This is a genomic window from Streptococcus sp. 27098_8_99, from assembly GCF_041431935.1.
Lineage (GTDB): Bacteria > Bacillota > Bacilli > Lactobacillales > Streptococcaceae > Streptococcus > Streptococcus parasanguinis_D.
This window is the reverse complement of the sequence record NZ_JAPVYQ010000013.1, coordinates 1-56,146: the sequence shown is the minus strand read 5'-3', so window position 1 is coordinate 56,146 and position 56,146 is coordinate 1. Positions and strand designations below refer to the sequence as shown.

The following is a 56,146-nucleotide window of genomic DNA, read 5'->3' as shown; positions in this document are numbered from 1 at the left end:
ATTAAGGCTACATCTTCTACCGTCGCTCCTCCAGTTGAGAAACCAGTTGAAGTCTTCACAAAGTCAGCTCCAGCTGACTTTGCAATCTGACAAGCGACGATCTTTTCATCGTCTGTTAAGAGACACGTCTCAATGATGACTTTGACCAGCTTATCACCGCTTGCTTCGACAACAGCTTGGATATCTTCTTCAACTAGTGCTAAATTCTTAGACTTCAAAGCACCGATATTAATGACCATGTCAATTTCATCGGCACCATTTTGAATAGCATTTTTTGTTTCACACGCTTTGACAAAAGGGGTATTTGCTCCCAAAGGAAAACCAATGACGGTACAAACTTTAACGTCTGAATCGCGCAAGCCCTCAGCCGCAAAATTCACCCATGTCGGGTTCACACAGACACTCGCAAAATCATAAGCCTTAGCTTCTTCGATCAGCTTTTCGATCTGTTCTTGTTGCGCATCTGGTTTTAAAAGAGTGTGATCGATATATTTATTTAACTTCATACAATCTCCTGAGCTGCTTAAGATATTATTTCAATAATTTCTTTAACGCTTTCAGCCCTTTCTAGTATTTTAACATTTTTTTTGAATTCTGTAACTCTTTCTTGTGAATTTTTTTCATTCATGAAAATACGGGCAATGCGTTCCCCTTTTTTGACGTGCTCTCCCACTTTTTTGTCAAACACAATTCCTGTTTCGTAATCGAGGGGATCTGATTTGACAGCACGGCCAGCACCCAAGCGCATGGCGAACAAGCCAAACTCCATGGCAGGTAAAGCAGCAATGACGCCATCTTGGTCCGCTGTTACTTCAAGGACCTGATCTACTTTGACGGGACGGTGCAAATCTTCTAAGTCTCCACCTTGAGCTGCGACCATTTCTTCAAACTTCGCTAAGGCTTGACCATTGGTCAAGTGTTCATGGATGGCCTCGATCGATTGATCTACATTGGCCAATTTCAACATGATTTGCGCTAATTCACAAATAAACTCTGTAACATCAGCGCGCCCCTGTCCTTTCAGAATATCCAGGGCTTCCAAAATCTCTAAACGATTACCAATACTGGTTCCCAAAGGTTGGCTCATATCTGTAATGACAGCGATGGTTTTCCGACCCACTGCATTTCCAAGATCCACCATGGTACGGGCTAAGCGACGAGCATCCTCAATATTCTTCATGAAGGCACCCTCGCCTACCGTCACGTCTAAAAGAATAGCATCCGCACCAGCAGCGATTTTCTTACTCATGACGGAACTAGCAATCAAAGGAATGGTATCCACTGTCGCCGTAACATCACGCAGTGCATACAAGAGTTTATCTGCTTTTACGAGTTGATCGGATTGACCAATGACCGATAAGCCGATTTCCTGCACCTGCTGGATAAATTCCTCTTGGGTCCGTTCAATCTGGAAACCTTTAATGGATTCCAACTTATCGATGGTCCCACCTGTGTGTCCTAACCCACGACCGCTCATTTTGGCAACCGGCACTCCGAAACTCGCAACCAAAGGCACCAAGACCAAGGTCACCTTATCTCCGACACCACCAGTCGAGTGTTTGTCCACCTTAATACCTGGAATTGCTGACAGATCAAACTGTTGCCCTGTTTGGACCATCTTCATGGTCATATGAGAGATTTCTTCCGTCGTCATCCCTTTAAAATAAACGGCCATAGCAAAAGCAGACATTTGGTAATCTGGTACTATTCCAGCCACATACCCCTCAATCAGCCATTCAATTTCTTCCTTGTTTAAGGCAAGACCATCTCTTTTTTTCTGAATGATATCTACTGCTCTCATGATTCTTTCTCACTTCTTAAAATATAATAGCCTTTGTCTTTTTTTACTGTCTCACAATTGCCAAACGTCTCTTCCATCTTGGCCTTAGCACTTGGAGCCCCTTGTTTTTTCTGAATGACAATGGTCAAGTCTCCACCTGGTTTCAAATGTTCAAAACTACCGGTGATCACTTGGTGAACCACTTTTTTACCGGCTCGGATCGGCGGATTACTGATCACATGGTCAAAGACCCCTTCGACTGCTTCATAGACATCCGAAGAAAAGATCTGAGCTTCCACGCCGTTTCGGCTAGCATTTTTCTTAGCCAAGTCTAGTGCCCGCTCATTGACATCGACCATTGTCACTGCAACTCCCTGGGCTTTAGCTAGAGAAAGGCCGACCGGTCCATAGCCACAGCCAACATCGAGGACACTTTCCCCTTCTTGAAAATCCAGGGTTGATAAGAGCACCTGGCTTCCATAATCTATCATTTTTTTACTAAAGACGCCCGCATCTGTATAGAAATTCATCTTTTGTCCCAATAAAACAACAGCCAGATCATGAATATCATGGGCTGCATCTGGGTTTACATCGAAATACATTTTACTCATAAGGTTATTTTAACATAATTCATTCCTTTTTTAAATCGTTTACACGACCTCTAAAAATTGGTATACTAAAGACTACAATAGGAGTGACATATGGACAAAGAATTTCTACATTTTGAAAAAATTAATCGGGAAACTTGGCAGAATTTGCACCGCAAAACCACCCCACCTCTCTCTCAAACAGAGCTCAATTCTATTAAAAGTTTTAACGACCGCATCAACCTCCAAGATGTACGAGACGTCTACCTGCCTTTGACAAACCTGATTGGAATCTACAAGCGTTCCAAAGAAGATTTGGCCTTCTCAAAAGGTATTTTTCTTCAAAAAACGAGTGAACGCCAACCCTTTATCATTGGGGTTTCAGGGAGCGTTGCGGTTGGAAAATCTACCACTAGCCGTCTCCTTCAAATCCTGCTGTCACGAACCTTTGAAGGCTCAACAGTAGAATTGGTAACAACGGATGGCTTCCTCTATCCAAATGCTATCTTAAAAGAACAAGAGATCCTCAATCGAAAAGGATTTCCAGAAAGCTATGATATGGAATTGCTCCTTGATTTTCTTAATCAAATCAAAAACAACAAGAGCGTAGAAATCCCTGTCTATTCCCACGAAATATACGATATTGTCCCAGATGAGAAGCAAACGATTTTACCAGCTGATTTTGTCATTGTCGAAGGAATCAATGTCTTTCAAAATCCGCAAAATGACAGTCTCTATATGACCGATTTCTTTGATTTTTCAATCTATGTGGATGCCGCGGTCGACGATATCGAATCTTGGTATATCGATCGCTTCCAAAAACTTCTTGAATTAGCTCAAAATGATCCCAATAACTACTACTATCGATTTACAGAGCAACCCCTAGAAGAAGTTTTAAGCATGGCCCATCAGGTCTGGGAATCCATTAATTTAGTTAACTTACAACATTACATTCAACCAACCAGAAACCGAGCTGATCTGATTCTCCATAAAGCAACCAACCATGAAATCGACGAAATTTATCTCAAACGCTAGAGAAAATGGCCTGTTAACGGTACTTTTTTAAGGAAAAGCTATTTTAGGCTTGTCAAATCTTAACTTTTCATATATAATGAGATAGTTAGATTATCAATGGAGGTGAATAACTTGGCAAACATTAAATCAGCTATCAAACGCGCTGAATTGAACGTTAAACAAAACGAAAAAAACTCAGCTCAAAAATCAGCTATGCGTACTGCAATCAAAGCTTTTGAAGCAAACCCATCTGAAGAACTTTACCGCGCTGCTAGCTCAGCTATCGATAAAGCAGAAACTAAAGGTTTGATCCACAAGAACAAAGCTAGCCGTGATAAAGCACGTCTTGCAGCGAAACTTGGTTAATCAAGAACAGCATAAAAATCAAGCTCTCCGGAGCTTTTTTTGTGCCTAATTTTTTGAGAGGTGCTTATGAAAATTGTTATTATCGGCTATTCTGGATCTGGAAAATCTACCTTGGCTGAAAACTTAGCTCGCTACTACTCCATTCCCAAGCTCCATATGGACACCCTTCAATTTCAACCGGGCTGGATAGACAGTGACCGGGATTGGATGGAGAAAGAGATGAGACAGTTTCTCAGCGATCATAGAGACTGGGTCATTGATGGCAATTACTCTTGGTGCTACTATGAGGAAAGAATGGAGCAAGCCGACCAGATTATCTTTCTCAACTTCTCTCGTTGGAACTGCCTCTTTAGAGCCTGGAAACGATACCGCCGTTATAAAGGCCGAGTCCGTGAGAGTATGGCGGCAGGTTGCCCCGAACGCTTTGACTGGGAATTCATCCGTTGGATCCTTTGGGACGGTCGCCAAGCTAGACAGGTCACACGCTATCAGACTATCGGCCAAAATTATCCAGACAAATTTCTCTCTCTCAAGAATCAAAAAGAGCTGGATGAGTTTCTAAAAAACATACAATAAAAAGGTTGGGATATCTATCCCAACCTTAAAATGTAGACAAACTATTTTAAAGTAAAATAAATTAAGCGATTCTGATAAGAAATAAAATTGAGTTCAATTTTTTAGATGAATCAAGAAAATACCAAGACTTTCCGCTGTGAGTAAAGTGCCTGAAACAATAACGATTCAGGCACTCGGAATTATTGAGACCTTAGGCTCAATAATTAGTCATGGAACTTCGTAGAAGTTCGCTGACGTCCGTACTCACCTAAGGAAAGTTTTTTATATGACTTTGTCTTCAATCTGAGGTTGGGATGTCAATCCCAACCTTTTTTATTTATCAACGTAATCGCCACCGGTGAAGCCATAGTATTCTTCCAGACTCAAACCTGAGTCAGCGATATCTTGTGCTTCTTTTCCGATATAGCGGAGATGCCAGCTCTCTGGCATGTAGCCTGTCACTTTTTCTTTTCCTTCTTGGTAGCGAACCACAAAGCCATATTTAGCAGCATTCTTGAGCAACCACTTACTTGGTCCAGGTTCCGTCACCAGATTACCACTGGTATCGATCAAATCAAAGGTCAAACCTGTCTGATGTTCACTATAACCCGGTCTTGCAGAATAACGATCGGCGGCTTCCTGACCATCTTGATTGACATAGTTTTGATAGAGGCCAACTTGGGTGTCGTAGCTACGAAAACCACTATATTGGTCACTGATCGGATAACCTTCTGCCTGCATGGCTGCGATCAATTCATGAAGGGCTGAAACAGCTTCAGGATCTTCACCTGGGTTAAAGTCAGGCGACAAGGGATAATGTTTGTTGGCGATCATGACCTCACCATATTTCCCTTTGACACTATAGTAAGAACCATTATAGCTCACACCAGAGTCCACTTTCACATCTGACTTACCAGCTTTTGACGACTCTTCTTTGCCAGTTTCTTTTGACGTATCCTTTGCAGAAGACGTTTCTTTGGAAGACTTGGTTTGCGTTTGTTTGCTTTCTTCTTTTGCAGAAGATTTAGAACTAGTGGATTGAGATTGGGAGCAAGCTGTCAGGGTTAACAAGGCAACTGTCACCAAAGTTAATTTGGAAAATCTTGCTTTCATGAGGAATCTCCTATGATTCTTTTGTTACGACAATATCCGTAATCACATAACTTGCACCTACTTTTTTCAAGGTGTAGGTCTTGTACTTGCGGTTTTGTGAATCTGGATGGCTATCTGTATAATGCACGGTAAAGTCTTCATAAGTCTTGATCGTCACCACACCATTTTCTTCCGTGACACTTTGAATGTCCAATGCTCCTGGAGTATAGTAGTCAATTTTAGCCTTTCGAACACCATCACCAGTTGTGAACTCAACCATGTCCTTGTAAGCTTGACTTTGTGTGTCATAGTATTTAGAGTAGGTGTTATTTCGGTTTGAAACGGAGCTAAAGACAGCGTCGCGGTACTCTTTCAAGAATTCTTCCGCCAAGGTCCGATTTTGTTCTTCTTTGGCAGCTTGCGCTTTCTTAGCATCTTGTGCACTCTTGATGCGTTTTAGGGTATCTTTGGCTAGTTTAAGTTCGATCGGATCGTTCTCACCCTCTTCAATCGTCACCTTAGCCTTCTCAGTTGTATAGGTTTCCCCATTCATGTTGAAGACAGCATGTACTTCAATTTCTTGATAAGGGATGCTATCTACTTCAAAGGTCGTGCTGGTTCCGACTTCTTTGCCGTTAACCACAACCTTCACATCCGTTGGGTTTTCAACTTCATCTGGGAACTCAACTTCTAAATTGCGTTTTTCAGAATTCAACTGCAATTCTAAGTTATTCTTGGTTGCTTTTTTAGGATTGAGATGGATCTTAGAAGTAACATTTCCGACCTCTGTTTTAGCAGTCAATTCCATTTCTTTTGTATTGTAATGGAAAGAACCAAGGTCTGTCACTGCATCTTTCTTCAAGGTCACCGTTTTATTGGCAGCCACTTTGAGTTTGGCTTGGTCCAAATTGGTCTTGACCTTGACTTGTACTGGATAGCTGGCTACACGGTATTCTTGGAAGATCCCAAATTTCTTGTCCGCTTTTTCCAAACCAAAAATTTTGTTTCCAGATTTATCCGTATAGCTGCCCTCTCCACCATTATCAATGATCTTGTTCAACTCTGTGCCGATATCGACCCCTTGATCTTCCATGCTGGTAATAAAGCTTTCGGCTTCATCCTTCGTCCATTTATCGTTATCGGTTGAAAGCAGGTCTGCTGCCTCGCGATAATCCTTGGTGTCCACTGCCTTAATGAATTTATCTGCAGTCACTTCGACACGTGTTGTAGACTGGAAGTAAAAGAAGGCTGCCACCAAAGCGATCACAAGGACTGAAATAGCAGAAATAATTCCAATTTTCTTCTTGGAAATTTTCTTTCCACCCTTCGTTTTAGGGGCCTTTTGTTTTTTCTGAGCTGGACCTGCTTCTGTGACATTTGGACCAGCAAAGATCTGCGTTTGCTCAGCAGCAAGTGGAGCCGTATACTCTTGAGTTGGCTGTTGAGGTACATATTCCTGTGTTACTTCTGTTGCATCTAGGGTCGCAAATTCTGCTTCAGGTACAGGTCCTACAAAATACTCAAAGTTTTGACTTTTAGCCGCGGTAAATTCTTCTGCACTTGGCTTGCGCCCATAGGTTTCTTCAAAATGTTGCAACCAAGCCTGACGAGCTGCTAGAAGAGGATCGACATTCTTCACTTCTTCAACTGGTTCAAGCACCGGTTCCTCTACAGGAGCTACTTCTTCTGGAGCATTGCCTGCGATAGACTGAATTTGTTTTAAATCAAATCCACAGGCTTTCCCAGCCATAAACTCTTCTGGTGACGGTTTGCGACCAATCACTTTTTCAAATAATTCAACCCATTTCTTTTGCATGGATCTCTTCTCCCTCATTATAAAATAGGGAAAGTGGGTTCCCCCACCTTCCGTTTTGTGATATTGTTAGAATCCAAAGTTAGAGAAATTTGGAGCACTAGGAATAAATCCTACGGCTACTTGTTCTAAAATACGAGCATTCACATAAATGACAAAGATGGCAATGAGAAGCAAGACAACAGATGATGCTACTAGAAGCAAGAATTTATCTGCTTTAAAGCTTGTCTTGTTCAATCCTTGATGAACGACATAGCATGTTCCAACAAAGAACAAGAAGAAAATAAGGAAGTTTACAAAGCCATAAAATTCATAAACTTTTACAAGACCTACTAAGAAAGCAAGGAGGGCAAGTGGCAATGTGTAAACAGACAAACGTCCAAACTCTTCAAATGAACGACCGTAACTGTATTCCTTATCTTGAAGAACCACACGACGAACAAAGAATCCAGCTACTTGGAAGGCGTAAAGGCTAAAGAATAGGGAAATCAATGTCAACATAAAGGCACGGAAATCCATTCCATAGCCACCTGTAAATCCACTAGCTGTGAAGAATGTCCCCAAGGTCAAGACAAAGGCAGTCAAGACATACTGTAAAATTCCGTTAAGTGCTTTTGGATTTTCTACAGCCGTTGGACGTTTCAAAGCTGAAAGGAACCAATTCCAGTAACCACCAACGGCTACACCAAATTGACTTGGTTGGGCAGGATAAGGTTGTCCTGGTTGACCTTGGTAAGGAGCTTGTTGATAAGCTGCTTGAGTAGGTTGTTGGTAGGCTTGCTGTGGAGCTTGAGGGGCAGGCTCTTGAACTGGAGCTGCGACTGGTTCTTCAGTAGGGGCAGTTGGCGCTGCGACAAAGTCTGGAGCTTGAGGAGCTGCTGGCGCTGCAACAAACTCTGGAGCTTGTGGAGCAGCAACTGGTTCTTCCACAGGTGCAGTTGGTGCTGCGACAAATTCTGGGGCTTGTGGGGTTTCTGGAACCACTACTTCTTCTTGAAATTCTCCTGCAGCCAGTGCTTGAGCAATTTCTTCTGCACTAGCAGAACGACCATTTACGGCTTCGAAATAATCCAGCCAATCTTGTTTTGACATAATGAATCTCCTTAACTATTGTTTATACTAGGGTATTATACAAAATTTCTGAACCATTTTCAATGAAAGACTGGAAAATCCCTGTAATATCTTTTGAAAAACATACAAATTCTACTCATTTTTAGAAATTAGTAAAGAAAACGACCTCTTTTCAGAGGTCATTTTTTAGGATTCAAATGCATCCATGCCACCTTGGACGTTGGTCACATCATAGCCTTGCTCTTCCAAAAATTGGCAAGCACGTGCTGATCGTCGACCAGACTTGCAGATGACATAATAGGGATGATCCTTCTCTAATTCCTGGTAGCGATCTGCTAACTCAGATAAGGGAAGAAGACGAACCCCATCTAAGTGAAGGGCATCATATTCCTCCTGCTCGCGTACATCAAGAACGTGTATGTTTCCTTTTTGATAAGCTTGGTAAAAGCTTGAAAATGGAATTTCTTTCATGATTTCTCCTGTAAGATATGTTATGGAAGGGTTAGGATTTCATAGTTAAAGTCAATAGACTCTAAAAATCGGAACAAGTCTTGGGTTTTAATAAAGATGGTTTTTTCGTTAGTATTGGGATGGAAGGTCATGATTTCCTCTGACACAATATCCTGATCAAAATAGACCCGAATATCTTTTTCTTCATTGTTCAATAAACCAAATGGAGAAACCGTTCCTGGCGGTAATTGCATTTTTTCAGCTAAAGAATCTGCTGAAGCCATGCGGATCCGGTTGGCTTCCACTTGCTCTTTGAAATCATCCATATCCAATGGCTTCTGGTCATCCATGATGAGCAAATAGTATTGAGTTTTCTTTTTGTTGGTCAAAAACATGGTCTTAGTGCGGACACCTTCTAAGCCTTCAATATAAGAATCCGCCTGCTCCGTCGTAAATGCAGGTGGGTGTTCCACCACATCAAATGAAATTCCCAACTCATCTAATTTTTCTTTAACTTGTTGATAAGGATCCATCTTCGCTCTCCTTTATTTTTGAATGATCTCTTGTACTAAGGTTTGCAATTCTGGGACAACTTCTGCCTCAAACCAAGGATTTTTAGCCATCCAGATTTGATTGCGAGGGGAAGGGTGAACAAGTGGAAAATAGGTTGGCAAATAGTCTTTAAAATGGTGAACGCGTTCGGTTACTTTGCCACTAACCTTCTCATGAAGGTAGTATGCTTGGGCATATTGTCCAATTAAGAGGGTCAACTCAATATCCGGACACTCCTTGAGAAGTTGAGGGTGCCACTTTTCCGCAAACCCTTTGCGAGGTGGAAGGTCACCAGATTTCCCATGCCCTGGGAAATAAAAATCCATAGGAATGACCGCAAACAAACCAGAATGGTAAAAGGTGTCTTCGTCAACTCCTAACCATTCGCGCAGGCGGTCACCACTCTTATCCTTCCAGTAAATGCCCGCTTCTTGTGTTTTCAGTCCAGGTGCCTGTCCGATGATATTGATACGAGCTGTCTTTGGGGCCGCAAAGAGTGGCTCGATTCCTTTATCCGTATATTCTTTATTTTGAGGATCCGCCATAATGGCTTGTTTAATGGTTTCAATCCTTGACATAAGTCCTCCTTCTATGGAAAAACTCAGCCAGAAAAACTGGCCGAGTAGTGGATTATTTGATTAATTCATAGATAGCTTCTGCGTAAATAGCTGCTGCACGATAAAGATCTTCGACATCTGCGAACTCATTAGCTTGGTGCATGGTATTGACATAGTCTGGGAACATAGCACCAAAGGCAACCCCACGTTTCAAGAGACGACCAAAGGTACCACCACCGATCACTTGTTCGTGTCCTTTGAGGCCAGTTTGTTTTTCGTAAACACGCAAGAGAGTGGATACCAATTCGTCATCCATCGGAACATAGTGAGGTGTGTGACCATGAGCGGACAAGCTTACTGTAGCCACTCCTTCGATCTTTTCAAGGGTGGACTTGATGGTTTCAGGATCTGTACCTTGAGGGTAACGGATATTGAGGGCAATAGTGTTGTCTGCTTGGCTGTCATCAAAATGGAAGACACCTGCATTCATGCTCAATGGTCCCATCTTAGCATCTGTATGGGCAATGCCTAATTTTTCACCAGCAAAATCTTCGTGAAGAAGTGAAGCTGTCACATGAAGGTAAGCCTTAGCAGCACCACCAAAATCAAATTGGTTCAACAAGAGAGCCAAGTAGGTTGCACCATTGATCCCATCTTCAGGAGTTGATCCGTGAGCTGATTTCCCAACAATCGTAACGGTATAGGTTTCTTCATCAACAGTTGAGATTTCATACTGAAGCTGGTGTTCCTTGGCAAAGGCATCTAAGAGGCCAGCAAGATCTGGAAGTTGACCAGAAACGACTGCAGTCGCTGACTCTGGTACCATGTTTTCACGAAGGCCACCTGTAAAGCTATGAAGATGGGCAGTTCCTGTGTTGTCATTTCCAAAATGAAGGTACTCAGTGATGTTTCCTTTTTCCCCATTGATGATTGGGAATTCCGCATCTGGTGAGAAGCCAAAATCTGGCTCAGGAAGTCCGACATGTTTGAAATAGTAATCCATGTCGCCCCAGCCTGATTCTTCATCCGTACCGACAACAAAGCGCACGCGCTTAGAAACAGGGAGTCCTAGGTCTTTAATGATCTTCAAACCATAGTAGCAGGCCATTGTAGGTCCTTTATCATCAGACGAACCACGCGCATAGAGCTTGCCATCGATAATTTCTGGTTTGTATGGATCCGTCTTCCAGCCACTACCTGCAGGCACGACGTCCATATGGGCAAAGATCCCAAGTTCTTCTTCTCCTTCACCAAAGGTAAAGTGACCGGCATAATTGTCGACATTCTTGGTTTCATAGCCATCACGTTTGGCAATTTCCAAGAATTTTTCAAGAGCTTTTACAGGACCAGGTCCAAAAGGATGCTCTGCATCTGCCTTGCTGTCATCGCGTTCAGAATTGATTTCCAAGAGGCTGTATAGGTCAGCCATCATCTCATCGCGACGTTTTTCCACTTCTGCTTTAAAGTCAACTGTTGTCATGAATTCCTCCTCAATCTTCTATTTGCTAATTGGCTTAGCGTTTGTCAATGATTTCGTCCACTGGTAAGCGGTAGCTTGGCTCTACTTTTTCAGCCACATAGCCAACCGTAATCAAGACTTCCGGACGGAAACGCTCTTCGATGTCCAATACTTCATTGATTTTTGATTTATCAAATCCCAAGATAATATTGGTTCCAATGCCTTGGTCCGTCAAAGCAAGTACCAAGTTCATAGCCACAAGACCGGCATTCAAAGCCAAGTAATCACTTGTTTGTTGGGCATCATAGCGCGCAAATTCAGCAGGAAGATTTTGCATAAAGTATTGCAACTGCTCGTCTGTGAAGTTTTTCACCCCACCGACACGCGCAATCTTCCGAGCCCGACGTTGCAAATCGGTATCCGTGAAGAGGGCGATGGTCACAGGTGCTTCCATGACTTGATCGTAATTTGCACCATAGGCTAATTTTGCCAATTCCGCATTTTTTTGACGAACGACCACAAATTTCCAAGGCTGGCTATTGTGGGCGCTAGGGGCCAAGGTTGCGATCTCAATGGCAGTCCGTACATCCTTTGGATCGACCGGTTGGTCAGTGAAATGCTTGATCGCATGGCGTTTTTTATTGAGCTCTAGAAATTTCATAAGCTTCTTCCTTTTCTATTTCTGTTACCTCTATTTTAACACAAAATGAAAGAGCTTGCAGGGTTTTACAGCCTTAGATTGTGAAAAAAGAAGCGGACATTTTAAAGATCCGCCTCTTTTGGGATAGGTTGAATACACAAGAGTTCCACCTATGATTCATTGGAAAGATTGAAATAGGTAGCTACTTCTTTGGCATAACCATATTTCTCAATTAAGCTAGTTAGGAGCTCGATGTTATGGCCCCGATAGTTATCCTCGCGTCTCAATTCTTCGTACATCTCAATAAAGGGAAGGCCCTTGTCCTTGGCATCTTGGAGCTCTCCTTCATAGTCATAGGCTACCTTACGAAATTGCAGGTTGGTCACCCCATCTTCTTCGACATCGATCAGAGCATACTGGGCTCTGTGGTTTTGAATTGGTTCCCAGTCGAAATAAGGCATGCCAATAGTTCCCGGATTGAGGATCTGCTGTCCCTGACTGCCATAACGAAGCAACTGCTTGTGGACATGACCGTAGATCGCCAGATCTGTCTGATCATCCAGCAGTTGGTCAAAGTTCTCCGTCGCATTAGCTGGACGCAAGTCTCCACCGTAATTCTTTTCTGGCAAGTTGTGGCTCAGTGAGAAGCGAATACCATTGACCTCCTTCTTCTCTACCAATGGAAGGGAGCGAAGCCAATCGATCCGCTTGGGATCTAGTCCTTCCATGAGGTACTGAGTGAGGCGAAGAAGTTGGATCTCCTGCGGATCCTCAAGTCCGTACTCGCCATCCAAGGCCTCTAGGACACAATCATCCCAATTTCCTCGAACAGCCACTGTAATGGGAATCGCATCCAGCAATTCAAAAAGGTCATCTCTTCCAGGACCCGGAAGTAAAATGTCCCCTAAAAGCCAGAATTCCGTCGCGCCTAGAGCACGCGCATCCGCAATCACTGCCTTAAGGGCTCTTGTATCTCCGTGAATATCAGATAAAATAGCGATTCTATTGTTCATTATAAACTCCTTATGATTGGTATGGTTCAGAATCCTCCGCCACTTCCACCAAGGGACTTGCTTCTTCTTGCTTTCCTTGATGGAGCTTGGCTTGCACTGCCTCCGCGACTGGTCGTGGGATACCGACCGTGACGATCTCATCTACAGTAGCTTCTTTGATCTTGGTCAGTGATTTGAAGTGTTTCATCAGCAACTGCTTGCGTTTTGGTCCCAAGCCTTCGATGCCGTCCAGCTGGGAGGAGAAGGAATTCTTAGACCTTAGCTGGCGGTGAAATGTGATGGCGAAACGGTGGACTTCATCTTGGATCCGTTGGAGGAGGAAAAATTCCTGTGAGGTGCGCGAAAGTTCAATGATTTGGAGAGGATCGCCAAAGAGCAATTCATGGGTCTGGTGCTTGTCATTCTTTTGTAGGCCTGCAATGGGAATATCCAGCCCCAACTCTTCTTGGATCACCTGTTTAGCGATATTAACCTGGCCCTGACCCCCATCGATAACGATCAGATCAGGTGGCGTCAGGCCATCCCGCATGACACGGCTGTAGCGTCTGCGAATGACCTCCCGCATGCTGGCATAGTCATCTGGTCCGACGACGGTCTTGATCTTGTACTTGCGGTAGTCCTTTTTGCTTGGCTTCCCATTGACAAAGACCACCATGGCTGAAACTGGACTGGTCCCCATGATGTTGGAGTTGTCAAAGGACTCAATGCGCACAGGAGTTGGAATTTGCAGGAGTTTTCCAAGATTTTCAATGGCACCTTGGGTCTTTTCCATCGATTTTTCAAGGAGATTGAACTTCTGCTCCAGACTGACACGTGCATTCTTAATGGCCAGATTGACCAACTGCTTCTTCTCCCCACGCTGGGGCTTAAGGACCTTGGTATCTACTAGGGCCTTGACCGCTTCCTCATCGATGTCTTGAGGGATCAAGATTTCATTGGGGATCAGGTGAGATTTCTCCTGGTAAAACTGCCCCACATAGGTCAAGAAATCCTCGTCCGGATCATTATAGTAAGGGAAGAGATTGACGTCGCGCTCGATCAGCTTGCCCTGACGGACAAAGAAGACCTGCACACACATCCAGCCCTTGTCCACGTAGTAGCCAAAGACATCCCGGTTCTGCAAATCCTTGGCCATGACCCGCTGTTTGGTCCGCAGGGTCCCAATAGCCTGGATCAGATCCCGATACTCGGCTGCCCGCTCAAATTCCATGTTTTGCGCAGCGGTAGTCATCTTGAGCTTGAGCTCATCGATAATCTTGTCATCCTGCCCCTTGAGGAAATCAGAAACCTCCTGGGCCATGCCCTTAAAATAAGCCTCGTCCTTGTGGCAGACTGTGTGGGCCATACATTGCCCTAAATGGTAGTAAAAGCAGACCTTGGAAGGTGGATTGGTACACTTGCGGAATGGGAAAATCCGATCCAAAAGCCGCTTGATCTCATTGGCCGCTCCTACGTCTGGATAAGGACCGAAATAGAGCCCACCATCCTTTTTGACCTGGCGCGTGATGATGAGGCGCGGATAGCGCTCATTGGTAATCTTGATGAAGGGATAAGACTTGTCGTCCTTGAGCATGATATTGTATTTGGGCTTGTTCTCCTTGATGAGGTTGATCTCAAGAAGCAAGGCCTCAATATTGGACTCGGTGACGATAAATTCAAAATCCACAATCTCAGATACCAGCGCTTCTGTCTTGGTATCGTGGCTCCCTCTGAAATAGGAACGCACCCGATTGCGAAGATTCTTGGCCTTCCCCACATAGATGATGGTACCGTTCTTGTCTTTGTGAATGTAACAGCCCGGACTCGTCGGCAAGAGCTCGAGCTTGGATTTAATCAAGTTATTCATACTCTCTATTATAGCAAAAAAGGGAGGGGTTAGCCTCTCTCTAGTATGTTTGTATTATTGTTATCCACCTTCACCAAGTAAAAAATAATTATTAAATAGTATATCAGACCCTCATCCTCAATCCTTCATCTTCACTTGCCCTTTTTCATAGCAAAAAAGAGGGGTCTAAAAGGATCCCCCTTTACTAGCAATCGATAAACTTTATCCTTTGAGATTAGCCATCTGGAAGATCGGAATCACATAAGGAACAATAGACATCAGGATAGTAAATAACACGAAGAACCAGAACCAGAAGGACGCGAGGGAACGCTGGAAAACTCCCGGTTGAGGTTTATTGGCTTGAATATAAGCCTTGATAGCAGGCCATTTAGTCGCAAGAACCACTATCATGACAATGGAACCAATAGCTAAAACACCAATTTGGAGCCAATTCGCTAGTCCCTCGTCCACATGATAGGCCACATAATGCAAGCCTTGGGAAATCACAAAGTTATTGAAAATGTGATAGAAAATAGCCCACCAGATATTGTATTCAAAGGCAATGTAGCCGAAACCTAGACCAATGATACTCGCGAAAAAGAGCTGGTCAAAATTGGCATGAAAGAGTCCAAACAAGATAGCCGTCATGACAATGGCGAAGATCTTGCCATACCGTTCCAAGCCTCGCAAGCCGGCTCCACGGAAGAAGAATTCCTCTGTGATAGGACCAAAAAATCCAGCATACAAGAGCATAGTCCATGATCGCTCAATCGTATCACCTAGATCGGGTGTTGGAGAATGAAGGCCAATGGTCTCAAACATGCGCTCAATCATTTGTGTCATCACAGATGAAAAAACTTGAGAAAAGCCAAGAAAGGCGAGAAGAATAAAGAAGACTGAAAGAGTCATCTTACGTCCCTTGTGCTTGAGATCATATTTATAAAGGGCCTTCTTGCGATAGGCATTAAAGAGAAAGAGTCCAATGGAAATAGAGATGAGGTAGGGAATACCAGCCCAAACATTCAGGGCATTGAGTTTCTCTGTTACTTGACTTGGATCTTTTCTGAGAGAGCCTGCTATGGTCAATCCAAGGAGGACTTCCCACAGGACGGTTACCAAGGTCATTACCAAGAGATAAATGGCAAGTGTCCCGGAATACCTTCCTATATCTTTTTTAGGGTCTAATAATCGGTTGTATTGGTTCATTTCTTCCTCCTAGAAAATAGATAAAAACTCGCACACATTCCTTCGTATAAGACAAAGAAAATCAAAAAGGCATGCATAAAGTAGTCTTCTGGTAATGCAAGAATAATCGAATCCACGCGCGGATCAAAGAGCCAAGTATTGTCCCCAGCAAATAAGACCTGATGAAAGAGCGTAAAGAATTGATCAAAGCCAATCATAACAGCCACCACTGCAATCACCACTGGTAAAACCATCATCCAAAAGAAGAGACTACGGTATAAGGCCAGGTAGCCTTTTTTGACAACTGTCCGCATAAACTGGATAAAACCAGGGAGAGTGACCACGAAAACAACTGTCACTAAATGAAACAGGTACTTGACAGCCTCAAAATGGTGCAAACCATTTTTTGAAGAGGGGAATTGAGGCATCTTCAACACCCATTGAAAAGGATTGGTCAAATAGTTCATCAAGACATTAAAATTCTTCATGATGACTGAAGCCGAAAAACCAGTTCGACTTTGAATCCCCAACCAATGAATCTCCACGGGATAGAGGGCCCAAGCGAGAGCAATGGTGAGAAGAATCGTAGCTGACAAGATAAAGAAAAATTGGTTGATTGATTTCAAACTTCTAAGCATCAAAATCCCACTCCGCTAAACTGGAAACAACATGTGTCGGTGCAATTGGTAAGGTCGGCACTTCTTCTGGTTTGGTAAAACCTGTCGTCACCAAAAGGGTTGGAATCCCATTGTCAATACCAGCACGAATATCTGTTAGATAATTATCCCCTACCATAACGACTTCTTCTCTTTCAAACCCCAGATGTTCAATAGCCTTATCCATGATGATGGCCTTTGGTTTCCCAATGATCACTGGCTCGACCCGTGTCGCTGCTTCGACAAGGGCAATCAGGGATCCTGCTCCTGGCATCAAGCCACGCTCTGTTGGAATGTTCAGGTCCGGATTGGTCCCAATAAAGTGCGCTCCTTTTTGAATCGCCAAGGTCGCAAGAGCAAACTTCTCATAATCCACTTGCCAATCCAGTCCAATCACCACATAATCAGGTGCTTCTTCATCCATGATATAGCCAGCTTCTTCAATAGCATCTTTGAGCCCCGCTTCTCCGATCACATAGACCTTTTTGCCCAAATTTTGGTCATTCATGTAGTCAATGGTCGCAAGGGTAGCTGTATAGATAGTCGAAACTGGGGTTTCAATATTGAAATGAGTGGCCAGCATATCCCGAACAGTCTCTGGTGTGCGGGTTGTATTGTTGGTCACAAAGAGATAGGGAATCTCACGCGCCTGCAGTTCATGAACAAAAGCTTCTCCTGCAGGAATTCGTGATTTTCCTTTGTAAATAGTGCCATCCAAATCAATCAAATAGCCCTTATAGTGCATTTATTCTTCCCTTTCTGTGTCAGCTTCTTCATGAAACTTCTCTGCATCGACTCGTCCACCAGAACCATATAAGAGCAATGCTCCAGCATAGAGGACAAATTGTAACACCAAACCTGTAAAATTAATCCCTTGACTTCCCGATTGGGTGAACAAGAAGGATGCTACCATGAGGATCACAATGGTCAATAACAAGCCTATCACGGTTGCCTGATCCACACTGATTTGATAAACCGTGCGTTTAGTGCTCCGATTTTTCCCGTCAGACTTAGTTTCTGGTTGCAAATTCTCCACAAAATCCGTCACCAAGGTCGCAGCGAGGCTGACTGTCGTGCTAAAGAGCACGCCTTGAGACAAGCGGTGATAGAAATTGGACCAGAAGGATCCTGATTGGCTAGTAATCCCAATCGAGAAGATCATGACCGGTAAAAGAAAGGCCAAGGTGAAATGGATCCAGACCCGATACCAGCGTATATCTTCTCTTAAAAAGCGATTAAAACTCTCTAAATTCAAGCGATAGCGGAAAAATTTATAAATTTCCTCTACCAGGATGATGCCCAAAGCACAAAGAGTCAAGAGCCAATCTCCCAACATGTACAAAGGGTTCTTTTGACGCTTGGCATAGGCCACAACCCGTTTTTGATAGCTTTCAAGTTCCTGTTTTTTATTTTTTAATCTTCTACTTTCCATAATTCCAACCCTTTTCTTCTACTTCTTCCCACTCAATTTCAGCTTGGGCATTGATCTGACCATCTGAGGAAATTTGGTGCTGAGTCTTCAAGCCCTCTTGTTCATATTGAGAGGTAATGACACCTCCTGCCAGCACTTCTTTGACATATTTTAGATGAACTTTTTTAGGGACATGATGGGTCAAGAAATCTGCTCCCATCACCTCAAAGACCCAGTCCAAGTACTTGCTATTATTGACATGTCCGTTCATATCCAAGTCGTAAAAACGAACTCGGTATTCTTGTTCCACGCCCCCTTCTAACTCCTTAAAACGGGGACCACGGAGCATGGTTTTTGAAAACTCTGAGTCAAAGGCATCCGCAATCTCAGACATAACAGGATGGACCTTGCGCGTATCACGATCCATCAAGACAAAGGTTGCGACCATCTCAATAATGGTATTGCCTTCCTCATCTTTGATATTAAAGGCCCGGTAGCAGAATAGGCGATTGTGACTCATGGCATAGGTTTCGATAGTGATCTTCTCATCAAAAACTGGGAGACGATCGATCTTCATATTGTAATCCGTGATAATCCAGACTAGATTGTAATTCTCTAGAATGTACATATCACTCATGCCCAGCTCAATCGATTGCATGCCTGATACCTGCAAAGACAGCAAGATCAATTGCGGAATTTTTATAAATCCATTGACATCGCTCATATCAAAAGGAATTTTCATGCTGTATTCAAATGTTTTTGCCATCTTCTACTCCAAAATAAACTTCTCTGCTACAGTGTCTCCTAAAAAGAGACCTTTCTTGGTCATTCGTACAATGTCCTTGTCAGGTACCAAGAGTCCCTGCTGGGTCAATTCCTCAACCACTGATCCATATTGTTGGTCAAAATTCACACCAAACTTTTCTTCGAAACGCTTCTTGGAAACGCCTGTTTTCTTACGGAGTCCTAGAAACATCTCTTCTTCCATCATTTCTGTCTGACTCAGATGTTCTTCTTGGACACGCGCATTTCCCTCTTCGACCGCCTGCATATAGTGACGGATAGGCCCATGATTCTTATAGCGAACACCATTGACATAGCCGGATGCACCAGCTCCCAAGCCATAATACTCCGCATTATCCCAATACATGAGGTTGTGGCGACTTTCAAAACCAGGCTTGGAGAAATTGGAAATTTCGTAATGCTCAAAGCCCGCACGCTCCAACTCCTGAATGATGTACTCGAACATCTCCACTTCTAACTCCTCCTTTGGTAGAGGAAGCTTGCCCCGTCTCATGCGATTCATAAAGACGGTGTGATTCTCCAGAATCAAGCTATAGAGGCTCATATGGGGAATATCGAGGGCAAGAGCCTTAGCGACATTTTCCTGGACCTGCTCCATGGTTTGCGTCGGAAGCGCATAGATGAGGTCGATCGAAATATTGTCAAAACCAGCCAACTTCAGACGATCGATATTGTCATAGATATCCTGCTCCTGATGGCTCCGACCAATCTTTTTGAGCAAGCGATTATCAAAGGTCTGTACGCCCAAAGAAACCCGATTGACCGGCGAATCCTTTAAGACAGCAATCTTATCCGGATCCAAATCACCAGGATTGGCCTCGATGGTCAACTCCTCCATCTGAGAGAGATCAAGCGACTTGGTCAGCTCCTTGAGCAGATACTCTAGCTGATCCGCAGTTAAGGCTGTCGGTGTCCCACCCCCAATATAGAGAGTTCGTAAATTTGTGATTTCCTCCCGACGAAATTCTTGGATCAAATGATCTAGATAAGCATCGACCGGTTGGTTCTTAATAAAGACCTTCGAAAAATCACAATAAAAACAAATCTGGGTACAAAATGGGATGTGAACATAAGCGGACGTTGGTTTTGTATGCATACCTCTAATTATACCATAAAATCCCCCTAAGTCCGAGAAGAAAAGGGTGGATGAAGCAAGGATTTCCTTGACAAGAAGGAATGAAAAGAATAGAATAAAGCTGATCACATTCGGAGGTAAGGAGATATGAACAACTAAGTTTCGTTAAATAAGATACTTTATTTAGTGGACTGCTTGTTCTATCTCTTTTTGTGTGCCCTCTCGCCTATTCTCCAACGTTTTGTTGGCTTAATAAGGTCTTTTTCTGTTTGGGTCCACTTGAATACAGCTCTACTAAATAGGTAGAGCTGTTTTTTTGTCCCAGTAGAAAGGAATCTTATGCTAAAACTATCCCACCTCACCATCCGCCACACAAAAGATTTACGCGATCTGGTTCGCGATTTATCCCTAACCATTCATGAAGGGGAAAAAGTTGCCATTATTGGCGAAGAAGGAAATGGAAAGTCTTCTTTGCTTCATGTCCTCATGTCCCCAAAATCCATACCAGATTATCTGACAATAGAAGGCAAAATCACCACTTCCTTTCACTCCTATGCCTATATTCCCCAAGCGTTACCGGAAGCCTTGAAGGGAAAAACCTTGGAAGAATATTTTTTTGGAGAAGACGAACTAGACTATGCCACCCTCTACAGACTGGCTGATCAATTGCAGTTTGATAGCGACCGCTTTTCAAGCGACCAAATTATTGGAAGTCTATCTGGAGGAGAAGCCCTCAAAGTCCAACTGCTTCACGAACTTTGTCGTCCTCATGAATTACTATTTTTAGATGAACCTTCAAACGATCTGGATTTAGAAACCCTGGACTGGCTCCAGCAGATGATCCAAACTAGCCCCCAAACCATTTTATTTATTTCCCATCATGAGGATTTTTTGACTCAGACGGCGGATACGATCATCCATCTAAGACAGATCAAACACCGCAAGGAGGCTGAAACCATTGTAGAGCACCTAGGCTATCAGGACTACAGTAGCCAAAGGGAGCAACAATTCAAGCAGCAGTCCCAGCAAGCTGCCAACGATCAACGAACCTACCGAAAAACAATGGAGAAGCATCGCCGCGTCCGTCAGCAAGTTGAAACATCCTTACGAAACACTAAGGATAGCACTGCTGGACGTCTCCTGGCAAAGAAAATGAAGTCCCTCCTCTCACAAGAAAAGCGCTACGAGCGAGAATTCCAATCCATGACTCCCCAACCCTATGATGAGGAAGTCATCAATCTGCATTTTCCTCCCCTCACTCCCTTGTCTCCTCAAAAACGAGTCCTTCTATTAGATCAGGAAGAACTCGCCATTGGTGACCGGGTCCTGGTCAAGAACCTCTCCCTTACTCTTCTAGGACAGGATAAAATAGGGATTATCGGTTCCAACGGTGTGGGGAAATCCACTTTCCTAAAAATAATATGGAAAAGTCTACAGAAGAATGAAAGTATCCGCACTGCCTATATGCCTCAAGATTACACTGAAGGCCTCCCTCTGACTCAGACACCAGTTCAATTCTTACAGCATTCAGGTGATCGCGAAGAAATCAATACCATTCAATTGCATTTAGCCTCTCTAAATTTTACCTATTCTGAAATGCACCATCCGATCTCTGAACTTTCTGGTGGCCAGCAAGGAAAACTCATTCTCCTTCAATTAGTGCTCACATGTCCCCAGTTTCTGCTCTTGGACGAGCCTACTCGCAATTTTTCCCCCACTTCCCAACCAGAAATTCGACGCCTATTCGCAGACTACCCAGGCGGACTAGTCACGGTCTCCCACGACCGGACTTTCCTCAAAGAAGTCTGCCAAAAAATCTATCGTCTGACCGAAAACGGTTTGGTAGAAATAGATTCGCTCTAACGTAAAAAAGATTGGCCAAAAAACCAATCTTGGAGAACGTAGAAAAATGTTCTATTATACAAATCCTATAAAAATATATTAGTCAGTGTTATCCAATCCTCTATTGAAACTTTCCGCCGTGAGAAAAGTGCTAGAAACACTCTTGTTTCTAGCACTCGGAATTATTGAGAGTAAAACAGTTTGGGAAACTGTTTTAGCCTGAGCCCGGAAATTAAAGAGCGAAGGGGCTCAAAATGAATTGAACACGGGCTGCGGATTGTGTCAAAAAGATAAGTTCTCCTAGAATCGAAAGATTCTGCGTCAAACTTCCTATTTTGACTTTATCCGCAGACGCCCTTTGTATCTTAATTTAGTCATGGAACTTCTATGAAGTTCGCTGACGTCCGTACTCACCTAAGGAAAGTTTCTAAGAGGACTATATCTTCAACTTGAAAGATTGGCAAAAACCAATCTTTTTCTATTCCTTCGTTGCCTCTTGTCCCAATTCTTGGGTACGTTTATAGGCTGCTTCCACTCCTGCAATGATGTCGCCCCGCAAGCCGACTTGTTCTAAGCGGTTGACTCCTGCGATGGTAGAGCCACCTGGGCTACAAACTGCATCTCTCAAGCGGGCTGGGTGCTCGCCTGTCTCTAGGACCATTTGACTAGCTCCTTGGAAGGTCTGTGCAGCCATCTGCAAGGCTTGCTCTCGTGTAAGTCCTAATCCTACTCCTGCATCTGCCATGGCTTCAATCATCTGATAGACAAAGGCTGGCCCACAGCCTGCGACAGCCGTTGCAGGATCCATCAATTTTTCTTCAATTTCATAGAGAGCCCCAGCACCTGATAAGAGCTGGTTGACTTTGGCTACTTGCTGGTCTGTCACTGCTTGGGAGCGGGCCAGACTGATGACCCCTTGACCAATGGCTACAGGCGTATTGGGCATGATGCGAATTAGCCCTAGCTGGTCGTTCTGGATCACGTCAGCCATCTTTTCTAATTCCAGGCCTGCAGCCATGGAAACCAGTAAGAGATTAGAGCGTTGGTCCAAGATGCCTTGATACTCTCCTAGGAGAGGACAAATCTGATAGGGTTTGACCCCTAAAAAGATTACTTCAGCCTCTTGAAAGACTTGTTCAAGATCAGACGCCGTTCCCCCATACTGACTGATAAACTCTTGCACCTTTTGAGGAGAGCGATTGACCAAGAGCAGGTCTTGCGCGTCCACTTCTTTTGCGACTGCTTTGGCTAAACTAGCTCCCATGTTTCCAAGACCGATAAATGCTACTTTCATTTCTTACCTCACTTGACCATTTCCACTGACGATATATTTATAACTGGTCATTTCCCGGAGTCCCATTGGTCCACGCGCATGGAGTTTTTGGGTCGAGATCCCCATTTCACAACCTAGTCCAAATTGACCCCCATCTGTAAAGCGTGTCGAAGCATTGACATAAACGGCTGCTGAATCTACTTGCTTGGTGAAATAAGCGGCTGTCTCAGGATTTTCAGTCACAATGGCATCTGAATGATGGGTGCTATGAGCTTCAATGTGGTCCACCGCCTCCGCGACTCCATCAACGACCTTGACTGCTAAAATATAATCTAAAAATTCGGTATCAAAATCCTGTTCCTGTGCTGCTGTTCCAGAAATGATAGCCTGTGCTTGCTCATCTAGGCGCAATTCAACGGATTTTTCTCGTGCATCCACTAAACGCTCTTTGACCAAAGGCAAGAAGTCAGACGCGATCGCTTGATCCACCAACAAGACCTCCATGGCATTGCAGACGGATGGACGACTGGTCTTTGCATTTTCAATAATGGCGAGTGCTTTCTGGAAATCAGCCTCCTTGTCCACATAGACATGGACGATCCCAGTTCCTGTCTCGATCACAGGGACAATGGCATTTTCAACCACCGTTTGGATCAATCCAGCACCACCACGTGGAATGAGCAAATCTAGATAGCCCTTAGCCTTCATCATAGCAAGGCTAGAAGCTCGACTCGTATCTTGGATCAGTTGGAGAAGATCTGGATTGAATCCAGCTTCTTCCAATCCAGCCTTGAGGGCTGTCACGATCGCTTGAGCAGAATGAAAGGCATCCTTCCCAGTACGAAGGACCACTGCATTTCCACTCTTGATGGCAAGCGCTGCAGCATCTGATGTTACATTCGGACGGCTTTCATAAATGATGCCAATAACACCCATAGCGACTCGGACTTTCTGGATTTCAAGGCCATTTTCCAAGACTTCAGTATCCAGCACCTCCCCAATCGGATCTGGCAAGTCTATTAAAGCACGAATTCCTTGTGCCATCCCTGCAATCCGCTCTTGATCCAGAAAAAGGCGATCCAGCATGACTTCAGAGATCTTGCCGCGTGCCACTTCTATATCGATTTGATTGGCTACTAAAATGGCTTCCGTCGCTTTCAGAAGCTGGCTAGCCATGGCTTCCAAGGCCTGATTTTTAAGAGCGGTACTGGCTGTATTGATGCTTTTCTTAGCTGATTTCGCTAAGGCTAATTGTTCTTGTGTTGTTCCCATACGTTTTCCTCTAGAATTCTGTAAAGAGTAGGTCAATCTCAGGAGTTACCGAGATCCAGTCATCCCGGTGGATGAGGATTCCCTTGGCTTTTTTAGATTGGAGTAGATCGCGCACAGCTGATTGGCCGAGACAGACCTTGCCTTTTCCTAGTAATTGACCAGTCTCTTGATGATAGACGCTGACGATGTCGTGATAAGAAAAATCGCCTTCTGCCTTGGTCACACCAGAAATCAATAGACTCTTTCCATGATCCAACAGGGCTTGCGCTGCTCCAGCATCTACCCAAACAGCTCCTTTACTTTCTGCATAAAAGGCTAGCCATTGCTTCTGGGTTTTTAAGCCCTTATCCTCTGCAAGGAAGTAACTGCCATCTGCTTGCTCTTCTGCTGCTTCGAGCAAGGCATCCGGCTTGAGAGACGAGCAAATATAGACAGGAACTCCTGACTCGGTCGCAAGGGTGGCTGCCTTGAGCTTGGTCAGCATACCGCCAGTTCCATTGCTACTGCCAGCACCACCCGCCATCTCGATCATCTCACGGGAAATGTGTTCGATTCGATCCAAGCGCTTAGCTGTTGGATCCTGAGAAGGATTGGCTGTATAGAGACCATCGACATCTGTTAAAAGCACCAAAAGATCAGCTTGAACCATGGCTGCAACCTGCGCACTCAAGGTATCATTGTCACCTACTTTTAACTCGGCAATCGAGACCGTATCGTTTTCATTGATAATCGGAATGGCCCCACGATTAAGCAAGACAGATAGGGCCTGGCGCGCATTCTTATAGCGGCGCTGATCCGCAAAGTCATCCTGGGTCAACAAAATCTGCGCAGAAACAATGTTGCGTAAGAGCAGGTTAGCTGTATATTCTTCCATCAGTAAGCCTTGCCCAACTGCTGCAGAAGCTTGCTTGTCTGCCACCTTGGTCGGCCGTTTTTTAAAACCAAGGGCACCAAATCCAGCAGCAACTGCCCCTGATGAGACCAAGATCAACTCATGACCTGATTCATGTAAGAGAGCCAACTGCTGCGTAATGACCTTGACCTTCTGTCTGGAGAGACTCCCGTCTGGATTGGTCAACGACGAGGTCCCTACTTTAAAGACGATTCGTTTTGCTTTCATCGCTGTGTTTCTTTCTAATACTATTTATTTCGTATCTAATGAAAGTGACTGAATCTCCATTCAGCCATCTTCATTATCCTTTTCGAAGGTCTTCCAGCGTTTTCTCAAAGATCGCTGGCACTTCTGCTGTAAATTCCAAGGTCTCGCCTGTACGAGGGTGAGTAAAACCGAGTGTCCGAGCATGAAGAAATTGTCCTTGTCCTTTAAGTGTCTTCTTAGGACCATAAGCAGGATCTCCAGCCACGGGATGGCCAATATAGGCCATGTGCACCCGAATTTGGTGGGTCCGACCAGTTTCCAGTTGCAACTCTACCAAGGTGTAATTTCCAAAGCGTTCCAAAACCTGAAAACGGGTCACTGCAGGTTTTCCTTTAGCTGTCACCGCCTGTTTTTTCCGGTCCTTTTCACTGCGACCAATTGGTGCTTCAATCATCCCACGATCGTTCGGAAGGTTGCCATGAACAATAGCCCAATACTTCCGTAGTGATTTTTTGTCTTTTAGTTCCTCTGCTAAAGCGACGTGAGCTTGGTCATTTTTTGCGACCATCAAGAGGCCTGACGTGTCTTTATCGATCCGATGAACGATCCCTGGACGCAATTCTCCATTGATCCCTGAAAGATCCTTGATATGGTATAACAGCGCATTGACCAAGGTCCCACTGGTATGACCCGCACTTGGGTGAACAACCATGCCTTGTGGCTTATTGACCACCACAACATCCTGGTCCTCATAAACGATGTCTAAGGGCAGATCTTCTGCTTCATAGCTGACCTCTTCCACTTCTGGAACTTCATACTGGATGATGTCCCCTTCTTTGACCGTGTACTTGGCTTTTTTCACAGTCCCATTGACCAGAACTTTTCCTTCTTTGATCTGCTCATTGGCCACAGCTCGTGACAAGGGAGTCAAATCCGCTAAAGCCTTATCCAGTCGCGCACCGGCTACTTCGATTTTAATTTCCATGCGTTTCCTCTTTCAACATCAGGATCAGGAGCAAGAATACTCCAACTGTCAAATAACTATCTGCTACATTAAAAATGGCAAAATTCATAAAATCCAGGTGGAACATATCGACCACAAAGCCCTGACGCAGGCGATCGATAAAATTCCCCAATCCACCTGCAATGACTAAAGTCAAACCTGTCACCATCCAAAGCGACCCCTTGAGATGCTTATAGAGATAGTAAAAGGCCCCCACCATCACTACGAGAGTGATGAGGGTGAAGAACCATTGCTGATTTTCAAGAAGCGAAAAAGCTGCACCTGTGTTTTGAAGATAAGTCAGACTGACCACATGGGGAATAAAAGACTTGACGACACCCAGTGGAATATTCTTCACCACATACCATTTGACCAGCTGATCCAGTAGGACCAATAGCACGATCGCTACTGGGACCATTGTTTTTCTCTTCATTTCTTACCTCTTTTGATCAAAATATTCTACCATGACCTCGACAAACTTCTCTGCTACAGGAGAGAGATCCATCTCTTCTCGTTTGACATAGACCATTTTATTGTCTAAATTATCTTCTAAAGGAATCACGGTAATGCCATTCACTGACTGGCTATCCAAAAAGCCTGATCCCGTCGCATAAGCATCTGTCCGTTCCAAGATTCCATTCAAGGTAGCCCGGTCGGTCACATTGAACATTTGTGAGCTCGAGCTGGTATCGACAAAGTTCTCTGAATAATAGAGGTACTCATCTTTTTCTTGGGTAAAACGAACAGTTGGCAACTGAGCTAGATCTTCCATAACCAGTTTTTTCTTCTTAGCTAAAGGATGTCCTTTGCGAAGGTAAATATGAGTCTGAAAAGGAATCAAATCCACCACTTCAAGCCCTAATTTATCAACCCGTTGCATAATCCCCTTGGTATTTTGACGGTTGAGATAAATAATTCCCAACTCACTATGCCCTTGAGCCACTTCGTCCAAAATTTGAACCGTCGTTGATTCAAAGATGCGGAAGTTTTTATTTTCCGGATAGCGGATTGAGAATTCCGTCATCAAAGGTGGCAAGAAGTCATAGTGCTGACTAGAAATGGAGAATTCTTTCTTCTCTTCTTCGGGACTAGCATATTGATTTTGAAAAACATCAAACCCTTTGACCACTTCCTGCGCTTTTTCATAAAATTCCATTCCCCGACGGGTTAAAAAAGTCCCAGAACTGGTCCGACGAAAAATCTTAAAACCCAGTTCTTTTTCCAGATCTCTGACGGAGATAGACAAGCTAGGCTGACTCACATACATTTTTTCAGCAGCCTCACGAAAAGTACCACTGTTGGCAATCGCCACTACATATCGTAATTGTTGTATATTCATTCTATTTTCCTTATTACAGTATCGATCTATTATACCATAAATTAAGGCCTGAAAGAAGAGATCCGTTTAAGAGACCCTCTTCTAGTAAAAATAAAAAAAGCTGGAACTAAAACAGTTCCAGTTGATACTTATTCAATCACTTGAGTTTCAGCTACTTTCTTGTACCAATGTGCAGATTTCTTAGGATAACGTTCTTGTGTATCGAAATCAACATAGAAAAGTCCGTAACGTTTTTCATAACCATTAGACCATGAGAAGACGTCCATGAGAGACCAGATGAAGTATCCTTTGACGTTTGCACCATCGGCAATCGCATCAGACAAGACTTCCAAATGTTGTTTCACATAATCGATCCGGCCATCATCGTAAACAGTGTTGTCCACAAATTCATCTTTGTATCCCAGTCCGTTTTCAGTGATGTAGATCTTCTTGTAGTTTGGATAATCTTTCTTAACACGCATGATTTGATCATACAAACCTTGAGGGTAGATGATCCAATCCCAGTCTGTACGAGGAACATAGTCAGGCGCTACTCTACGACCAACCCCTTTGATTTGGTATTTAGAGCTTCCTTTTTCACCTTTACCGTTGTGGATGATTTCAGTTTCACCATCAAAGGCTTCCATCCAGTCACTCATGTAGTAGTTAATTCCAAGGAAGTCGTTCAAATCTTTAGCTGCTTCAAGTGCCGCAAAGTCTTCGTCACGAAGATCCAAGCTACCACCATTGACAGATAAGATGTGGTTTACACCTTCTATGGTTGCATCTGAATAGTGTCCAAGGTAAGTAGCATCCAAGATAAATTTGTTGTGGATGATATCTTCCAATTCAGCCGCACGTACGTCTGCAGGATTTTTAGGATCCAATGGATACTTAGTTGGAAGGGCGTGAACAACCCCGATTTCACCTTTATAACCTTTATCTTTGTACAATTTCACAGCACGCGCATGAGAAACCATCATATTGTGGTGTGATTGGAAGACTTTGGCAAGATCATACTGAATTCCTGGTGGGAATTTTCCGACTAAGTATTGACCATCTCCGATTGGGCCGATTTCATTGAAGGTTGTCCAGTAGTTGACTTCTGGGAATTCTTCGAAACAGAAGGCAACGTAATCTACAAAGTGTTCGATATTTTCACGATTCAAGAAGTCTCCATTTGAGTGAAGAGCTTCAGGAGTATCAAAGTGATGAAGAGTTACGAATGGTTCTACATGACGTTTATGACATTCTGCAAATAACTTATGATAGAATTCTACCCCTTTTGGATTGACTTCACCATAACCAGTTGGGAAAATACGCGACCAGGCAATGGAAATCCGAATACCATTGACACCGTATTCTTCAGCTAATTGAAGGTCTACTGGATATTTGTGGTAGAAATCACTAGCAGGTTCTGCTGTATACCAATAGTTATCAGCTAAGTATTTGTCCCATGCAACAGGGCCTTTCCCATCTGTATGAGTAGCCCCTTCTGCTTGATAGGCAGCTGTAGCGCCACCAAAAATAAAATCTTTAGGAAGTGTTTTTGTCATTTTTTCACCTATTTCTTGATTGGATATAATGAAAAGTGAGTGGAGAGGAGTTAGTGAGCCATCCATCTCCATCTCACTTATTCGTTCTTATTCTTCAAACTGCGCTTGAACAAAGGCTAGGGCACCTTGTCCATCACGTGTCAATTTAATGTATTGAGCACCTTCTGTCTTAGCCAATTTGATGCCTAGTTTATCTGTTTCTGCCTTCATGTCTTCATAGTTAGAAGCTACTTGTGGGGCTAAGATAACAAGGTCAAATTCTGGCAACATTTCACGGTGAGCACCATAGCCACCTGCTGCTGCTTTGACAGGAACATTGTATTCTGCTGCTGCCTTGTTCAAGGCATTGGCAAGGAGTCCACTGGTACCACCACCGGCACAGAGAACCAAGACGTTTGTTTCTTTTGTGATATGGTTTTGAACTGGTTCGTCTTCAACACCAGCTTTTTCAAGAATTGCATCTGCTTTAGCTGTATTGAAGTTTGCAGCAACTTTTTCTTTCAAGCTGTCGTTAGCTTTACCAGAACGTTCTTCTTCAAGAATTTGTTCATCATAAACCTTAACAAATGGATAGTAAATGATTACGTCTACAACTACTAGAAGAGCAGCAAGGATGAAGGAAAGAACTTGGAAGTTTGTACCAAGGACAATTCCGAGAGGACCAGGTGTTACCCATGGAAGGTTAGCGGAGAAGGAGTTCATTCCCAAGGTATCAACAAAGAATTTGAAGATCCAGACGTTTGCGATTGGCGCAAAGATAAATGGAATGAAGAAGGTTGGGTTCAATACAATTGGAGCACCGAAGAGAATTGGTTCGTTTACACCGAAGAATGTAGGAACAACAGATGCACGTCCGATTGCACGGTTTCGTTCAGATTTACATAACCACATGAAGAGGAATGGAACAATCAAGGTTGCACCAGTACCACCCATGGTAACGATAAACATTTGAGTCCCAGAAGTGATGACTTTATCTGCGTGTTGGCCTGCTTGAAGCAAGTGTAAGTTGTTATCGATATTTGCATATGTGATCGCCGCAATCGCTGGTTCTACGATAGAAGGGCCGTGGATACCAACAAACCAGAAGAAGGCATAAGCACCAAAAATAAGGGTAATTCCAAGATAACCATCTGCCGCAGAGAACAATGGAGCTAGAAGTGTTCCGATAGATTCCGCAACGGTTACACCGATAGCACCTTTCACAATCAATTCAAATGCATACAAGAGAACAATTGAAACTGTAAACGGAATCAAGTCTTTGAAGACTTGTGAAATATTCGGTGGAACCTCGTCTGGCATGCGGATCGTCACATTATTTTTCACACAGACCTTATAAACATTAACTGTAACAAAGGCTGCAATAAAGGCTGTCAACAGACCTTTTGTCCCCATGAAGGCTGTGAGAATGCCGCCATCTTTACCTGGTTCTGCTGCCATGAGTAGGAAACCAACCATAGAAGCGAGCATAGTAGAAAGGTAGTTAATTTGATTGGTTGCTGGCAGATCCCGGTTCATAGAATCGGTCAATGCTTTAGCAGTTGTTCCTCCAACAAAGAAGGCTAAGATCCCCATTGAGTAGTTGTATGGGGTCATCAAGAAGCTTTCCATATCTTTTGACCAGTGGAAGCCCCAAGCATTTGGCACGTAGGCAATCAAGATGAAGATAGATGAGAATAAGATTACAGGCATCCCTGCAATGAAACCATCACGAATCGCTCGCAAATATTTATTACGAGATATCTTTTCAAAGAAAGGTTTCCCTTTTTCAATTAGTTCAATCAGTTTATTCATTATTTTGCTCCTCTTTTATACAGTTCAATCAGATGGTGAATCACGTCTTTTAATAAGATCGTTGTCATGAGATGGTCTTGACCATGCATCATGGTGATGCAATAAGGGATTTCTTCTCCTGCAGCTTCTTGCGCTAGCATGGTCGTTTGAGATTTATGAGCCTCAGCGATACAGGACCCTGCTTCTTCTACCAAGGATTCTGCTTTCGCAAAATCACCATTCTCAGCAGCTTTTAATGCTTCCATTAATTTTGATCGAGCGTCACCTGCATAAGCGACAATTTCAAACCCAAGTAGTTGGACTTCTTCTTTATTCATGTTGGTTCCTCCTTATGATACCTTTTGAAAATTTTTATAATAGACGTTGAATATGAAGGGCTAAATAGACTTTTTCATTAGGAGATATCTTAGCTCCGGTCTGTTCAGCGATGGTTTGGTAGATCTGATGACTAATCTCATAAGCCTTTGGATAACTTAGCTGGATCAGTTGTTCCATCTCGCTCAAGCCTTCAGGATCCTCTCTTCCCTTATCTAGAGAGTCTAGGAAATAATTGAGATGGATCATAAAGCGATCGTAGAAATGACTGTTTTCTTCTTTCCGTTTCAAGCCATTTTGAGCTAGTTTTTCTTCTACAGCTTTCAAAATAACTTGTCGGTCCTGGACATCTGGATCTTGCTCATGAATCATTTCCCCTTGTGCATTAATGAAATGATAAGCAATGCGATTTACTTCATCGTCAGGAAATTGATCCAAGAGCCGCTTTCGAAAGATCTCAATCGCTTCTTTTGCGATTTTATAGGGAATCGGATGCATAGCAGACGCATCAGGAAGGTCACTGTGTTTATATCTTCCCTGATGAACTGCCTGGTAAGAACAAAAGATGTGATCTGTTAATGTCACATAGATATATTCTTGAACAGGATAGGCATATTTCTTAGACAAGGTATCAATCACTTCATAAGTGGTTGTAATGAAATCAAGAGGAACATCCTTTAGAAGGGCCATAAAGTTTTCTCTTGACTCATCCGTATTTAAACGAAATACTTTTTCTACCTTATCATCAGCTACTAGATCATTTTTCTTTTTCCCAAAAGCAATCCCACTCCCAATAACAATCAACTCTTGTTGTAGTTCATTTTGAACCAAAGCAACATTATTGTTCATTGGATGGATAATACGATACATGAGGCTCTCCTTTGTAAAATTTGTTAAAAGCAAATAAAAATGACCACGAAGCAACTGAAAAAACTAGCATACACTAATTGTTCATCTACTTGTGGTCACGCCTAATCTAACTTAGTAACGCTCACTGCTATTCAACTTATAAACTTATTCTATCATAAGCTTTTTATTTTGTAAACCCTTACAGCGAAAATTTTTAAACATTTTTTTATAAAAAAGAAACAAGGCCTTAAAATAATGAAGAGGCTGGGACAAAAGTCCTAGCCTCTCAATCAGCTTTGGATTGTCGAGCAAGACGCAGTGGTTGAGTGGGCTCTACTACGCTGATTTCATCAGCTTTTACAGCCCTACTCAACTGTGCGGAGGTGGGACGACGAAATCGAATTCTAACGAATGACCGATTTCTGTCCCACTCTCTAACTGTTGCTTTAGGAGGCAATCATCATTTGAATCTTATACGCGTTCTGTCCAAGGTGTCGCTACTTTAGCCAAAACGTCATTTAATTCTTCAATATTTTGTCGACCTTCTGTACGAAGCCATTCACGAGCAGCTGCTTCTCCGTCTTTGATATAAGCTTCAACTGATCCAGCCCATGTTGCACGTCCACAAAGAACACCATTGAAGTTTGCACCTGATTCGTGGGCAAAGACAAGAGTTTCTTGGAAGAGCTTAGCTGATACACCGGCACTGAGGTAGATGTATGGAAGGTTGGTCGCTTCTTCTTGTTCTTTGAAGAAGGCAGCTGCTTCTTCACGACTATAGACAACTTCTCCTTCTCCAAATCCTTCCACGAAGTTCACATTAACTGGAACTTCGACTTTCAAGACATCGATATTGAAACGAGGATCTGAGAAGACTTTCATAGCCTCAATCACCTTACGAGGTTTCACTTTTGCATATTCAGCAGAGGTTGCATCCGCAATTCCTTCATCATAAGCCAAGATTTCAAGGAAGAATGGAATGTCCTCTGCAGCGCATTCTGAACCGATGCGTTCGATATAAGCTTGTTTTTCTTGGTTGAGTTCGTCTGCACTGTCTACATCATAGTAGAGCAAGAATTTCACAGCATCTGCGCCTTGTTCTTTGATGCGTTTTGCTGACCAAAGGTTCAAGCAGTCAGGTAGACGCTTGGTGCTTGATGTATCGTAACCTGTTTTTTCATAGGCAAGTAAGAGACCAGCATCTTTGTCCAAGGCTTTCGTAGCTGGCAAACCATATTCTGGGTCCAATAACATAGATGAAGCATATTTTGTCAATTCATCTGCTACAAGGACTTTCAATTCTTCCATTTGTGCTACTGTTGGTTCTGTGTCTTGATATTTGGCCATCAAGCGTTTCAAAGCTCCACGTTGGTCGAAGGCCAAAGCTGAAATGACACCGTCTTTTGTGCTGAGACGTTCCAAATAGTTGCGTTTTTGTTCTGTTAATACCATTTTATACCTCTTTTACGATTAATTGTTGATACAAGGCATCATAGTGCCCCATGTTGACATGCCCTGTTTGTGCTTCTTGCGCATTTAACATTCCAAGAACATTTGCTTTCTTGAGCAAGTCTGCGTCACTCTCATGATGATAGAGACCAGATGCAATCCCTGCAACAGTCGAATCACCAGATCCGACTGGATTGACGACATCGATCTTAGGAATATCTACCTTATAGAAGACATCCCCATGCTTAGCGATAGCGCCATTTGCACCAAGGGAGACAATCACCCATTCGATGCCATCAAAGAGAGAATCCTGAAGAACTTCTTTTAAATCTTCCACATTCTTACTCACTTCTTTTCCTAACAACTGTGATAATTCTTCATTGTTTGGTTTAATGACCGTAGGCTTGACAGTTGCTTGAATGGCAGCTTCTAAAGAAGCTCCCGAGCAATCGAGTACGACTGGTTTTCCTGCTTCGCTTGCAATCTTGACAAGGCTAGCATAGTAGTCCACTGGTAAACCAGCAGGAAGACTTCCAGAGATGGCAACAACCTCTACTTGTTCAACCAAGTGACGATAATGGTCGAGAAAGTCTTGCCCTTCTTTCTCAGAAATGGTTGGACCTTTTTCTAAGATTTCTGTTTGCTTGCCTTCGTGAAGGATGGCGATACAATTACGTGTATCTCCAGCAATTTCAAAGAAACGTTCCTCTATCCCTTCTCCTAAATGATCGAGAATGAATTGCCCCGTTCGACCACCAAGTAGGCCAGTCGCTGCCACTGGATCCTTTATCTCAGAAAGTACACGAGTAACGTTAAGACCTTTCCCACCAGCTGTCTTACTCACCTCAGCCACACGATTGACAGTATCCAACTGGAGTACATCCAAAGGATAAGAAATATCAATCGAAGGGTTCATCGTGACCGTTAATATCATACGTCACCTCTTAGTCGTGGTATTCACCACGGTCCCATTTTTCAAGGAATTCTGTAAAGAAATCAGCATCCGCTTGATGAGCATTATGGGTTTCCACATGTTGGATCTTAGCGATCAATTTTTTATTTTCTTCAGTTGGTTTGTATTCAGCGTGGATGAATGCTTCAATGATATCGCACATGAGCAATTCACCAGTAATTTTACCACCAAATCCGATGACATTTGCGTTCAATTCTTCTTTAGCATAGAGAGCAGTTGTCATATCGCGTACCAAGGCAGAACGGATACCAGGTACTTTGTTAACCGCATTGTTAATCCCAACACCAGTACCACAGATACAAACACCAAGATCTGCTTGGCCACTTGCTACGGCTTCACCGACTTTCTTACCAAAGATTGGATAGTGGGTACGTGTATGGTCATAAGTCCCAAAGTCGAGCACTTCATATCCTTTTGATTTCAAAAAATCAGAAACAGCCATTTTTTCATTTGTCACAATGTGATCACAACCAATTGCAATTCTCATTTGAATTCTCCTCTCATTAGCACATCTTATTCAACATATCTACACGGATTTGGTGACGGCCACCGTCGTATTTACCATTGACGAAGCCTTTGGCAATGTTTTTCGCCAATTCATCCCCAACAATTTCAGCCCCCATGGTAATCATTCGAGAATTGTTGTGTCCACGTGTCATATAAGCAGAACGTTCATCTGAAACTTCTGCTGCCACCATTCCTTTGATTTTAGTCGCAACCATAAATGGACCAGCACCGTATGCATCAATCACGATTCCAAGATTTTGATCGTTTTTGTTCACTTCACTCGCAACTGCAAGTGTCACATCAACAAAATCTTGACCTTCAGCAGTTACATCCACAACATCGAAGTTTTCTTTTACAAGAAACTCTTTCACGAGATCTTTTAATCTTAATCCTGCAGCATCTGCACCAATTACAATAGACATGTCCTGTCCTCCTTTTGTTCGTTTCAGTAAATATCCCTGTTGTTAATTTTTCACAAAGGAACATTTTCTTACTTTTGATATTATATTACACCTATTTTGAACGAAAGTCAACATTAAATTGTTTATTTTCGAACATTTTTTAAAATAAAAACACCATATCCACAACAGATATGGTGTCAGTTTTCAAACTACATATGACGATTATTTTGCATTTGCAGCATATTCTTCGTTACGTTTGATCATTTGTTTTCTGTACCAAGCGAAGATTCCGATATAGAATGCCAAGAAGACAACTACACCAAGGATAGCTTTGATATCACCAGTTGTTGCGTTACCGATTGTCCAACCGAGCAATTTTTCAACTGGTCCTTCAAGAGTTGAGTGAGTGATCAATTGAGTAGAAGCTACCCCTTTAGGGAAGGCATCAACACTCTTAGCCAATTGAGTTGCAAATGGTGCAATCAATGTTCCTGAAAGAAGGAAGAGTGGCAAGAGAAGGCTTCCGAAGATGATCATACGGATCAATTTACCGCGTGTTACAACCAACAAGGCTGGAGTCACACCCATAGCGATGATACCTGCAAGTGGCAAGATACCATTTCCGACTTTAGAAAGAAGCACTGCTTCGATCAACATGATTGGTGCAAGTACGTTGGCACAAGCCCAGATTTCAGCACGACCAGCGATAAATGGCCAGTCCAAACCGATGTTGAATTTACGTCCTTGAAGACGTTTAGTAGCAACGTTTGTAATACCTTGTGACAATGGTTCTACCGCTGCGATGAACCAAGAACCGATCAATGAGAACAATTCCAAGCAGACACCGGCAGTCAAACCAAGGCTCAACCAACCTTTAATAACCAATTCCCATTTGTCAGCATCTGCGACGCCAGCAACTGGATGTGGAGTACCCATGATACCGATGACGATACCAAGAAGGAAACCGATAAAGAATTTAGATCCCCAGAAACCGATCTTCTTGTTCAATTTAGCAGCGTCGAAGTCGTATTTATCAAGACCTGGGAAGAATTTGTCAAAGATTTTATCCAAGACCATGATGATTGGGTTCATCATGTAGTTCATGTGAGTTGAAGTCATAGGTGATGAACTTGGTGCATTCAAAAGATCATCAAATGTTGGTTTCATCAAGTCTGAGTTGATGATTTTCATAATCCCTACAAGGACAACTGCAAGAGTTGCCAAGAAGAGTGATAAACCTTGGCTGACACCGTTGTTGTCCGCATACCATTTGATCAAAAGACCAGTGATAGACAAGTGCCAGATATCGAAGATATCGACGTCAAGTGTATCTGTTTTCTTGATCGCAAGCATGATAACGTTGACAATCAACATAATCAACAAGAAGTAAAGTGTCCAGGCAGACCCCCAAGTGATGGTCGCAAGAGGTGCCCAACCAACGTCAGTGATATTCAATTGAATACCTGTGTTCTCAACGAATTTTGCAAGAGACGCTGAGAAAGCTCCATTCAACATACCGATGATGGCACCGATACCAGTAAGGGCGATGGCAAGTTTAATACCACCTTCAAGGGCTTTAGAGAATTTCACTCCAAACAAGAGAGCCAATAAAGTCAAGACGATCAACATGATGATCGGAGCACCCATATCTAGGATGGGTTTGAAAAATTTATTGGCAAAATCAATAATGCCATTCATAATAAATCCTCCCGATTTATAATTTTTTTGTAATTTACGGCATAAAGTGTTCCCAATTTTTTATTGGATAACGCTTACAAACTGTTTTAAAAAAATATTAACTTAATCCATGTTCTTTAATGGCAGCTTCAATGTTATCAAAGACTGGCGCACTCATTGCTGGAATACGGAATAAAATTGGACCAGCTTCAATTACTGGAATACCAGGATCAAATCCTAAATCAGTTGCAGCAATTGGAGTAAAGATATCATAACCTGAAATCAAGTCTTCATTCACGTCTTTGACCATGACAGCGTCACAACGCACATCATAACCGCGGTTTGACAACTCTTCTTCTACCGCACTCTTAATTTGGTGGCTAGAGTTAACACCTGCACCACAGGCAGCTAAAATTTTAATCATTTGGATGTCCTCCATTATAAATATTTACGAATGTTTTAGGAAATAGTTTCCGTTATGTATTGATAAAGCTTATCTTCACTATCTAATTTTGATAGAGCTTCGAGATTTCCATTGGATGTAAAGAAATCCATCAGCTGGGCCAAAATATTGGTTTGGCTTGCGCTTGAATTGTTGATAATGAAGAATAAAAGTGAAACTTGAACTTCCTTATCTGGAGCTATCATATTATGGAAGGTTACTGGTTGATCCAAACGAACCACGACCACATTCTCAGTGAGATTATGGACAATGTCTGTGTGCGGAATCGCCACATTTGGTAAGTCCTTACCAAGAAATTCCATGTCTAATCCAGTCGGGAAAGACTTTTCACGCTCAATCAAAGCGGAACGATAGGTTGGTGTCACAATCTGTCGCTCTTCAAGTAAGCTTGCTACCTGCTCAAAGAGATCTGTTTGATCCTTGGCATGTAGGCAAAACACAAGATCTTTGTTAAAGAGTTGATTTAATCCCATTGTTGCCACCTCCTTATCTAACTATTTATTTTATGGTTAGAGTATATCACTATATTGATTGAATGTCAATCATTTTTTGTCGTATTTTGTTTATTTTTGTTTATATTCCTCTTTAAAGCGCTTCCTAACCGTCATTTTCTAATATTATTAAAAAAGTAAAAAGAGAGTGGGACAGAAATCGGTAATTCGTTAGAATTCGATTTCGTCGTCCCACCTCCGCACAGTTGAGTAGGGCTGTAAAACCTAATGAAATCAGCGTAGTAGAGCCCACTCAACCACTGCGTCTTGCTCGACAATCCAAAAATAATCGAGAGGCTAGGACTTTTGTCCCAGCCTCTTGATCTTAAATAATTTTCGTATAAAAGCCATATTTGTCTTTGATCTTCTTTGGGATGCTATCATCGGTAATAATGGCATTTAGATCTTCCACACGATAGAAACTGTAGAAGGAATAACTATCAAACTTGCTGTTATCAGCTACCACATATTTCTCTATCGCATTGTTCAGAATAATGGCATTGCCATTTCCTTCTTCTTCATTAGCTGTGGAGACACTATGGCCATCGATTCCATTCACCCCGATGAAGGCTTTAGAAACCTTGATTTCTTTCAAGAGTTTATTGGCAAATTGACCGACAAAGGTTTGTGTCTTTACCCGGTAGCGACCACCAACTAAGATCAGATCATAATTTGGAAAATCCTTGAGCTTCTCAAAAATAGGGAGGGAGTTGGTGACGATGCTAATTTCTTTCCCTTCCAAATAATCTCCGATAAAGTCTGTTGTTGTACCAGAGCCAATAAAAACGGTATCCCCATTTTCGATCAAGTCTGCACATTTTTTGGCAATGCTTCGTTTCTCATCAATATTGATCAGATTTTTTTCACTGTGAGAAGCTTCTAATAAGCTATCTTTGACTTTTTTGTGGGCCCCACCATGTACACGAACTAAAAGACCTTGTTTTTCAAGATCGATCAGATCGCGACGAATGGTCATGTCTGTCACCCCAAAAAGTTCCTTGAGCTCTTTGACCGATACCACACTTTTTCGATCCAGTTCCTGAAGAATTTCAACATGTCTGCTATCTTTCATGGTACTACTTCCATTCCTACTATATTTGTCTCTATTATACTACATTTTTCAAAAAACACAAATTCAAACATTATATTAACAAGAGTAAACATGATATTTTTAAATAAATAAAAGAAAAAAAGCCTTCCGTTAATCCGGAAAGCTTTGATTTATGCTATTTCTAGCTTCCTCACCTTAATATTTCAAGGCTCGGGATAAAAAGGTTCACTGAACCTTTTTATTTTGCGATTGGGTAAACAGAAACTTGTTTTTTATCGCGACCTTTACGTTCGAAGCGTACTACGCCTTCAACTTTTGCGAACAAAGTATCGTCTCCACCACGTCCAACGTTCACACCTGGGTAGATGTGTGTACCGCGTTGACGGTAAAGGATAGATCCACCTGTTACAGTTTGTCCATCAGCTGCTTTAGCTCCAAGACGTTTTGCTTGTGAATCACGTCCGTTTGATGTAGAACCTCCACCTTTTTTGTGGGCGAAAAGTTGCAAGTTAGCAAGATTCAATTTCAACATAATTGTTTTCCTCCATGTTAGTTTTCTGTGATAACTCTTGTTTGGACGAACTCCGAAGAGTTCTCCGATAAGTTTGCCATCCCTAAGAAAAATGATTCAAAGAATAGTTGGGTCATTTCTCTTTGATGTGGTGGAATATCTGTCGGGATTGTCACCCGAAGGAAGCCACCTTCTTCTTCGTTTAATTCTAGATCCGGTTCGTAGCCTGCAAACTTCTCAACAGAGTTGACGAAGTTAATGGCTAGCGTAGAAACCGATGCACACACGACATCAAAGCCGTATTCACCGCTTCCAGCGTGCCCAGTGATTTCTGCACTCCTCAGCTCGCCATCTTCGGCTCGTTCAAAGACTGCTTGTATCATGTGTTCTCCTAAAAATTAAGCGTTGATTGCGTTGATGACAACTTTAGTGTAAGGTTGACGGTGACCTTGTTTACGGTGGCTACCTTTTTTAGGTTTGTACTTGTAAGTAACAACTTTCTTTTGTTTTCCTTGTTTTTCAACAGTTCCAACAACAGTAGCTCCTGAAACAAGTGGAGTTCCGACAACAGTGTTTTCACCACCAACAAGAACAACTTCGTTAAATGTAACTTCTTGACCAGCTTCAACGTTCAATTTTTCAACGTAGACTGCTTGACCAACTTCAACTTTAACTTGTTTTCCGCCAGTTTTAATGATTGCGTATGTGCTCATTATGCACCTCCTATGTATTTTTGGGTTTCCCCGTATTTTTGTGAAGACTCGCCTAGCATCGTGGGACGAACCACTTATTCTCATGAAAATGAGCAACGATGATCGAGCGGTTGCACAGGCATGTGCATAGTCAACTCTCTTAGTATATCACTTCTATCAGACAAAGACAAGTATTTTTGCGCTTTGAAAACGAATTTTCTTTTGAAAAATAAATTTTTATCTTTTATTTTAAGAACTCTTTCAAAGCTGACTCTTCATCTACTTATTCTTAAATTGAAAGTCACTGATGGTCAATTTAGCCTTAGACGAATCGTTCAAGCTCTTCATTTTTTCTTCTGTTTCCTTGGTGATTTTGATAGGAATGGCTGCAGCCATATTCGTTTTTAAAACACCCGATTCACTGATTTGATAGTCAACCGTCACATTTTCAAGAAGGGGTTCCCCATCATATTCTAAGTTCAAAACGAAGGAACCATCGCGATCAATTGTTGTAGTGGTGCGATTCACCAGATAGAGCAAGGCGAAACGGTTCTCCTCATCTCCAAAGGTATAGCCTGGTAAAAATGCAAACAATCTTCCTGGAGTTCCAATCGTTGGATGGTCTTTGATAAATTTTTCAGCAAGCTCTAGGATTTCATTGTCCTGATTTTTGTACTGATCAGCTCTGACAAATGTGAGCGGTTCTTTTTTGCTGCTGGTTGACTGGCTGGTCTTTTCTTCTTTTTTCGGGCCAGTAAATGATACTTTGACACAGCCTGTCAACAGAAACAAACTTGTCATTAAAACGATAACTTTTTTCATCTTGTCTCCTTTAAGTTGGTAAGAAAAAGAGGCTGGATACTCCCAGTCTCTCCTATAGCAAATCCTCAATCAGGTCATCGACCTCATCTTTTTCTGCTTTTGGTGTGATTTCCGTTACGACGATGCCTGACACAGCACGCTCGACCAAAGCTTCCACATCCAACCGTTGCTCATACTGCTCCGCATTTTTGAGTTTCGGATTAGTCTTTGGACGATCTGGTGCAAAGATGGTACAACAGTCTTCAAACGGTTGGATGGAGATTTCAAAGGTATCAATGGCTTGGGCAATATCGATGATTTCCAACTTGTCCATGGTTACCACTGGACGGATAACTGGCGTATTGGTTACCGCATTGATGGCCTGCATACTCTCTAAGGTTTGGCTAGCCACTTGTCCCAAACTTTCACCATTGATAATCACCAAACCACCGCGAACCTCGCGAATGCGGTCTGTAATGCGCATCATAAAGCGACGGGTCAAGGTCATGAGGTAAGCTTCTGGCGCTTTTGCCTTAATTTCTTCTTGGATCTCTGTGAAGGGCACCTCGATAAATTGGATATTGCCCCCAAACTTAGTCAACTTCCGTGTTAAATCATGGGCTTTTTTAAGAGCACCTGGGCTGGTATATGGTGGGCTAGCAAAGTGTACTGCCTCGATATCCACTCCACGCTTCAAGGCTAGGTAACCAGCTACTGGAGAGTCGATCCCACCAGAAAGCATGAGCATGCCCTTGCCAGACGTACCAACAGGAAGACCACCTGCTCCCTTAATGGTTTCAAAAGAGATATAGGCTGCTTCTTCTCGAATTTCAACTTGCAAGTTAATATCTGGTTTTTTCATCTGAACTTGGATAGTTGGGATCGCTTCAAAGACCGCACCTCCCAAGGTTTGATTAAGCTCGCGACTATCGAGTTCAAAGGTATGGTCACTGCGCTTACTTGAGATTTTAAAGGTCAAGCCTTCCTTGTAAATCTCCTTCATAATCTCTTGCACTGCCGCTTTTAAGGCCGGAACAGATTTTTCAATCTTGTAAACGGGTGAAAAATTTTGGATTCCAAAAACCTGCTTGAGGGATTCTGCTACTGGCTCATAATCCGTCCCATGCAGATAAGCATGCGCTCGATCACGGTCGGCTGTCACTTTGACAGCTGGATAGATAGATAAAACATCTTGGATATTATTGCGAAGTTTATTGATGAAACGCATACGGTTCTTTCCTTTAGTAGAAAGCTCTCCATAGCGAATCATAATTTCTGAATAGGTTAAGGTCATGTTGATTTCCTTCTAAAATTAACGTACTTTTCGTGTTTGCTCGTAAATCAGTTTGAACTTGGTCAAGAATTGCTCGACTTGGCTCATGTCATTTTCAAGATCGAGACTCAAGCGAACAGCTGTCTGGGCAATACTCTTGTCCACTCCCATAGCAATCAAGGTTCCAGCTGGCTTACCAGCTTTGGACGAGCAGGCACTGGTTGTCGAGATGTAAATATCAAACTCTTCAAAGGCATGGACCACTACTTCTCCACGAACTCCTTTGATCCCGAAAGTCAAGATGTGAGGCGCAAAGTGATCCTCACCAGAAAAGATAGTGACATCTGGATAGTTGGCCAATTCTTTGCGGATGACTTCTTTCATCTGCTGGGTCTTGCTGGCAAAAGCTTCTTGGTTTTCCATGGCTAAGCGTAGGGCTTTTGCTGTTGCTGCGATACCTGCAACATTCTCAGTTGTCGAGCGCATTTCTTTTTCTTGGCCACCTCCGGTTAAGAGAGGAGTGAACTTTTTGCCTTCTTTGATGTAGACAAAGCCTACTCCGCGAAGCCCATGGAATTTGTGACTAGAGAAGGTCGCAAAGTCCACGCGCTCTGGTAGATAAACTTCTGTTGCTACCTTTGCCAAGGCTTGTACCGCATCGACATGGAAACTAACCGTTGGGCGATCTTCCAAAAGAGACGCGATTTCATGGATGGGCTGGATGGAGCCAATCTCATTGTTGACCGCCATGACAGAAACCAAGGTCGTATCCGGACGGAGTAGGTTAGCCAAGGCATCCACCTTGACAAAGCCACTCGCATCCACTGGAGCGTAATCCACTTCGTATCCCTGCGTCTTTAACCAAGCAGCCGATTCCTTGATGGCAGGATGCTCGATGTCAGAGACAATGATATGCTTGCCATAAGGAGCTTTCTCAAAGGCGACACCCTTGAGGATCCAGTTGTCCCCTTCTGTCCCACCAGACGTGAAATAAATTTCCTCAGCTTTCTTGCCAATTAGCTCCGCAATTTGTTTCCGAGAAGCTTCCAAAATACGAGTAGCTTGACTACCTAGATTGTGCAAACTAGAAGGGTTTCCCCAGATCCGAGTCGCTACTTCTGTATAAGTCGCAAGGGCTTCTGGATAGGGTTTAGTCGTTGCTGAATTGTCAAAATAGATCATGTCCTACGCATCCATCACTTTCTTTTTACGTAACTTCTATTTTATCATTTCTGACCGCTTGGGACAAGGATTTGATAAAGAGAGACGCGGCAAAATTACTCTATAAAATTCAGTTCTTTTTAGACATTTTTCAGAAAATGACTTATAATAAGAAAGTGTTAAAAAACAATTTTTGATAGAAAGAGAATGAACATGTCACAATATTCAAGAAGTAACAAAAACCAAAAACCTGAGGAAAAAGTTGATACAAGACCATCTCGCGGTGAGAAAGTCAAACAAGGTTTGTCCGTATTTCAAACGGTTGTAGCTACGATTGCCAGTCTCTTAGGGATTATCGTCACTTCCTTTACCATTATGAGCCTGCTCAATAAAGACAATCAAAAAACAGAAGATAAACCCTCTAGTAGCACCAGCGTCGTCGTGGTTCATGATAAGGGATCTGACTCAAGCGCTACCAATACAGATGCCAATACCAATACGCAAACCGATTCAAGCAATACAGAAACAAGTTCACAAAAAGAAACCGATAGCTCATCTGCTACAGAAACCAGTTCATCTGCTGCACAAGACCAAGGCTCCACAGCAACAGACAGTGGCGCAGATACAGCCACATCTGGATCCAACTAAAAAAACAGTAAGGACAACCTTACTGATTTTTTTATCTTTCGATTCCAGCTTTTTCTGATTTTTATAGAAAGCATCTATCTCACTGTCATACTCCCATTTGAGCTTTGAACGCTCTTCCTGGATTTGATCCAATTACTCAAGTATTCTACCCTCTATGTCAATGTCAGATCCTATATACATCTCATCTAGATTCAATGTATTGTCCTCATTAATTGGGATATCTACTCCCCAACCCGATTCTTCAATATTATTTATACGTCCATAAACATTCATATAATATTCGGGAGTTGTAAGCCCACCATCACTCCATTGTGTCTGATCCCAATCAATCTGAACGGATTCGACTTTTGAATTTTGTGCTTTGACTAAATCAATAACCTTCTGTTCGTGTTCTTTTAGGTAGTCCAGTTGTTCTTTTTTTATGTCTCCTTCTGGTTTTTGTACGACTTTCTTTGGAGATGAGGTCGTTATCTTCTGTTCGGGTCTTTTGGTCAGTGGCATGATTTTTCCTCCAAGAAAAACCAGTCCTAGTATCGGTAACAAAATAATCAAAAATAGTTCCATTTGTCTCTTCATTCAATTCCCACCAATCTACACACTTTTAATTGATCTATCAACTTATTTATTCGAAAATTCTTCCACCTATCCTTAAATATTGGCCCAAAGACATCGTCTTTAAATTAATTTTTCCATCTTCCACCACCACATCAACTCGCCAACTCGATTCAGGATTTTGATTAAACCCACCAAAAATGAGAATCATTTCGTCACCACCTTGTGGCGTCCCATTTCCTGCTACTCCCCACTGAGTTTCATCCCAATATATTTGAACGGATTCGATTTTCGGACTTTGGGCTTTCATAAAATCAACAATTTCTTTTTCATGTTCTTTGAGGTAAGCGAGCTGCTTTTGTTTAATGGCTTCTTTGTCTTCTTTGATTGATGAAGCAGCAATCGTTTTTCCTTGTTTTGTATCATCTTTATGCTTCACGCTACATCCTCCTATACTTAGGAGAGCTACAATTGAAGCAACCATCATGATTTTTCGCCTTTTCATAAGTCCTCCTACCATTCTGTACAAATTATTCTCTAAAATTTCCACCTATCATTTCTAGATCTATTATGGACTCATAGCTCAAATTCTTTCCTCTTAATGGATAGAATGATCTGTTGATTTTATTAAGGAAAATTCGAACCAGAGATTGAATCAATTGAAATTGGATTCTCAACATTTGGTTTTGGGACAATAAAGAATGAATAGCCATTTAGTTCCTTATCATTATCTCCATAGACCTTTAAACGGATGTCAAACCCAGATTCCGTAAAAGCACCACTATCTTCTACTTTCACACTATCCCAGTCATACTTGACTCGAACAACTTCTGGATCATTCGACTTTATGTAGTTCGTAATTTCGGACTCGTGTTTTTTTAAAAAGTTTACTTGCTTTTGTTTGAGCACTTCTGTATCTCCTTTGGTGGAGGAAGAAACATTCACTTTATCTTGTTTCATCTGTTCTTTTGGTTTTACAGTGCAGCCTCCAATGCTTGTGAAAATAAGCATTAAAGCTAATAACTTAAGTGTACGTTTCATTTTAATTTTCTTGTTTCCTCATAACACTTTTACTTCTATTTACTTAAGAAAAAATTTTCCAGCCACCATTTTCCTCGATATAAATATCATTTAGCATCCCCATTTTTTTGATAGTTGGTATGCTATTTTGATCTTCTAGGTAAAAATCAACGGAGAATTTTGTGTTTTTTAATTGATTAATTTGACCAGAAATAGATAAATTGTATCCACCACCCTGAGGTGTTCCATTCCCAGACTCTTCAATTTGCATACTGTTCCAATCAATCTGAACGGATTCGACTTTCGGACTTTGAGCCTTTACAAAATCGACGATTTCTTGCTCGTGTTCCTTGAGAAAAGCGATTTGTTCTTTTTTTATTTCTTCTTCTGATTTTTGTACGACTTTCTTTGAAAAAGTGGTTGTTATCTTCTGTTCGGGTCTTTTGGTCAGGGTCATGATTTTTCCTCCAAGAAAAACCAGTCCTAGGATCGGTAACAAAATAATCAAAAATAGTTCCATTTGTCTCTTCATTTAATTCTCTCCAATCGTTCCTTTCATGACTGAATGGGCCAGTCACTTTCCTTACTATTATAGCATCTTTCATTTGAATCTCAATCTAACTCACTAGTTAGAGACTTTATGCAGCAATCATAAAAGAACTTGTGGGGTTCTGCTAGAATATAGGTAATCCTTTTTTACAAATAACAACCTAAGTGATGCTAAAAATTCAAATGTTGCATTTTTGTAGAGTATCTAAATATAAAATGAAACTTTCCGCTGTGAGAAAAGTGATAGAAACATCATTGTTTCTAGCACTCGGGAGTTTTGGAACCTTAGGTCCAAAACTAAGTCATGGAACTTCCTGGATTGCTGAAATCATCCACAGGATAATTTCACCTAACGTCCGTACTCACTTAAGGAAAGTTTCTAAGAGGAGTTTATCTTCAATCAAAAAGGAACCCGAAGGTTCCTTTTTGTTATTTTCGATACATCTTGACCTGGAGGTAAAGATCGTTATAGACTCCAAGCAATTTCTTGCCTAATTGTTGATAGACTTCCAAATGGTCCAGTGTTTCATCGCTTGGATAGAAGGATTGGTCATCTTGGATTTCTTTTGGCAACATGGCTTTGGCTTTTTTATTTGGCGTTGAGTAGCCGACATAAAGAGCATTTTTTAAAGCATTTTTAGGACGAAGCATGAAGTTAATAAAGGCATATGCTGCTTCTTTATTTTTCACGGTTTTTGGAATGACAATGTTATCAAACCAAAGGTTGCTGGCTTCAGTTGGAACGACATAGCGAAGATCCTTATTGGCATCAAGCATTTGGCTGGCCTCTCCTGAGAAAGTAACTCCAATAGCCGCATTGTTTTGGATCATATACCCTTTCATCTCATCGGCCACCAAAGCTTTGATGTTTGGCGTCAAGGTGTAGAGTTTATCCACGGCCTCTTGCAATTTCTTTGGATCCTTTTCATTGAGACTATAGCCCAAGGTATTGAGACCAATTCCCATGACCTCACGCGCACCATCGTACATCATGATGTCATTTCTGTACTCTTCACGCCAGAGATCTGACCAATGTTCCGGAGCATTTTTGACCATCTTGGTATTGTAGACGATCCCCAAGGTCCCCCAGAAATAAGGTACTGAATATTGGTTGCCCGGATCAAACGATTGGTTCAAGAGTTTTGGATCGATATTTTCCATCCCTTTGATCTTGGATTGGTCCAACTTTTCAACCAGATGCTCATCCATCATCTTGGCAATCATGTATTCACTAGGAATCGCAATATCGTAGGTAGTTCCCCCTTGTTTGATCTTAGTGTACATAGCTTCGTTGGAATCAAAGGTATCATATTGCACCTGAATTCCTGTTTCTTTTGTGAATTCCTTGAGCAATTCTGGATCGATATAATCTCCCCAGTTGTAGATGACCAGCTTGTCACTATTCTTGGTATTCATGCTCGCTTCGATCTGGTGGCTAATTCCCCAGAGGATCAGAATGACAAGGACAATCCCAGTTAGGAATGAATAAAGTTTTTTCATGCTGCTTCCTCCTTTTCACGGGTGATAAAGTAATAACCGATGACCAAGAGCACACTAAAGAGAAAGACAAGGGCGGACAAGGCATTGATACTGAGGGAAATCCCTTGACGCGCACGGGAGTAGATCTCTACAGACAAGGTTGTAAAGCCATTTCCGGTTACAAAGAAGGTCACGGCAAAGTCATCAAGAGAATAGGTAAAGGCCATAAAGTAACCGGCGATAATGGCTGGTGTCAGATACGGCAACATGATCTCTTTAAGCATTTGCACTTGGGTAGCTCCCAAGTCATAGGCCGCATTGACCATATCCCTGTTCATTTCCTTGAGTCGTGGCAAGACCATCAAGACCACAATGGGAATCGAGAAGGCCACGTGGCTAGCCAGAACAGATAGGAAACCTAGCTGGTACTTGACCGTCGTAAAGAGAATCAAGAAGCTAGCTCCGATCATGACGTCTGGCGCTACCATGAGAATATTGTTAATGGAGAGCAAAGGCCCTTCTAACTTTTTCTTCGATTGGTAGATATAAATGGCTCCAAAGGTTCCAATCACCGTCGCAATCAAGGCTGACAAGAAGGCCAAGAGGAAGGTCTCTGATAAGATCAGCATCAAGCGACTATCTGCGAACAACTCGTTGAAATGCTCAAGCGTGAAGCCTGTGAAGGCATTCATATCTCCCTCTTTATTGAAGGCATAAAAAATCAAATAGAAGATGGGAAGATAGAGGATCAGAAAGACGAAGCCTAGATAGAAATGAGATACTTTTTTCATCGTTCTCTCCTTTCTCTAGTTGCCCACATGGTAAACAGCATGGCAAGGATCAGAACAACTCCGATGGTGGAACCCATTCCCCAGTTTTGTGTTGTTAGGAAGTGCTGTTCGATTGCAGTCCCTAAGGTAATGACGCGGTTTCCACCGATCATCCGTGTCAACATGAAGAGACTCAGACTAGGAATAAAGACAGACTGCACACCTGAGCGGACTCCATTCATGGACAAGGGGAAGACCACATGACGGAAGGTATCCCAACGATTGGCTCCCAAATCATAGCTGGCATTAATCAAGTTTGGATCTAAGTCATCTAAGACATTAAAGATCGGCAAAATCATGAAAGGCAACTCGATGTAGCTGGCTACAAAGATAAAGGAGAAATCGGTAAAGAGGATCTGCTGGGGAGCGACTCCGAGAAAGCTTAAAAAGCTATTGATGGAGCCGTTTTGCCCAAAAATTCCGATAAAGGCATAGGCCTTGAGCAAGAGATTGACCCAGGTTGGCAAGACGATCAACATCAACCACAACTGCCGGTGTTTGAGCAGCGTCAAAAAGTAAGCAGTCGGGTAGGAGATCAAGAGTGTCACCAGGGTGACGATTCCGGCATAAAGGACCGAATTAAAGCTCATCTTTAAATAGGTCAGATTTTGCGAAGTAAAGAACTCTTTGTAGTTTTCAAGTGAAAACTGCCCTTCAACGTTAAAAAAGGATTGAAAGATAATCATGACTACAGGAGCCAAGACAAATAGAAAAATCCACAAGAAATAGGGGAGGATAAATAGATTAGAGGTTGTTTTCTTCATCTCTTTCCTCCTCAATGGCATTAATCAAACCAGCTTCTTGCTCTTCCACTTCAACGTACTCTTCGATCCGCGCATCGAATTCTTCTTCGGTTTCATTGAGACGCATAACGTGGATATCTTCTGGTTCAAAGTCTAGCCCGATGACTTCTCCCACGATGGCCTTACGAGTGGAGTGAATCATCCACTCATTACCCAAATCATCATAGGCGATGATCTCGTAATGCACACCACGGAAGAGCTGGGTGTCCACCTTCACTTGGAGCTTGCCTTCTTCAGGAAGGGTGATTTGCAAGTCTTCAGGACGAATGACGACTTCAACTGGTTCGTTTGGACGCATTCCCCCATCGACGGCTTCAAAGCGTTTGCCATTGAACTCAACCAAGTAGTCCTCGATCATGCGCCCATCTAGAATGTTGGACTCACCGATAAAGGTGGCTACAAAGTGGTTGATCGGTTCATCATAGATATCTACTGGTGTACCAGATTGGACGATCTCTCCTTCATTCATGACAAAGATCCAGTCACTCATGGCAAGGGCTTCTTCTTGGTCATGGGTAACAAAGACAAAGGTAATCCCCAAGCGTTGTTGCAATTCCCGCAACTCATACTGCATGTCTGTCCGCAGTTTCAAGTCAAGTGCAGACAAGGGCTCATCTAAAAGGACCACTCGTGGTTCATTGATAATAGCCCGGGCAATAGCTACCCGCTGGCGTTGACCACCGGATAATTTTTGAATCGAACGTTTTTCAAATCCCGCTAACTGGACCATTTTCAAGACTTCTGAAACCCGACGTTCGATCTCAGCCTTGTCCACCTTTTTCAAACGAAGGGGAAAAGCCACATTTTCAAAGACCGTCATATGTGGAAACAGGGCATAGGACTGAAAGACGGTGTGGACGTCCCGTTTGTTGGTAGGGACATCATTGATCCGTTCCCCATCAAGATAGACATCTCCAGTCGTCGCATCCAAAAGACCAGCAATGATATTAAGGATAGTTGATTTTCCTGATCCAGATGCACCGAGCAGGGTATAGAACTTCCCTTCCTCCAATTCAAAATTGATATCCTTTAGGACAACGGTTCCGCTATCTTCAAAGACCTTTGAAACATTTTTAAACTCAATAATTGGTTTTTTCAATTCACATAAATTCCTTCTTTACTGCGATTACCAAACTGCTTTTCATACGAAAATGCAGCGGCTGACAGGAAAACCTGTCAGACCACCAATACCTCTCGGGGACTTACTAGACTGCCCCACCTATTTACGGTATCGATAGGCACTCACCCCCTCTCCGACTGATGCTATCGATGGTTCACAATCAATTGTTCTTCAATACTAAAGTTCTTAGGCTTGACCGATAATGCGAACTTCTGGTTCTAAACGGACGCCTGAGTGAGCTTCTACTGCCTCAATGACATGGGCGATCAAATCTTCGTAGTCCTTAGCTGTTCCATTATCGACATTGACCATAAAGCCGGCATGCTTTTCAGAAACTTCAACACCACCGATTCGATAGCCTTTCAGACCTGCTTCGCTGATCAATTGACCTGCAAAATGACCGACAGGACGCTTAAAGACAGATCCACAAGAAGGGTATTCAAGGGGTTGTTTCAACTGACGAAGATGGGTCAACCGATCCATCTCCTGCTTGATCGCCTCGTGATTGCCTGGAGACAAAGCAAATTTGGCAGAGATGACGACAGCCCCTGTCTCTTGAATCTTAGAATGACGGTAGCCAAAAGCCAGTTCACTCGCTGACAGAGTTTCGATCTCTCCGTCTTTGGTCAAGACCTTACAGGATACTAGGACATGAGCGATTTCTCCCCCATAGGCTCCCGCATTCATAAAGACAGCCCCACCGACACTGCCTGGAATGCCACTGGCAAACTCAAAACCTTTCAAACTATGGTGCAAGGCCACATGAGTGGTGTCGATAAGTTTAGCACCTGCCTCTGCTTCGATCACATAACCGTCCACACTGATGTCACGCAAGCGATCAAACATAATGACAAATCCCGGAATGCCCCCATCTCGGACAATGATATTGGACGCATTGCCCAGGACCATCCATGGGATTTGCTCTTGGTTAGCAAATTGGACGATGCGCTTTAATTCGTATTGGTTGCGAGGGAAGGCTAAAAATTCAGCATTCCCACCTACCTTTGTGAAGGTATAATGTTTTAAGGGTTCTTGAAAACGGATATCAATCCCTTCAAGAATTTGATTCATTTTTTCATTCATCTTTCTGTCTGTTCTCTCTCTATAAAAATACAAACTATTATACCAAATTTTTGACTATTTTTCGACCCTAAAAAACAAAAGAAGACCTATAATATTCAGGCCTTCCTTTTATCATTCACTATGCAATTTTACGAGCGATAGTACGATTCTTCTGTCCATCCAGAGCTGATTTGACCGAAATCCAAGCACCACCAAGAGTGAAGACAGCTAAGAGTCCTAGATTCAAGTAAAATTTATCTGGGACGTCCCCTGAGAATGTCGCTTCATTGAGAAGCGTCCAGGTCATACCAAATGGCAAATCCAGTTCACTCATGAGCGCCAAAGTATAATCTAATTGGTTGACCAAAAAGACCGTCAAGACCATCAAAATAGCTGAAACTACCACGCCTTTTTTAGTCAATTTCTTACCAAGGATCTCATAACCTTTGATAGTACAATAACCGAGGGCAGCCCCTGCTAAAACAGATACATAGCCAAGACGCGCTACTAAGAGGGCAACTGCTCCACCGATGATCACACCAATCACAGCACCTACAATCCCTAAAAGGAAGTTTTCTTCCCGCGCTTCATAAGCCTCAACTGTATCTTGCACTTCGGCTTGGTAGGCTCTAAAGGTTGCATCGTCGATTAAAAAGATCGCATCTCCAATTTGATACAGACCGATCGGTCCTTCCTCACCCGTTTCCGCATTCACTTGCACAAATTGGTGGTTGAGTAAGAAATCAACAATATCTTGGATAGCTGTCCATAAGGTTTCGACAGCCTTGCCTTTGGTCATTCCACCCTTGACAACGATCGAGGTCAAGTAACCATCAGAAGAGATAGCATTAATGGCTTTTGATTGTTCTTTTAATTCATTCCAAAGAATTTCACTATCTTCGATCAAGTCTCCTTCGGAACCTTGTTTAACACTGAGTGAAATGGTAAATACATTCTTGGTTTGAGCACCTTCGATGACTAACAAGAAGCCTTCACGCTCTCCATACATCACACGGGCTTCGCCATCAAATTGCAGACCAAGATCGGTAGCAATACTATATAAATATTCTGGTTTCATGTTTCCCCCTAGATTTTCGGGAAAGCTTGAGCTTTTCCCCATACAATTCCCATTCTACCATAGAAGAAGCAAAAAGGACATATACATTCGTATACATCCTTCTTTCATTTGTGTTACATTGAGGTTTATTTCTCAACACGAACGCCAAATGTGTCGATTTTAAGTTGGAAAATCTGACCATCTAGCCCGAGTTCTTCGAGAGCTGCGACAAAGGCTGCTGTATGCTCTGGCGCTAAGAGGTTCATGATCGTTGGGCCTGCTCCTGACAGATAGGTAGCGTAAGCCCCATGCGCATGCGCTACTTCTTTGACCTGAGGGAACTCTTTGACAAGAGATTGACGGTAGCGTTCGTGGAAATGATCTGACTCGATGGAGCGACCAGCCGTCAGCAAATCTCCCTTGAGGAGAGCTGCGATAGCGACATTGGCTACGCTACTAGCTGCAACAGCTTCCTTATAAGACCATTCTTTCGGTAGGACATTTCGACTATCACTGGTCTTCAATTGGTAGCTCGGTACAAAGGCCACAAGGTCACAGCTTGGGAAGTCAGCAGTGACATATTGGACATCTTCACCGATGTAGCTAGCGATGACCATATTTCCAAAGATAGCCGGAGCTACATTATCCGGATGACCTTCGATCTCGGTCGCGATGCGTAATTTCTCAGCATCTGATAGCTGGAGGTTAGCTAATTGGTTGGCCAATTCAATCCCTGCGACAATGACCGAGCTAGAAGATCCAAGACCACGCGCCAAAGGCACTTCACTAGTCATCTTGACCCGATGGGGTTGCATATCCGTTGAGATAGAAAGAGCTGTTGAGAGCAAGAGGTTTTTCTCATCTGTCGGAATCCCTGCTCCTAGATCATGCTCAATGAACCAAGCATCAGCTGGTTCAAGGACTTCAATGGTCAAATAGCGAGTCACGGCAATCCCAACCGAATCAAATCCTGGCCCTACATTGGCACTGGTTGCTGGAACAATAATTTTCATGCTTATTCTCCCAAGACTTTAAAGGTATTCAAGAGTTCGAAATTCGCCTCTGAATCCAATTTTTCAACCAAGTTCTTGAATTGTGTTTGGTTGACTTGGTGGGTAATGATGACGACACTTGCATAGTGACCATCTGAGTCTTCTTGGAGGATTTGCTTGAAGGAAGCTCCTTCTGCATTAAAGATTTCCGCAAGACGCAAGATTTGACCAGTCGCATCTGGTGCCTTGATTGAGAAGTAATAATTGTTCTTCACGTCTTCTGGCTTAGCCAATTGAAGAGGACGGCTGTATTCATTGAAGGCTTTACCGATCGTTCCTTCTTTTAGTCGACGGACAATGCGAACGAGGTCGGCTACGACACTGGTCGCAGTTGGTTTTTGACCAGCACCTGGTCCGTAGTACATAGACTCCCCAATACCGATGGATTCCACATAGACCGCATTCATAACGTCGTTCACTCCTGCGAGTGGATGTTGTTTTGGAAGGAAGGTTGGTGTCACTTCTGCTGCGATCCCTGACTCTGTTTCAACGATAGAGCCGACAAGCTTGATGACATAGCCAAGGCTTTGAGCAACTGAGACATCTTGAGGAGTGATTTGGCTGATTCCTTTGTGACCTACCTGGTCAAATTGGATATTCATTCCAAAAGCGAACTGGCTCAAGATCACCATCTTGTAAGCAGCATCAATTCCTTCAACGTCGTTGGTTGGATCACTTTCAGCGTAACCAAGACGTTGCGCTTCTGCTAAAGCATCCTCATAAGTCCAGCCTTCTTCGACCATTTTAGTCATCATGAAGTTAGAGGTTCCATTGACCACACCGAGCACTTTGGTCACCTTGTCTGAGGCCAAAGAATTCACCAAGGTCCGAAGGATTGGGATCCCACCAGCTACGGCAGCTTCGTAATAAAGGGCCACTTTGTGTTTTTGAGCAATCTCTAGCAACTCGCTTCCATGAACGGCAAGAAGGTCTTTGTTAGCAGAAACTACGTGCTTGCCTGCTTCCAGCGCACGGGTGATAAAGGTTTTCGCTGGCTCGATACGACCCATCAACTCGACCACGATGGCAATGTCCTTGTCTTCAATGATCTCATCGACATTGGTCACAAAGTTGTAGTTGTGACCAGCCGCTTGCAAGCTTTCCTTTTCAGCATCATCTCGAACCAAGACCTTAGCGATCTCGATTTCATCTTGAGCTGCCTGGGTGATTTTTTCATGGTTTTCTTTTAATAAAAATGGTACGCCACTTGCAACAGTACCAAATCCTAGTAAGGCAATCTTAACAGACATCCTATTGACTCCTTGAATTTTCTATAGTAGCTCCATTATAACAAAAACTTGAGCGTTTGACAGCCAATTGCCTTAAAAATTCTGAATTTTCATGACAGGATCTGCCTGTAGCAAGTTCTGGAAAAGAACATAGAATTTGTGGTACAATAAAGAAAATAATGAAAACGGTGACACTATGAGTAAACGAAGAGTACCTAAAAAAATCAAAGCCCTACTTGGAATCAATGCCCTCCTACTGGTCTGTATCTTTATTTGTAGCTTTCTTCTGATCAAACGGATCACTCAGCCGAGTGACGGAAATACAAGTGGCACTGCCATAACGCGCTCGCTAGATGAACACAGTTCCTCTATCGAGTGGACTCGGGTGAAAAAGCCGGTCAAACTGCCCATCCTCATGTACCACTCCGTGCACAATATGGCCGAGTCCGAAGCTGCAAATGCCAATCTGATTGTCGATCCAGAAACCTTTGAAAGCCAACTAAAGGCCCTGAAAAAAGCGGGTTACTACACCCTGACACCTGAGGAGGCCTATCGCATCCTCGTCAAGAACGAAGTCCCAAAAGGAAAGAAATTTGTCTGGCTGACCTTTGATGATGGCGTCGAGGATTTCTATACTATCGTCTATCCGCTTCTCAAAAAATACAAAATGACCGCCACCAACAATATCATCACAGACTTTACACAAAAAGAAAAAGAAAATGTCCTGACCTTTGACCAAATCAAAGAGATGAAAAAAGCTGGCTTGACCTTTGAAAGCCATACGGTCAATCATCCAGACCTAGCCAATTCCAGTCTTGAGACCCAAAAGAATGAGCTGGTCGCTTCTAAACGCCTGCTGGATAAGGTGCTGGATCAAAATACCAGCGTTATCGTCTACCCATCTGGTAGCTACAGCCAGGTCACGATCGACCAAGCCAAGAAAGCCGACTACAAACTAGGCCTCACCACTAAAAATGGACTCGCCAGCTCCGCTGATGGACTCTATTCCCTCAAACGAGTCCGGATCCTTCCAACCACTACAGGAGAGGATCTCCTAGCCATGATCCAAGAA

At 42.8% G+C, this 56,146-nt stretch carries 61 protein-coding genes and 1 other annotated feature (1 of these 62 cut by a window edge); of the genes, 6 read left to right on the top strand and 55 right to left on the bottom strand.

What is annotated here, in order from left to right:
• The 3 genes in view from deoC to O3605_RS08135 are tightly spaced (at most 17 nt apart) and all read right to left on the bottom strand, a layout consistent with a single transcriptional unit that may run on beyond the window.
• Positions 1-506, bottom strand: partial view of a deoxyribose-phosphate aldolase gene (gene deoC, locus O3605_RS08145; RefSeq protein WP_021153359.1) — the 5' portion only. Its footprint begins 157 nt before the window's first position; 506 of the gene's 663 nt are visible here — the first part of the coding sequence; its start codon is at positions 504-506; its stop codon lies beyond the left edge, outside the window.
• Between the two features lie 17 nt (positions 507-523).
• A complete protein-coding gene (locus O3605_RS08140; protein WP_049498276.1) occupies positions 524-1,801 on the bottom strand; it encodes a pyrimidine-nucleoside phosphorylase in 1,278 nt (425 codons plus the stop codon).
• Positions 1,798-2,391, bottom strand: coding sequence for a class I SAM-dependent methyltransferase (locus O3605_RS08135; protein ID WP_049498275.1), 594 nt, complete (start codon positions 2,389-2,391; stop codon positions 1,798-1,800). The genes O3605_RS08140 and O3605_RS08135 overlap by 4 nt, the downstream gene beginning before the upstream one ends.
• A 90-nt stretch (positions 2,392-2,481) precedes the next feature.
• Here O3605_RS08135 and coaA point away from each other — a divergent pair, with 90 nt between their 5' ends.
• The 3 genes from coaA to O3605_RS08120 all read left to right on the top strand — a co-directional run bounded on the left by coaA (position 2,482) and on the right by O3605_RS08120 (position 4,323).
• Positions 2,482-3,402 carry a type I pantothenate kinase gene (gene coaA, locus O3605_RS08130; protein WP_118228093.1) on the top strand — a complete coding sequence of 307 codons (921 nt, stop codon included), beginning with the start codon at positions 2,482-2,484 and terminating at the stop codon, positions 3,400-3,402.
• Positions 3,403-3,498: 96 nt separating this feature from the next.
• Positions 3,499-3,747 (top strand): 30S ribosomal protein S20, encoded by a 249-nt coding sequence (gene rpsT / locus O3605_RS08125; RefSeq protein ID WP_003007640.1) that lies wholly within the window; start codon positions 3,499-3,501, stop codon positions 3,745-3,747.
• A gap of 66 nt (positions 3,748-3,813) precedes the next feature.
• The gene (locus O3605_RS08120) at positions 3,814-4,323 is read left to right on the top strand and encodes a DNA topology modulation protein (RefSeq protein WP_371585830.1); all 510 of its coding nucleotides are present in this window, start codon (positions 3,814-3,816) and stop codon (positions 4,321-4,323) included.
• 312 nt (positions 4,324-4,635) lie between these two features.
• Here the strand turns inward: O3605_RS08120 and ldcB are convergent, their stop codons facing one another.
• From ldcB to hemW, 16 genes are all read right to left on the bottom strand, one after another.
• Positions 4,636-5,415, bottom strand: a complete 780-nt coding sequence (gene ldcB / locus O3605_RS08115; protein ID WP_003007645.1) for an LD-carboxypeptidase LdcB/DacB — start codon at positions 5,413-5,415, stop codon at positions 4,636-4,638.
• 10 nt (positions 5,416-5,425) lie between these two features.
• Complete coding sequence (locus O3605_RS08110; RefSeq protein WP_371585828.1) at positions 5,426-7,210, bottom strand: TcaA second domain-containing protein; 1,785 nt, start codon at positions 7,208-7,210, stop codon at positions 5,426-5,428.
• Positions 7,211-7,276: 66 nt separating this feature from the next.
• Complete coding sequence (locus tag O3605_RS08105; RefSeq protein ID WP_371585826.1) at positions 7,277-8,299, bottom strand: DUF6574 domain-containing protein; 1,023 nt, start codon at positions 8,297-8,299, stop codon at positions 7,277-7,279.
• A gap of 165 nt (positions 8,300-8,464) precedes the next feature.
• Positions 8,465-8,749: a rhodanese-like domain-containing protein gene (locus O3605_RS08100; protein ID WP_049507134.1), complete on the bottom strand. Its 285-nt coding sequence runs from the start codon at positions 8,747-8,749 to the stop codon at positions 8,465-8,467.
• A gap of 20 nt (positions 8,750-8,769) precedes the next feature.
• The gene (locus O3605_RS08095) at positions 8,770-9,261 is read right to left on the bottom strand and encodes a prolyl-tRNA synthetase associated domain-containing protein (RefSeq protein ID WP_070665314.1); all 492 of its coding nucleotides are present in this window, start codon (positions 9,259-9,261) and stop codon (positions 8,770-8,772) included.
• Between the two features lie 12 nt (positions 9,262-9,273).
• Positions 9,274-9,858: a uracil-DNA glycosylase family protein gene (locus O3605_RS08090; protein ID WP_371585824.1), complete on the bottom strand. Its 585-nt coding sequence runs from the start codon at positions 9,856-9,858 to the stop codon at positions 9,274-9,276.
• A 52-nt stretch (positions 9,859-9,910) separates the two neighbouring features.
• Positions 9,911-11,317, bottom strand: a complete 1,407-nt coding sequence (gene pepV / locus O3605_RS08085) for a dipeptidase PepV (protein WP_371585822.1) — start codon at positions 11,315-11,317, stop codon at positions 9,911-9,913.
• A gap of 34 nt (positions 11,318-11,351) precedes the next feature.
• The gene (locus O3605_RS08080; RefSeq protein ID WP_371585820.1) at positions 11,352-11,957 is read right to left on the bottom strand and encodes a nitroreductase family protein; all 606 of its coding nucleotides are present in this window, start codon (positions 11,955-11,957) and stop codon (positions 11,352-11,354) included.
• Between the two features lie 149 nt (positions 11,958-12,106).
• The gene (locus tag O3605_RS08075) at positions 12,107-12,949 is read right to left on the bottom strand and encodes a metallophosphoesterase family protein (protein ID WP_371585818.1); all 843 of its coding nucleotides are present in this window, start codon (positions 12,947-12,949) and stop codon (positions 12,107-12,109) included.
• A gap of 10 nt (positions 12,950-12,959) precedes the next feature.
• Positions 12,960-14,795, bottom strand: coding sequence for an excinuclease ABC subunit UvrC (gene uvrC, locus O3605_RS08070; protein WP_049498260.1), 1,836 nt, complete (start codon positions 14,793-14,795; stop codon positions 12,960-12,962).
• A 201-nt stretch (positions 14,796-14,996) separates the two neighbouring features.
• The gene (locus O3605_RS08065; RefSeq protein WP_070506193.1) at positions 14,997-15,980 is read right to left on the bottom strand and encodes a CPBP family intramembrane glutamic endopeptidase; all 984 of its coding nucleotides are present in this window, start codon (positions 15,978-15,980) and stop codon (positions 14,997-14,999) included.
• Positions 15,977-16,597 carry a TIGR01906 family membrane protein gene (locus O3605_RS08060; RefSeq protein WP_070506197.1) on the bottom strand — a complete coding sequence of 207 codons (621 nt, stop codon included), beginning with the start codon at positions 16,595-16,597 and terminating at the stop codon, positions 15,977-15,979. Before O3605_RS08060 ends, O3605_RS08065 begins: the two co-directional genes overlap by 4 nt.
• Positions 16,590-17,360: a TIGR01457 family HAD-type hydrolase gene (locus O3605_RS08055; RefSeq protein ID WP_070506200.1), complete on the bottom strand. Its 771-nt coding sequence runs from the start codon at positions 17,358-17,360 to the stop codon at positions 16,590-16,592. The genes O3605_RS08060 and O3605_RS08055 overlap by 8 nt, the downstream gene beginning before the upstream one ends.
• Positions 17,361-18,047: a hypothetical protein gene (locus O3605_RS08050; RefSeq protein WP_021153378.1), complete on the bottom strand. Its 687-nt coding sequence runs from the start codon at positions 18,045-18,047 to the stop codon at positions 17,361-17,363.
• Positions 18,037-18,792 (bottom strand): acyl-ACP thioesterase domain-containing protein, encoded by a 756-nt coding sequence (locus O3605_RS08045; protein WP_070506202.1) that lies wholly within the window; start codon positions 18,790-18,792, stop codon positions 18,037-18,039. Before O3605_RS08045 ends, O3605_RS08050 begins: the two co-directional genes overlap by 11 nt.
• A gap of 3 nt (positions 18,793-18,795) precedes the next feature.
• The gene (hemW, locus tag O3605_RS08040) at positions 18,796-19,926 is read right to left on the bottom strand and encodes a radical SAM family heme chaperone HemW (protein WP_070506203.1); all 1,131 of its coding nucleotides are present in this window, start codon (positions 19,924-19,926) and stop codon (positions 18,796-18,798) included.
• 318 nt (positions 19,927-20,244) lie between these two features.
• Between hemW and O3605_RS08035 the strand changes: the two genes are divergently transcribed.
• Complete coding sequence (locus tag O3605_RS08035) at positions 20,245-21,768, top strand: ATP-binding cassette domain-containing protein (protein WP_070506205.1); 1,524 nt, start codon at positions 20,245-20,247, stop codon at positions 21,766-21,768.
• Positions 21,769-22,225: 457 nt separating this feature from the next.
• Here the strand turns inward: O3605_RS08035 and proC are convergent, their stop codons facing one another.
• The 24 genes from proC to O3605_RS07915 all read right to left on the bottom strand — a co-directional run bounded on the left by proC (position 22,226) and on the right by O3605_RS07915 (position 43,694).
• Complete coding sequence (proC, locus tag O3605_RS08030; RefSeq protein ID WP_371585816.1) at positions 22,226-23,041, bottom strand: pyrroline-5-carboxylate reductase; 816 nt, start codon at positions 23,039-23,041, stop codon at positions 22,226-22,228.
• Between the two features lie 3 nt (positions 23,042-23,044).
• The gene (locus tag O3605_RS08025; RefSeq protein WP_371585814.1) at positions 23,045-24,292 is read right to left on the bottom strand and encodes a glutamate-5-semialdehyde dehydrogenase; all 1,248 of its coding nucleotides are present in this window, start codon (positions 24,290-24,292) and stop codon (positions 23,045-23,047) included.
• A gap of 10 nt (positions 24,293-24,302) precedes the next feature.
• Positions 24,303-25,412 (bottom strand): glutamate 5-kinase, encoded by a 1,110-nt coding sequence (gene proB / locus O3605_RS08020; protein WP_070587289.1) that lies wholly within the window; start codon positions 25,410-25,412, stop codon positions 24,303-24,305.
• Between the two features lie 73 nt (positions 25,413-25,485).
• Positions 25,486-26,376 carry an RluA family pseudouridine synthase gene (locus tag O3605_RS08015; protein WP_013903722.1) on the bottom strand — a complete coding sequence of 297 codons (891 nt, stop codon included), beginning with the start codon at positions 26,374-26,376 and terminating at the stop codon, positions 25,486-25,488.
• On the bottom strand, positions 26,366-26,827 hold the full coding sequence (lspA, locus tag O3605_RS08010) for a signal peptidase II (protein WP_003001852.1): 462 nt from the start codon (positions 26,825-26,827) through the stop codon (positions 26,366-26,368). The genes O3605_RS08015 and lspA overlap by 11 nt, the downstream gene beginning before the upstream one ends.
• Before the next feature lie 3 nt (positions 26,828-26,830).
• A complete protein-coding gene (locus tag O3605_RS08005; RefSeq protein ID WP_195227232.1) occupies positions 26,831-27,733 on the bottom strand; it encodes a LysR family transcriptional regulator in 903 nt (300 codons plus the stop codon).
• Between the two features lie 128 nt (positions 27,734-27,861).
• A complete protein-coding gene (gene lacG, locus O3605_RS08000) occupies positions 27,862-29,268 on the bottom strand; it encodes a 6-phospho-beta-galactosidase (RefSeq protein ID WP_371585811.1) in 1,407 nt (468 codons plus the stop codon).
• A gap of 87 nt (positions 29,269-29,355) precedes the next feature.
• The gene (locus O3605_RS07995) at positions 29,356-31,059 is read right to left on the bottom strand and encodes a lactose-specific PTS transporter subunit EIIC (protein ID WP_215194435.1); all 1,704 of its coding nucleotides are present in this window, start codon (positions 31,057-31,059) and stop codon (positions 29,356-29,358) included.
• The gene (locus O3605_RS07990) at positions 31,059-31,376 is read right to left on the bottom strand and encodes a PTS lactose/cellobiose transporter subunit IIA (protein ID WP_013903726.1); all 318 of its coding nucleotides are present in this window, start codon (positions 31,374-31,376) and stop codon (positions 31,059-31,061) included. Before O3605_RS07990 ends, O3605_RS07995 begins: the two co-directional genes overlap by 1 nt.
• A gap of 34 nt (positions 31,377-31,410) precedes the next feature.
• Positions 31,411-32,244 carry a PRD domain-containing protein gene (locus O3605_RS07985; protein WP_195423368.1) on the bottom strand — a complete coding sequence of 278 codons (834 nt, stop codon included), beginning with the start codon at positions 32,242-32,244 and terminating at the stop codon, positions 31,411-31,413.
• A gap of 450 nt (positions 32,245-32,694) precedes the next feature.
• Positions 32,695-33,675 (bottom strand): tagatose-bisphosphate aldolase, encoded by a 981-nt coding sequence (gene lacD / locus O3605_RS07980; protein ID WP_371585809.1) that lies wholly within the window; start codon positions 33,673-33,675, stop codon positions 32,695-32,697.
• 1 nt (position 33,676) lies between these two features.
• Complete coding sequence (locus tag O3605_RS07975; RefSeq protein WP_371585808.1) at positions 33,677-34,606, bottom strand: tagatose-6-phosphate kinase; 930 nt, start codon at positions 34,604-34,606, stop codon at positions 33,677-33,679.
• A gap of 10 nt (positions 34,607-34,616) precedes the next feature.
• Positions 34,617-35,132, bottom strand: a complete 516-nt coding sequence (lacB, locus tag O3605_RS07970) for a galactose-6-phosphate isomerase subunit LacB (protein ID WP_003002763.1) — start codon at positions 35,130-35,132, stop codon at positions 34,617-34,619.
• A gap of 16 nt (positions 35,133-35,148) precedes the next feature.
• Positions 35,149-35,574, bottom strand: a complete 426-nt coding sequence (gene lacA, locus O3605_RS07965; RefSeq protein WP_003007724.1) for a galactose-6-phosphate isomerase subunit LacA — start codon at positions 35,572-35,574, stop codon at positions 35,149-35,151.
• Between the two features lie 201 nt (positions 35,575-35,775).
• Entirely contained in the window at positions 35,776-37,251 is a 1,476-nt protein-coding gene (locus O3605_RS07960) for a PTS transporter subunit IIC (protein WP_003007726.1), read from the bottom strand.
• A gap of 97 nt (positions 37,252-37,348) precedes the next feature.
• A complete protein-coding gene (locus tag O3605_RS07955; protein ID WP_049485465.1) occupies positions 37,349-37,654 on the bottom strand; it encodes a PTS sugar transporter subunit IIB in 306 nt (101 codons plus the stop codon).
• A 35-nt stretch (positions 37,655-37,689) separates the two neighbouring features.
• Positions 37,690-38,166 (bottom strand): PTS sugar transporter subunit IIA, encoded by a 477-nt coding sequence (locus O3605_RS07950; protein WP_070506218.1) that lies wholly within the window; start codon positions 38,164-38,166, stop codon positions 37,690-37,692.
• Between the two features lie 343 nt (positions 38,167-38,509).
• Positions 38,510-39,256 (bottom strand): DeoR/GlpR family DNA-binding transcription regulator, encoded by a 747-nt coding sequence (locus O3605_RS07945; protein WP_061455169.1) that lies wholly within the window; start codon positions 39,254-39,256, stop codon positions 38,510-38,512.
• Positions 39,257-39,473: 217 nt separating this feature from the next.
• Positions 39,474-39,767 (bottom strand): 50S ribosomal protein L27, encoded by a 294-nt coding sequence (rpmA, locus tag O3605_RS07940; RefSeq protein ID WP_003002805.1) that lies wholly within the window; start codon positions 39,765-39,767, stop codon positions 39,474-39,476.
• A gap of 17 nt (positions 39,768-39,784) precedes the next feature.
• Complete coding sequence (locus O3605_RS07935) at positions 39,785-40,129, bottom strand: ribosomal-processing cysteine protease Prp (RefSeq protein ID WP_003002581.1); 345 nt, start codon at positions 40,127-40,129, stop codon at positions 39,785-39,787.
• Positions 40,130-40,144: 15 nt separating this feature from the next.
• Positions 40,145-40,459 (bottom strand): 50S ribosomal protein L21, encoded by a 315-nt coding sequence (gene rplU / locus O3605_RS07930; protein ID WP_003007734.1) that lies wholly within the window; start codon positions 40,457-40,459, stop codon positions 40,145-40,147.
• Between the two features lie 34 nt (positions 40,460-40,493).
• Positions 40,494-40,581, bottom strand: a sequence feature (ribosomal protein L21 leader region).
• 136 nt (positions 40,582-40,717) lie between these two features.
• Positions 40,718-41,260, bottom strand: coding sequence for a hypothetical protein (locus tag O3605_RS07925; protein WP_070506221.1), 543 nt, complete (start codon positions 41,258-41,260; stop codon positions 40,718-40,720).
• Positions 41,261-41,312: 52 nt separating this feature from the next.
• Entirely contained in the window at positions 41,313-42,533 is a 1,221-nt protein-coding gene (gene thiI / locus O3605_RS07920) for a tRNA uracil 4-sulfurtransferase ThiI (protein WP_371585802.1), read from the bottom strand.
• A gap of 18 nt (positions 42,534-42,551) precedes the next feature.
• Positions 42,552-43,694, bottom strand: coding sequence for a cysteine desulfurase family protein (locus O3605_RS07915; protein ID WP_371585801.1), 1,143 nt, complete (start codon positions 43,692-43,694; stop codon positions 42,552-42,554).
• 192 nt (positions 43,695-43,886) lie between these two features.
• Between O3605_RS07915 and O3605_RS07910 the strand changes: the two genes are divergently transcribed.
• Positions 43,887-44,321, top strand: coding sequence for a DUF6556 family protein (locus tag O3605_RS07910; RefSeq protein ID WP_371585799.1), 435 nt, complete (start codon positions 43,887-43,889; stop codon positions 44,319-44,321).
• Positions 44,322-44,453: 132 nt separating this feature from the next.
• Here O3605_RS07910 and O3605_RS07905 read toward each other — a convergent pair whose 3' ends face one another.
• From O3605_RS07905 to O3605_RS07850, 12 genes are all read right to left on the bottom strand, one after another.
• The gene (locus O3605_RS07905) at positions 44,454-44,897 is read right to left on the bottom strand and encodes a hypothetical protein (RefSeq protein ID WP_070506231.1); all 444 of its coding nucleotides are present in this window, start codon (positions 44,895-44,897) and stop codon (positions 44,454-44,456) included.
• Between the two features lie 46 nt (positions 44,898-44,943).
• Complete coding sequence (locus O3605_RS07900; RefSeq protein WP_070587272.1) at positions 44,944-45,378, bottom strand: lipoprotein BUG3; 435 nt, start codon at positions 45,376-45,378, stop codon at positions 44,944-44,946.
• Positions 45,379-45,500: 122 nt separating this feature from the next.
• The gene (locus O3605_RS07895) at positions 45,501-45,914 is read right to left on the bottom strand and encodes a hypothetical protein (RefSeq protein WP_070506232.1); all 414 of its coding nucleotides are present in this window, start codon (positions 45,912-45,914) and stop codon (positions 45,501-45,503) included.
• A gap of 43 nt (positions 45,915-45,957) precedes the next feature.
• The gene (locus O3605_RS07890) at positions 45,958-46,350 is read right to left on the bottom strand and encodes a hypothetical protein (RefSeq protein WP_261674227.1); all 393 of its coding nucleotides are present in this window, start codon (positions 46,348-46,350) and stop codon (positions 45,958-45,960) included.
• Between the two features lie 521 nt (positions 46,351-46,871).
• Positions 46,872-47,942, bottom strand: coding sequence for an ABC transporter substrate-binding protein (locus O3605_RS07885; RefSeq protein ID WP_049503629.1), 1,071 nt, complete (start codon positions 47,940-47,942; stop codon positions 46,872-46,874).
• Complete coding sequence (locus O3605_RS07880; RefSeq protein WP_049503631.1) at positions 47,939-48,712, bottom strand: ABC transporter permease; 774 nt, start codon at positions 48,710-48,712, stop codon at positions 47,939-47,941. Before O3605_RS07880 ends, O3605_RS07885 begins: the two co-directional genes overlap by 4 nt.
• Positions 48,709-49,515: an ABC transporter permease gene (locus tag O3605_RS07875; RefSeq protein WP_003011144.1), complete on the bottom strand. Its 807-nt coding sequence runs from the start codon at positions 49,513-49,515 to the stop codon at positions 48,709-48,711. The genes O3605_RS07880 and O3605_RS07875 overlap by 4 nt, the downstream gene beginning before the upstream one ends.
• Positions 49,496-50,653, bottom strand: coding sequence for an ABC transporter ATP-binding protein (locus tag O3605_RS07870; RefSeq protein ID WP_003002881.1), 1,158 nt, complete (start codon positions 50,651-50,653; stop codon positions 49,496-49,498). The genes O3605_RS07875 and O3605_RS07870 overlap by 20 nt, the downstream gene beginning before the upstream one ends.
• A gap of 207 nt (positions 50,654-50,860) precedes the next feature.
• On the bottom strand, positions 50,861-51,757 hold the full coding sequence (murB, locus tag O3605_RS07865) for a UDP-N-acetylmuramate dehydrogenase (RefSeq protein ID WP_118228065.1): 897 nt from the start codon (positions 51,755-51,757) through the stop codon (positions 50,861-50,863).
• A gap of 118 nt (positions 51,758-51,875) precedes the next feature.
• Complete coding sequence (locus tag O3605_RS07860) at positions 51,876-52,856, bottom strand: TenA family protein (RefSeq protein WP_371585795.1); 981 nt, start codon at positions 52,854-52,856, stop codon at positions 51,876-51,878.
• A gap of 83 nt (positions 52,857-52,939) precedes the next feature.
• Positions 52,940-53,806 (bottom strand): homoserine kinase, encoded by an 867-nt coding sequence (gene thrB / locus O3605_RS07855; protein WP_118228063.1) that lies wholly within the window; start codon positions 53,804-53,806, stop codon positions 52,940-52,942.
• A gap of 2 nt (positions 53,807-53,808) precedes the next feature.
• On the bottom strand, positions 53,809-55,095 hold the full coding sequence (locus O3605_RS07850; protein WP_049507335.1) for a homoserine dehydrogenase: 1,287 nt from the start codon (positions 55,093-55,095) through the stop codon (positions 53,809-53,811).
• 175 nt (positions 55,096-55,270) lie between these two features.
• Between O3605_RS07850 and O3605_RS07845 the strand changes: the two genes are divergently transcribed.
• On the top strand, positions 55,271-56,146 hold an 876-nt coding region (locus O3605_RS07845), incomplete at its 3' end, for a polysaccharide deacetylase family protein (protein WP_350007287.1).

What these genes read in the sequence shown, in the direction of transcription:
- O3605_RS08140 (WP_049498276.1), bottom strand. Translation starts at nt 1,801, where the DNA reads ATGAGAGCAGTAGATATCATTCAGAAAAAAAGAGATGGTCTTGCCTTA.
- O3605_RS08135 (WP_049498275.1), bottom strand. Translation starts at nt 2,391, where the DNA reads ATGAGTAAAATGTATTTCGATGTAAACCCAGATGCAGCCCATGATATT.
- coaA (WP_118228093.1), top strand. Translation starts at nt 2,482, where the DNA reads ATGGACAAAGAATTTCTACATTTTGAAAAAATTAATCGGGAAACTTGG.
- rpsT (WP_003007640.1), top strand. Translation starts at nt 3,499, where the DNA reads ATGGAGGTGAATAACTTGGCAAACATTAAATCAGCTATCAAACGCGCT.
- O3605_RS08120 (WP_371585830.1), top strand. Translation starts at nt 3,814, where the DNA reads ATGAAAATTGTTATTATCGGCTATTCTGGATCTGGAAAATCTACCTTG.
- ldcB (WP_003007645.1), bottom strand. Translation starts at nt 5,415, where the DNA reads ATGAAAGCAAGATTTTCCAAATTAACTTTGGTGACAGTTGCCTTGTTA.
- O3605_RS08110 (WP_371585828.1), bottom strand. Translation starts at nt 7,210, where the DNA reads ATGCAAAAGAAATGGGTTGAATTATTTGAAAAAGTGATTGGTCGCAAA.
- O3605_RS08105 (WP_371585826.1), bottom strand. Translation starts at nt 8,299, where the DNA reads ATGTCAAAACAAGATTGGCTGGATTATTTCGAAGCCGTAAATGGTCGT.
- O3605_RS08100 (WP_049507134.1), bottom strand. Translation starts at nt 8,749, where the DNA reads ATGAAAGAAATTCCATTTTCAAGCTTTTACCAAGCTTATCAAAAAGGA.
- O3605_RS08095 (WP_070665314.1), bottom strand. Translation starts at nt 9,261, where the DNA reads ATGGATCCTTATCAACAAGTTAAAGAAAAATTAGATGAGTTGGGAATT.
- O3605_RS08090 (WP_371585824.1), bottom strand. Translation starts at nt 9,858, where the DNA reads ATGTCAAGGATTGAAACCATTAAACAAGCCATTATGGCGGATCCTCAA.
- pepV (WP_371585822.1), bottom strand. Translation starts at nt 11,317, where the DNA reads ATGACAACAGTTGACTTTAAAGCAGAAGTGGAAAAACGTCGCGATGAG.
- O3605_RS08080 (WP_371585820.1), bottom strand. Translation starts at nt 11,957, where the DNA reads ATGAAATTTCTAGAGCTCAATAAAAAACGCCATGCGATCAAGCATTTC.
- O3605_RS08075 (WP_371585818.1), bottom strand. Translation starts at nt 12,949, where the DNA reads ATGAACAATAGAATCGCTATTTTATCTGATATTCACGGAGATACAAGA.
- uvrC (WP_049498260.1), bottom strand. Translation starts at nt 14,795, where the DNA reads ATGAATAACTTGATTAAATCCAAGCTCGAGCTCTTGCCGACGAGTCCG.
- O3605_RS08065 (WP_070506193.1), bottom strand. Translation starts at nt 15,980, where the DNA reads ATGAACCAATACAACCGATTATTAGACCCTAAAAAAGATATAGGAAGG.
- O3605_RS08060 (WP_070506197.1), bottom strand. Translation starts at nt 16,597, where the DNA reads ATGCTTAGAAGTTTGAAATCAATCAACCAATTTTTCTTTATCTTGTCA.
- O3605_RS08055 (WP_070506200.1), bottom strand. Translation starts at nt 17,360, where the DNA reads ATGCACTATAAGGGCTATTTGATTGATTTGGATGGCACTATTTACAAA.
- O3605_RS08050 (WP_021153378.1), bottom strand. Translation starts at nt 18,047, where the DNA reads ATGGAAAGTAGAAGATTAAAAAATAAAAAACAGGAACTTGAAAGCTAT.
- O3605_RS08045 (WP_070506202.1), bottom strand. Translation starts at nt 18,792, where the DNA reads ATGGCAAAAACATTTGAATACAGCATGAAAATTCCTTTTGATATGAGC.
- hemW (WP_070506203.1), bottom strand. Translation starts at nt 19,926, where the DNA reads ATGCATACAAAACCAACGTCCGCTTATGTTCACATCCCATTTTGTACC.
- O3605_RS08035 (WP_070506205.1), top strand. Translation starts at nt 20,245, where the DNA reads ATGCTAAAACTATCCCACCTCACCATCCGCCACACAAAAGATTTACGC.
- proC (WP_371585816.1), bottom strand. Translation starts at nt 23,041, where the DNA reads ATGAAAGTAGCATTTATCGGTCTTGGAAACATGGGAGCTAGTTTAGCC.
- O3605_RS08025 (WP_371585814.1), bottom strand. Translation starts at nt 24,292, where the DNA reads ATGGGAACAACACAAGAACAATTAGCCTTAGCGAAATCAGCTAAGAAA.
- proB (WP_070587289.1), bottom strand. Translation starts at nt 25,412, where the DNA reads ATGAAAGCAAAACGAATCGTCTTTAAAGTAGGGACCTCGTCGTTGACC.
- O3605_RS08015 (WP_013903722.1), bottom strand. Translation starts at nt 26,376, where the DNA reads ATGGAAATTAAAATCGAAGTAGCCGGTGCGCGACTGGATAAGGCTTTA.
- lspA (WP_003001852.1), bottom strand. Translation starts at nt 26,827, where the DNA reads ATGAAGAGAAAAACAATGGTCCCAGTAGCGATCGTGCTATTGGTCCTA.
- O3605_RS08005 (WP_195227232.1), bottom strand. Translation starts at nt 27,733, where the DNA reads ATGAATATACAACAATTACGATATGTAGTGGCGATTGCCAACAGTGGT.
- lacG (WP_371585811.1), bottom strand. Translation starts at nt 29,268, where the DNA reads ATGACAAAAACACTTCCTAAAGATTTTATTTTTGGTGGCGCTACAGCT.
- O3605_RS07995 (WP_215194435.1), bottom strand. Translation starts at nt 31,059, where the DNA reads ATGAATAAACTGATTGAACTAATTGAAAAAGGGAAACCTTTCTTTGAA.
- O3605_RS07990 (WP_013903726.1), bottom strand. Translation starts at nt 31,376, where the DNA reads ATGAATAAAGAAGAAGTCCAACTACTTGGGTTTGAAATTGTCGCTTAT.
- O3605_RS07985 (WP_195423368.1), bottom strand. Translation starts at nt 32,244, where the DNA reads ATGTATCGTATTATCCATCCAATGAACAATAATGTTGCTTTGGTTCAA.
- lacD (WP_371585809.1), bottom strand. Translation starts at nt 33,675, where the DNA reads ATGGTATTAACAGAACAAAAACGCAACTATTTGGAACGTCTCAGCACA.
- O3605_RS07975 (WP_371585808.1), bottom strand. Translation starts at nt 34,606, where the DNA reads ATGATATTAACGGTCACGATGAACCCTTCGATTGATATTTCTTATCCT.
- lacB (WP_003002763.1), bottom strand. Translation starts at nt 35,132, where the DNA reads ATGAGAATTGCAATTGGTTGTGATCACATTGTGACAAATGAAAAAATG.
- lacA (WP_003007724.1), bottom strand. Translation starts at nt 35,574, where the DNA reads ATGTCTATTGTAATTGGTGCAGATGCTGCAGGATTAAGATTAAAAGAT.
- O3605_RS07960 (WP_003007726.1), bottom strand. Translation starts at nt 37,251, where the DNA reads ATGAATGGCATTATTGATTTTGCCAATAAATTTTTCAAACCCATCCTA.
- O3605_RS07955 (WP_049485465.1), bottom strand. Translation starts at nt 37,654, where the DNA reads ATGATTAAAATTTTAGCTGCCTGTGGTGCAGGTGTTAACTCTAGCCAC.
- O3605_RS07950 (WP_070506218.1), bottom strand. Translation starts at nt 38,166, where the DNA reads ATGGGATTAAATCAACTCTTTAACAAAGATCTTGTGTTTTGCCTACAT.
- O3605_RS07945 (WP_061455169.1), bottom strand. Translation starts at nt 39,256, where the DNA reads ATGAAAGATAGCAGACATGTTGAAATTCTTCAGGAACTGGATCGAAAA.
- rpmA (WP_003002805.1), bottom strand. Translation starts at nt 39,767, where the DNA reads ATGTTGAAATTGAATCTTGCTAACTTGCAACTTTTCGCCCACAAAAAA.
- O3605_RS07935 (WP_003002581.1), bottom strand. Translation starts at nt 40,129, where the DNA reads ATGATACAAGCAGTCTTTGAACGAGCCGAAGATGGCGAGCTGAGGAGT.
- rplU (WP_003007734.1), bottom strand. Translation starts at nt 40,459, where the DNA reads ATGAGCACATACGCAATCATTAAAACTGGCGGAAAACAAGTTAAAGTT.
- O3605_RS07925 (WP_070506221.1), bottom strand. Translation starts at nt 41,260, where the DNA reads ATGAAAAAAGTTATCGTTTTAATGACAAGTTTGTTTCTGTTGACAGGC.
- thiI (WP_371585802.1), bottom strand. Translation starts at nt 42,533, where the DNA reads ATGACCTTAACCTATTCAGAAATTATGATTCGCTATGGAGAGCTTTCT.
- O3605_RS07915 (WP_371585801.1), bottom strand. Translation starts at nt 43,694, where the DNA reads ATGATCTATTTTGACAATTCAGCAACGACTAAACCCTATCCAGAAGCC.
- O3605_RS07910 (WP_371585799.1), top strand. Translation starts at nt 43,887, where the DNA reads ATGTCACAATATTCAAGAAGTAACAAAAACCAAAAACCTGAGGAAAAA.
- O3605_RS07905 (WP_070506231.1), bottom strand. Translation starts at nt 44,897, where the DNA reads ATGAAGAGACAAATGGAACTATTTTTGATTATTTTGTTACCGATACTA.
- O3605_RS07900 (WP_070587272.1), bottom strand. Translation starts at nt 45,378, where the DNA reads ATGAAAAGGCGAAAAATCATGATGGTTGCTTCAATTGTAGCTCTCCTA.
- O3605_RS07895 (WP_070506232.1), bottom strand. Translation starts at nt 45,914, where the DNA reads ATGAAACGTACACTTAAGTTATTAGCTTTAATGCTTATTTTCACAAGC.
- O3605_RS07890 (WP_261674227.1), bottom strand. Translation starts at nt 46,350, where the DNA reads ATGACCCTGACCAAAAGACCCGAACAGAAGATAACAACCACTTTTTCA.
- O3605_RS07885 (WP_049503629.1), bottom strand. Translation starts at nt 47,942, where the DNA reads ATGAAAAAACTTTATTCATTCCTAACTGGGATTGTCCTTGTCATTCTG.
- O3605_RS07880 (WP_049503631.1), bottom strand. Translation starts at nt 48,712, where the DNA reads ATGAAAAAAGTATCTCATTTCTATCTAGGCTTCGTCTTTCTGATCCTC.
- O3605_RS07875 (WP_003011144.1), bottom strand. Translation starts at nt 49,515, where the DNA reads ATGAAGAAAACAACCTCTAATCTATTTATCCTCCCCTATTTCTTGTGG.
- murB (WP_118228065.1), bottom strand. Translation starts at nt 51,757, where the DNA reads ATGAATGAAAAAATGAATCAAATTCTTGAAGGGATTGATATCCGTTTT.
- O3605_RS07860 (WP_371585795.1), bottom strand. Translation starts at nt 52,856, where the DNA reads ATGGGGAAAAGCTCAAGCTTTCCCGAAAATCTAGGGGGAAACATGAAA.
- thrB (WP_118228063.1), bottom strand. Translation starts at nt 53,806, where the DNA reads ATGAAAATTATTGTTCCAGCAACCAGTGCCAATGTAGGGCCAGGATTT.
- O3605_RS07850 (WP_049507335.1), bottom strand. Translation starts at nt 55,095, where the DNA reads ATGTCTGTTAAGATTGCCTTACTAGGATTTGGTACTGTTGCAAGTGGC.